We start from the raw sequence: 44280 nt of genomic DNA, 5'->3' as shown, positions 1-44280 counted from the left end.
TTCGACCCCGCCGTCGGCGCCGCGCTCGCCGCGGCCGGCACCAACCCGATCGTTCCCACCTACCTCGACTCGTCGCTGTCGGTTCGCATCAGCCACGACTCGGCCACCGCCCGCCGCCAGGACGCGCTGGGTGCCCTGCTGTGGCGCAGCCTGTACCCGGACGCCGCCCCCCGCACCCAGATCCTGGTGCCACCGGCGACGTGGAACCTGCAGGGTGACGATGCCCAGGCCATCCTCACCGCCCTGGCCACCACCATTCACGCCGGACTGGCCGTGCCGCGTCCGCTGCCGGCGCTGATCGCCGACGCGGCGGCGCACACCGAGCCACCGCAACCCCCGGGCACCGAGGCGAACCCCGCCACCGCCCGCGGCCGGATCAGCGACGACATCACCGCGCAGATCGCCGGCCAGGTCGGCCGATTGTGGAAGCTCACCGCGGCGCTGACCACCGATGACCGCACCGGGCTGACCGGCGTGCAATACACCGCGCCGCTCCGCGAGGACATGCTGCGCGCGCTCAGCCAGTCGGTACCGCCGGACACCCGCAACGGCCTGGCCCAGCAGCGGCTGGCGGTGGTCGGCAACACCATCAACGACTTCTTCGGTGCGGTCACCATCGTCAACCCGGGCGGCTCTTACACCCTGGCCACCGAACACAGTCCGCTTCCCCTGGCGCTGCACAACGGTCTGGCGGTACCCATCCGGGTCAAGCTGCAGGTCGACGCTCCGCCCGGCATGACGGTCACCGACGTCGGCCAAATCGAGCTGCCGCCCGGATATCTGCCGCTGCGGGTGCCTATCGAAGTCAACTTCACCCAGCGGGTCGCCATCGACGTGGCGCTCAAGACACCCGACGGCATGGCGCTGGGCGAACCGGTGCGGTTGTCGGTGCACTCCAACGCCTACGGCAAGGTGCTGTTCGCCATCACCCTCACCGCCGCGGCAGTCCTGGTGACACTGGCCGGACGGCGGCTTTGGCACCGATTCCGCGGCCAGCCCGACCGCGCCGACCTGGATCGCCCCGACCCGCCCCCGGCCCGGCACACCCAACAGCACGGTGCGCCCGACCGTCGGGTCGAAGAAGAGCACCGGGTATGAAACCGGCTCCGCGGCGAGTGCACCCAGCGCCGCAGCGACCGGATCAGCAGCCGGCCCCGCGCCGGTCTGAACTGTCCGACGCCGCCCTGGTGTCGCGATCGTGGGGAATGGCGTTCGCGACACTGATCAGCCGGCTCACCGGCTTCGCCCGGATCGTGCTGCTGGCCGCGATCCTGGGGGCCGCGCTTTCCAGCTCGTTCTCGGTGGCCAACCAGCTGCCGAACCTGGTCGCCGCGCTGGTCCTGGAAGCCACCTTCACCGCGATCTTCGTGCCGGTGCTGGCCCGTGCCGAGCAGGACGACCTCGACGGCGGCGCCGCGTTCGTGCGCCGACTGGTGACGTTGGCCACCACGCTGCTGATCGTGGCCACCCTCTTGTCGGTGGCCGCGGCACCGCTGCTGGTGCGGCTGATGCTGGGCCGCAATCCGCAGGTCAACGAGCCGCTGACCACCGCCTTTGCCTACCTGCTGCTCCCCCAGGTCCTGGTCTACGGCCTGTCGTCGGTTTTCATGGCGATCCTGAACACCCGCAACGTGTTCGGGCCGCCGGCGTGGGCGCCCGTCGTCAACAACCTCGTCGCCATCGCGACCCTGGGGGTGTACCTGGCGGTCCCCGGGGAGCTGTCGATCGATCCGGTCAAGATGGGCAACCCCAAGCTGTTGGTGCTGGGCATCGGCACCACGTTGGGGGTGTTCGCCCAAACCGCCGTGCTGCTGGTGGCGATTGGGCGCGAGCACATCAGCCTGCGGCCGCTGTGGGGAATCGACCAGCGGCTCAAGCGATTTGGCGCGATGGCCGCCGCGATGGTGCTGTATGTGCTGATCAGTCAGCTCGGCCTGGTCGTCGGCAACCAGATCGCCAGCACGGCAGCGGCGTCGGGCCCGGCGATCTACAACTACACGTGGCTGGTGCTGATGCTGCCGTTCGGCATGATCGGTGTCACCGTGCTGACCGTGGTGATGCCGCGACTGAGCCGCAACGCCGCCGCCGACGACATCCCGGCGGTGCTGGCCGACCTGTCACTGGCCACCCGGCTGACGATGATCACGCTGATCCCCACGGTGGCCTTCATGACGGTCGGCGGGCCGGCGATGGGCACCGCGTTGTTCGCCTACGGGCATTTCGGCCAAGTCGATGCCGGATACCTCGGCGCCGCGATCGCGTTGTCGGCGTTCACCTTGATTCCCTACGGGCTGGTGCTGCTGCAACTGAGGGTGTTTTACGCCCGGGAGCAACCCTGGACGCCCATCGTCATCATCGTGGTCATCACCGGCGTCAAGATCGTCGCCTCGCTGCTGGCGCCGCACGTCACCGACGACCCCGAGCTGGTTGCCGGCTATCTGGGACTGGCCAACGGGCTCGGATTCCTGGCCGGCGCAACGATCGGCTACTACCTGCTGCGACGGGCGCTGCGCCCCGGCGGTGGCCAGCTGATCAGCGCCCACGAGGGGCACACCGTCCTGGTGACGACTGCCGCCTCGTTGCTGGCCGGCCTGATTGCCCACGTCGCGGATCGGCTGCTCGGCCTGGCTCAGTTGACCGCCCACGGCGGTGGGGCCGGCTCACTGCTGCGGCTGCTCGTGCTGGGCCTGATCATGGCGCCGATTCTGGCCGCGGTCATGCTCGGCGCGCAGGTCCCGGAGGCACAGGCGGCGCTGCGGGTGATCCAGCATCGCCTCGGCGTTCTGCCCGGCAAACCCCGTCGGCGCGAGACCACTGCGGCGGAGGGATCGTCTGGCCGTTACCGCGTCACGTACCCTGAGCAAAGAAAGTCGTCCCCGCCGGGGGAAACCACGGTCCATCAGCCGATCCGGCGCAGACCCCCGGCAATCAGACCCGGGATAGCGAAAGGACCGGAGGTGACCGACCGCCCATCGGATAGCGCCGCCTCGTCCGACGCCGTCTCCGGCACTGACCTCCCTCGGCCGGTTGCCGACGACTTTCAGCCCGATATTCCCGCCGACCTCGATCGGGGTGCCGGGTCGCGGCCCCGCCGGCCCGACCGGCTCAACGGCGACGCCGATACCCGCGGGCCGATTCCGTTCGATGCGCCACGCGAGCGTGGCCCGGAACCGTCGGTGCCACGAGACGACGTCAACCTGGTTCCGGGCGCCCGCATAGCCAACGGCCGCTACCGGCTGCTGATCTTCCACGGCGGCACATCGCATCTGCGGTTCTGGCAGGCGCTGGACACCGCGCTGGATCGCCAGGTGGCGTTGACCTTCGTCGACCCGGAGGGCATGCTGCCGGAGGAGATGCGCCAGGGAATCCTGGCCCGCACCCTGCGGCTGAGCCGCATCGACAAACCCGGTATCGCGCGGGTGCTCGACGTCCTGCACACCGGCTCCGGGGGTGTGGTGGTCGCCGAATGGATCCGTGGCGGTTCGTTGCGCGAGGTCGCCGAGACCGCGCCGTCGCCCGTGGGGGCAATCCGGGCGATGCAGTCGCTGGCCGCGGCCGCCGACGCCGCGCACCGCGCCGGAGTGGCCCTCTCGATCGACCACCCCAGCCGGGTGCGCGTCAGCATCGAAGGCGACGTGGTACTGGCCTATCCGGCGACCATGCCGGAAGCCAACCCGCAGGACGACATCCGTGGCATTGGCGCCGCGCTGTATGCCCTGCTGGTCAACCAGTGGCCGCTGCCGGAGTCCGGGACCCGCAGCGGGTTCCCCCCGGCCGAACGGGATGCGTCCGGTGAGCCCGTCGAACCGACCGTCGTCGACCGCGACATTCCCTTCCAGATTTCTGCCGTTGCCGTCCGGTCGGTCCAGGAGAACGGCGGAATACGCAGTGCCTCAACGCTTTTGAACCTGCTTCAGCAGGCGACTGCGGTGGCCGACCGGACCGAGGTGCTCGGTCCCGTCGAGCCGGCGCCGCAGGTGTCGGTGCGCCGCTCGGCAGCGGAGGACAGCGAAGCCTATGCGCGGCGTCGCCGCAACCTGCTGATCGGCATCAGCACCGGAGCCGCCGTTCTGCTGGTCGCGCTTCTGGTTCTGGTCTCGGTGATCAACAAGGTCTTCGGGAACGTCGGCGCCGGCCTCAACCGTGACCAGCTCGGCCTGAACACCCAAACGTCGTCGGCGTCGGAGGCCAGTTCCGCCCCCGCCGGCAGCACCGTCAAACCCACCAAAGCCACCGTCTTCTCCCCCGACGGGGAGGCCGACAACCCAGGCCAGGCCGAGCTGGCTATCGACGGCAATCCCAGCACTTCCTGGCAAACCGACACCTACACCGACGCCGTGCCGTTCCCGGCTTTCAAGAACGGCGTCGGATTGATGTTGCAGCTGCCGAAGCCGACCGTGGTCGGAGCCGTCACCATCGACATTTCCAGCACCGGCACCAAGGTCGAGATCCGCTCGTCACCGACGCCGAACCCGTCGAAGCTCGACGACACCTCCGTGCTGACCTCGGCCACCGCACTCAAGCCGGGCCACAACACCATCGCGGTCAAATCATCGGCACCGACGTCCAACCTGCTGGTGTGGATTTCAACGTTGGGAACCACCGACGGCAAGAGCCGCGCCGACATCTCGGAGATCACCGTCCAGGCCGCATCTTGATTGCCGCACGGCGCCGCAAACGAGTGAAGTGCCCTGCGGCTACCGATTGGTTACTGTCCGGCGGTGGGTTTTGGGGGCAGAAGGGAACGCAGTGACGCCGAGCTGTTGGCGGCTTTCGTCGGCGGCGAGCACCGCGCCTTCGAGCAGTTGTTCCGCCGCCATCAGCGCCACCTGTACCGGTTGGCCCGGCTCACCAGCCGTACCCCGGAAGACGCCGAGGACGCACTGCAAGACGCGATGATCTCGGCACACCGGTGCGCGGCGTCGTTTCGCTATGACGCGGCCGTCAGCAGCTGGCTGCACCGCATCGTGGTCAATGCCTGCCTGGACCGGCTGCGCCAGGCCAGGGCCCGGCCGACCGCCCCACTCGATGACGTGTATCCGGTTCCGGATGCAACGGCCCGCGTGGAGACGGAGATTTTGGTGCAGCGAGCGCTGCTCCAGCTTCCGGTCGAACAACGGGCCGCAGTGGTCGCGGTCGACATGCAGGGGTATTCGATCGCCGACACGGCACGCATGCTGGGTGTGGCCGAGGGCACCGTCAAAAGCCGCTGCGCCCGCGGGCGGGCGCGGCTTGCGCGGCTGCTCGGTTACCTCGACACCGGCGCCAACGTTTTCGATGGGAGTTAGCACAGACCGGCGCGGCGCACTCCCGCGCGGGGCGCGGGTCGTCATCAAGCGGTGAATGACGGACACTGGGGCGGATGAAAGGAACCGGACACGAAGCCGACGCGAACCCGCCGCTGACCGTCGAGCTCCTCGCCGATCTGCAGGCCGGTCTGCTCGACGACGAAGCCGCCGCCGGCGTCCGCCGACGAGTGCGCACCGACCCGCAGGCAGCGGCAATGTGGCGTGCCCTGCAGCAGGTGCGCCGCGACCTCGCGGCCGCCGGAGCTGATCCGGCGTCGACGACGGATCCTCCCGCCGATGTCGCCGCCAGGATTTTCGCGACGTTGCGGTCCGCGGCTTCCGGCGAGTCGCCCGCCGCGCACGCAGCCCGGCCGCGCATCCGCCCCGGGAAAATCCTTGCCGGGATAGCCGGGTTCTGCGCGGCCGTCGCGGCGATCGGCGTCGGTACCGCCGCACTGGTCACTGCGCCCTCGCCGGCGCCGACCACGCCCGCCACCGCAATGCACATCACCGTCTCGACGCCGCCGCCGGTGATTCCGCTGTCGCCCGAACAGATCCTGGAACTGCTGCAACGCACGCCCGACTACGGCCCTGTCGATGCCGCCCTCGCCGACCCGTCACGGCGCGCGTCCTGCCTGAGCGGCCTGGGCTACCCGGCATCCACGCAGATCCTGGGAGCCCAACCGATCGGCATCAACGCCCGCCCCGGGGTGCTGCTGGTGGTACCGGGCGACGGTCCCGACACCGTGGCGGTCTACGCGGTGGCGCTCAACTGCAGCGCCGCCGATACCGGCCTGTTGGCCAGCACCACAGTTGCCCGAGCCACCGGCTCGTAGCGGCATCCCGGCATGGTCCAACGCGCGGAAGGGAACACCAGTGCCTACGCTGGCGTTCATAAAAGTCCGAGATCAGCTTTCCGCACCCGAAAGGCCCGCATGACCGCCGCTTCCACCACTCCAGACACCATCCACGACGTGATCATCATCGGCAGCGGTCCTGCCGGGTACACCGCCGCTCTCTACACCGCCCGGGCGCAGTTGGCGCCGCTGGTGTTCGAAGGCACCTCGTTCGGCGGGGCACTGATGACCACCACCGAGGTGGAGAACTATCCGGGTTTCCGCGACGGTATCACCGGTCCCGAGTTGATGGACCAGATGCGGGAACAGGCGCTGCGGTTCGGTGCCGACCTGCGCATGGAGGACGTGGAGTCGGTATCGCTGGACGGACCGATCAAGTCGGTGGTCACCGCAGAAGGGGAAATCCACCGCGCTCGGGCCGTGATCCTGGCGATGGGTGCGGCGGCGCGCTACCTGCATGTGCCCGGCGAGCAGGAGCTGCTCGGGCGCGGCGTGAGTTCGTGTGCCACCTGTGACGGGTTCTTCTTCCGCGACCAGGACATCGCCGTCATCGGCGGCGGTGACTCGGCCATGGAGGAGGCCACCTTCCTGACGCGCTTTGCCCGCAGTGTCACGCTGGTGCACCGCCGAGACGAGTTCCGGGCCTCCAAGATCATGCTCAATCGTGCCCAGGCAAACGACAAAATCAACATCTTGACCAACCAGGTGGTGCTCGCCGTGGACGGGGACACGACCGTCACCGGATTGCGGTTGCGCGACACCGTCACCGGTGAAGAAACCACGCTGCCGGTAACCGGCGTCTTTGTCGCGATCGGACACGAGCCGCGTTCCGGCCTGGTGCGCGACGCCCTCGATCTGGATCCCGACGGCTACGTGCTGGTCAACGGCGGCACCACCAGCACATCGCTGGACGGGGTATTCGCCGCCGGAGACCTGGTCGACCGCACCTACCGGCAGGCGGTCACCGCAGCCGGCAGCGGTTGTGCCGCTGCCATCGACGCCGAACGCTGGCTGGCCGAACGCGAAGCAACAGGGCACGCTGACAGTACCGACACGCTGATTGGAGCACAGCAATGACCGATTCCGACAAGTCCGGCGCCACAATCGAAGTTTCCGACGCATCCTTTTCCACCACTGTGCTGTCTAGTAATAAGCCTGTGCTGGTTGACTTTTGGGCTACCTGGTGCGGCCCATGCAAGATGGTGGCGCCGGTGCTCGAAGAGATCGCCGCCGAGCGTTCGGGCAGCCTCACCGTGGCCAAACTCGACGTCGACGCCAATCCGCAAACCGCGCGCGACTTTCAGGTCATCTCGATTCCCACGATGATCCTGTTCAAAGACGGCCAGCCGGTGAAACGGATTGTCGGGGCCAAGGGGAAAGCGGCTTTGCTACGCGAGATTTCCGACGTGGTACCGAACCTCAGCTAGTAGCTCGTCACTGGGCCGGTGCCCGATTCACGACCCGTCGGGGTGTAGCGACGATGCCGCTTGCACTCCGTCTGCAGCGGCGGTGATTTCTCGATGCGGTCGGATCGGTGCTCACGCCGTTGCGGTCCGGCGCCGCCGGACGGATGCTCCCTGCTGTCCGCAGTGACTGAAATGGTAGTGAAATCTGGTCAGGCAGAACGTGTTCCGGCCCGCCGGGAGAGTCGGCTTGCGCAGCACCGCTCCCGGCGGCCATAAAAGCTTGCGGCCGGCGGGCCGGCTTGGCTCCCGCTCGAAAGTGGAAATCGCTGCTGTGCAACCACTTTCGCGTACGAGCGGCCTCGCGGCATAACCCGTAGCAGCGCCGCCAACGGCGACACCGACATCTGCGTGGCCAACGCCCAGCGCATCAGCGTCCCTTTCCTTTTCTTCTGTCGGTCAGCACGGCTCCGTTCATCGGTCACTCTCGCTTTCTCGCACTCGAACCCTGTTATCTATCAGTGGGATCGCCTGGGCAGGCGCGCCTTGCAGCCCTTGCGAGGTTCGCCGTCTTCGCTGTGTCGCATTGATCATTTGTACTTATGATCCGAGTGGGTGAATGTATCGGCACGTCGTTGCCCCGGGTCGGCGGGCATGGTGCAATCGGTCAGTCATTGAATACCGCGAATTCGGCAATCGGAAATCCGCGGAGTCATAAACCATTAGGACGAGGAGTGTCGATTTGACGTTGTGGGTGGTTCCTGAGGGCTTGACCGGCGCAGCTGCGGCGGTGGAGGCGTTGAGTGCTCGGTTGGCGGCTGCGCATGCGGCCACGGCGCCGTTGATCACCGCAGTGGTGGCTCCAGCGGCCGACCCGGTGTCGTTGCGTACCGCGGCCGGGCTCAGCGCCTGCGGTGTGCAGCACCTGGGGATCGCGACCGAGGGTGTCGAAGAGCTGGCCCGCTCTGGTGTGGGCATCGGTGAGGCCGGGGTCAGTTATGCCGCTGGCGATGCCGCCGCGGCGTTGACATATGCGCCTGCGGCCGGCCTGGCATGAGCGCACCAGTCTGGATGGCATGCCCGCCGGAGGTGCATTCGGCGATGCTAAGTGCTGGCCCGGGGCCGGCTCCGTTGGTCGCGGCCGGCGCGCAGTGGTTGTCGCTAAGTGCTCAGTATGCCGACACGGCCGAGGAACTGAGTCTGGTCCTAGCCGCGGTGGCGGCCGGGGCTTGGCAAGGTCCCAGCGCGGAGCTGTGTGCGGCGGCCTATGCCCCATATCTGGCCTGGCTAATGCAAGCCAGCAGCGATAGTGCGGGCACGGCTGCCGCGCACGAGGCCGCGGCCACTGCCTATGCGACTGCGCTGGCGACAATGCCCACGTTGGGGGAGTTGGCCGCCAACCACACCATCCATGCGGTGCTGCTGGCCACGAACTTCTTTGGTATCAACACGATCCCGATCGCACTCAACGAAGCCGACTACGTGCGGATGTGGATCCAGGCCGCCGCCATCATGAGCGCCTACGACGCGGTTTCTGCCGCGGCACTGGCCGCTACACCACGCGCCACCACGGCACCAGTCATCCTCAAACCCGGCCGCGCCCCCGGTGCCCTAGCCGCCCAGACCACGCTCACCCCCTTCCCCTTCTGGGAAATTCTGAATCTCATCGTAGAAACGATCCTCAACGAAGCACTGATGTTCGTGTTCTTTTGGGCTTTCGCCTTTGTGCTTCTGATCTCTCCTTTACTCGTGGTTGCTGCTGGTGTGGCAGCTCTGTTGGGCGATTACACCGTTGCATTGTATTTGCTGGCTTTGCCTTTAGCCGCGCCACTTATCATGGTCGTTATGGGCACATTCTTTTTCCTGTCGCCGGCAATTGCTTTTTTTCAAGGCATCGGGTTGATTATCGATTGGATTATCGGAAATTTCGCTCTGGCTGGTCCGGCTTTGTCGACTTACGTTACTTCGGGATTGGCCATTCCCGCGACTGCCGCAAGCGCCAGCGCCGCGGTGCAGGTCACAGCGGTGGCCCCGGCGTCTGCCGTGGCGGTCGATGCGGTGCTGCCGGTTGTAACTGCACCGGCAGCGGTGTCGCCAGCGCAATTGGTGTCGGCGGCTTCGGCAGAGAGCACGGCGTCAGTGTCTGCGGCTGTTGGTAATCACGGTTCTGACGGCTTCGGTTTTGCTGGAACGCTGACCAACGGGGCCGAAATGCGCGCTGCCGGGCTGGCCGCCATCGGTTCTGAGGGCGATGGTGCGCAAATTCCGATGCTGCCGGCCAGCTGGGAGCACGGGCTAGTCGGAGCGCTCGGCGATGGGGGGTTGATCGGCGTAGCGGTGTGACGGTCAGGTAACCAGGAAAGCCACGGGAAAATCGAGTTCGAAGGAGAGTTGTTGTGAGTTTGTTGGATGCCCACATTCCGCAGTTGGTGGCGTCGCAGTCGGCGTTTGCCGCCAAGGCGGGATTGATGCGGCACACAATCGGATCGGCTGAGCAGTCAGCGATGTCGGCGCAGGCATTTCATCAGGGTGAGTCAGCGGCGGCATTTCAGGCCTCGCACGCCCGGTTTGTCGAGGCCGCCGGCAAGGTGAATGCGTTGCTGGACATCGCGCAGGCAAATCTGGGTGATGCCGCAGGCACCTATGTGGCGGCCGATGCGGCTGCAGCTTCGGCCTACACCGGCTTCTGAGGCCCAAGTAAACCATCGTCATTTCTGAAAGGGTTTGTGATGTCGCAGATTATGTACAACTACCCCGCCATGATGGCTCATGCCGGGGACATGTCCGGGTATGCCGGAACGCTGCACGGCCTGGGTGCCGACATAGCCACCGAGCAGGCCGCATTATCCAATGCGTGGCAGGGCGACACGGGGCTGACCTATCAGGGTTGGCAAGCACAGTGGAATCAGTCCATGCAGGAACTGGTCAGCGCATATCAATCGATGGCCACCACGCATGAATCCAACACGTTGGCGATGAACGCCCGTGACATGGCCGAAGCCGCCAAATGGGGCGCCTAGCCTAAAGCATCCGGTGCGCAGGCCTTCAAGACCGATTCTTCATTTCGTACGCGGCTCGAAAGCAGCAAGCACATCGCCGTCGTCCGTCAACGTCGACAAAACTCACCGACATGGCCGCGATCCGCCCCGGCCATCGCAAGCCGCAACGCGCTCACCGCAGCAAACAGCATCGAGAAATTGCCCAAAGCCGCCCGGGTTTCGGTGGCAAGAACTCTTTTCGCACCCCGCAATGCCACTTCGCCATACCGTCACGTCGCAGCAGTTGTGGTGCCGCGACCAACCGCTGCCTGCACGACGCGTCGGGCCCCGGATCAGCCTGGGGTTTTCCCGAAATCGGGAAGCGTCTGCGACAATAGCGGCTAGCTGTGTTGCATTTGTCAGCGAGTTCAGTGAGTCCTGGAGGGCCTTTGGTATGCCGAGTCCGCGCCGCGAAGACGGCGACGCGCTGCGCTGTGGAGACCGTAGCGCCGCTGTCACCGAGATCCGCGCTGCGCTGGCCGCGCTGGGGATGCTGGATAATCCCGACGAAGATCTGACTACAGGCCGCCATGTCGCACTCGAGGTGTTCGACGCCGAACTCGACCAAGCGGTACGTGCCTTCCAGCAGCATCGCGGACTGCTCGTTGACGGCATCGTCGGCGAGGCCACCTATCGGGCGTTGAAGGAGGCTTCCTACCGGCTCGGTGCCCGCACGCTCTATCACCAATTCGGTGCGCCCCTCTACGGCGACGATGTGGCGACACTACAGGCTCGACTTCAAGATCTCGGGTTCTACACGGGGCTGGTCGACGGATATTTCGGATTGCAGACCCACAATGCGCTGATGTCGTACCAGCGTGAGTACGGGCTCGCCGCCGACGGTATCTGCGGCCCGGAAACGTTGCGGTCCTTGTACTTTCTCAGTTCACGGGTCAGCGGCGGCTCACCGCACGCGATTCGGGAAGAGGAGCTGGTCCGCCGTTCGGGCCCCAAGTTGTCCGGCAAGCGCATCATCATCGATCCGGGCCGCGGGGGTGCCGATCACGGCCTGATCACCCAAGGCCCGGCCGGGCCGATCAGCGAGGCGGACGTCTTGTGGGACTTGGCGAGTCGCCTCGAAGGACGCATGTCGGCCATCGGCATGGAGACCTTCTTATCCCGCCCGGCCAACCACAGCCCGTCAGACGCCGAACGCGCCGCCACCGCTAACGCGGTTGGCGCAGATCTGATGATCAGCCTGCGCTGCGAGACCCAAGCCAGTCCTTCAGCTAACGGCGTCGCCTCGTTCCACTTCGGAAACTCGCACGGGTCGGTGTCCACCATTGGTCGCAATCTGGCTGACTTTATTCAGCGAGAAGTGGTGGCGCGCACTGGTTTACGGGACTGCCGTACCCATGGCAGAACATGGGATCTGTTGCGGCTGACCCGGATGCCGACCGTTCAAGTCGACATCGGCTATATCACCAATCCCCACGACCGGGAGATGCTGGTTTCGACACAGACCCGCGACGCCATTGCCGAAGGTATTCTTGCCGCAGTCAAGCGCCTCTACTTGTTGGGCAAAAACGACCGGCCCACGGGGACTTTCACTTTCGCCGAGTTATTGGCCCACGAGCTGTCGGTGGAGCGGGCCAGCAGGCTCGGCGGTTCCTGAATTTCGAAGTTCCGAGGGCACCTGGTTTTCCGAGCCGTCAGATGCTGTTGCCGGCCCTCGAGGTAGAACTAGCCGTGGAACTCGCGGTGGAAGCCGCCCCCACGGGTTGTTGCAGCTGCGCATTTTCCAGCAATCGCTCCAAAGCCGCCTCTACCTCGGCCTTCCACCCAAAGCCTTTGTCCAGTTCGAGCCGCAACCGCGGGAAGTACCTGTGCGAGGCCACGACCACAAAACCCATGTCGGTCAAGAAGTCTGCGTCGATGACGCAGTGGTCGACGGAGCAGTCACCGACAGCCTCGAGCACTGGACGCACTTCCGGGTCGACCAGTCCAGGATCCGCTAAATCGGCCACCTCCGCCGTGCGGCCGAAAGCCTCCAGCGCGCGGACCCCGCGTCGGACCAGTTCGTCGACCACCCCAGCGATCAGGCTGCGTGGCAAATCATCGGGGGCCAGTCCGCGTTCGATACCCATCGACGTCAACAACACCGCATCGGCAGACACCGGCGCCGTCGGAAATCGGCGGGCCCGCGGTACCGCTCGCGGCGGAGCGTAGAACACATATCCCAAACAGGGCGGTTCGGCGGCACTGCGTTCATCCGGAATGGCCGTCGCCACCTGACCGCACGAACCCCATTCCAACATCACCATGGACAGCCAGGCCTCTTTTTCGAATTCGGGGTCAGCGAGATGGTGATCGTTGCCCAGGGTCGCAGGATCCACTTCCCAGAACACGCACCGGCGCGCGTGCTTAGGAAGCTGCTCGAAGGCTTCGAGCCGCAGCGCTGTGATACGAGCAGTCACTAGTCTCCTGGCCTCCGTGCGGTACTGCAACTGTCAGCCCCGCTTTTCTGCGAGCCATTCGGCCCGCGTTGTCGCACGGCCACGCCCACAGCCCCGATCTCCCCCGGCTGATGTGCACCAGCAACCTCTCCAGGATAGGAGAGTTGGTCGCGGTTGGGCCAGTATCGGTTAGCCACCCGGGTTGCCGCCGGCCGCTGCCGGGTCACGACCGGCTCCGCTGATCACAACCGACCCGCCGCTTCACGAAAACCCTTGACGCGCATAGGGTCTGCGTCCAAGTGCACCGCAACAAGCACTGCCTCCCAATTCCGGAACCGCGTCAGTGTCACAGTGACGTAATTACCCGGTATTACGGCTCACGCCTTCGCATCAGTCATCAACCCGATGATCCGCTGCAAATCTTCCACCGAACCGAACTCCACCACGATCTTGCCCTTGCGTTTGCCAAGGCTGACCGTGACTCGGGTGTCGAAAGCGGTCGACAGTCGCTCGGCAACGTCTTGGAGTCCGGGCATGTGGATCGGTTTGCGCCGCGGCGGGTTCGGTGTGCTGGCACCGGCTCGGTTCGCCAGCGTGACGGCCTCCTCGGTGGCTCGCACCGACAGACCCTCGGCGACAATCCGGCTCGCCAGTTCCTCCTGTGCATCCGGCCCAGCCTCTAGCGACAGCAGCGCACGCGCATGACCAGCCGACAACACCCCTGCGGCGACCCGCCTCTGAACCGGGATCGGCAGCTTGAGCAGCCGGATCATGTTGGTGATCAACGGGCGCGACCGGCCGATGCGTGCGGCCAGTTCATCGTGGGTGACGCCGAATTCATCGAGGAGCTGTTGGTAGGCGGCGGCCTCCTCCAGCGGGTTCAACTGGACGCGATGAATGTTTTCCAACAGGGCGTCGCGCAGCAGACTGTCGTCACCGGTTTCGCGCACGATGGCGGGAATCGTGGTCAGGCCGGCCTCTTGGGCAGCGCGCCAACGTCGCTCCCCCATCACGATTTGGTAGTGCGCACCGCTTGGCGTCGGCCCGATCGCTCGCACGACGATTGGCTGCAAGAGCCCGAACTCGCGGATCGAGTGCACCAATTCCTGTAGTGCCTCTTGGTCGAAAACCTGGCGCGGCTGCCGGGGATTGGCCTCGATGTCCGACGGGGCGATCTCGCGGTACACCGCACCCATCGGGCTGGCGTCGAGCGCGGGCCCGCCGATCACGACGTCGGCGGTCGCCGACCCCATGCGTGGGCCGAACGACGGTCCGGACTCACCATCGGCGGGACCGGTGGGAATCAGCGAAGCCAGTCCGCGTCCAAGGCCGCCCTTCCGGCGTGACGGCTGCGTCATGGTCGTCCCCTCCCGGCTGATGGTCGATCACGATCGGCCAGTTCACGACTGGCATCGAGGTAGCTCATTGCTCCCCGCGAACCGGGATCGTAATCGATGATCGTCATGCTGTAGCCCGGCGCCTCCGATACCTTGACGCTGCGGGGAATCACCGTCCGCAATACCTTGCTCCCGAAATACCGGCGGACCTCTTCAGCCACCTGATCGGCCAGCTTCGTGCGTCCGTCGTACATCGTCAGGATCACCGTGGTGACTTCGAGTTCGGGGTTGAGGTGCGCCTTCACCATCTCGATGTTGCGCATCAGCTGTGAGACGCCCTCCAGCGCGTAATACTCACACTGAATCGGGATCAGCACTTCGGGGGCGGCGACCAGTGCGTTGATGGTGAGCAGTCCCAACGATGGGGGGCAGTCGACAAAGACGTAATCGAAGTCCAGGTTGTCCAGCTCGGCGAGCGCGGTACGCAACCGGTTTTCCCGCGCCACCATACTCACCAGTTCGATTTCGGCGCCGGCGAGATCGATCGTCGCCGGGACGCAGAACAGTCGCTCGCTATGCGGGCTGCGCCGGATCGCCTGCCGCAGCGACACTTCGCCGATGAGCACTTCATAGGACGACGGCGTCCCGGATTGCCGTTCGGTGATGCCCAACGCCGTGCTCGCGTTGCCCTGCGGGTCGAGATCGATGACGAGCGTCTTGAGCCCCTGAACGGCAAGGGCGGCGGCAAGATTGACCGCGGTGGTCGTCTTGCCCACACCGCCCTTCTGGTTGGCGACCGTGAACAGGCGCCGCTGGTGTGGTCGCGGTAACGGTTCGTGAGTGGTGTGCAGGACACGCATGGCGCGTTCGGCTGCGGCGCCGATTGGGGTGTCGATTTCGGTTGATGTTTCACGTGAAACATTCACCGTGGGATTGTGCGTTGTTTCCGCCGCCGACGCCAACTCGGTGGCCAGCAGCGCCGTCGAGGCACCGCGACCGACTGGGTTGGCACCCCCAAAGGTCCTCGCCGAGCGAGCGGTAACCGTAGACTGCGCCCCGGATACCGGCGGTGTGGCGGCTACGGCCGGCGCTTCCGCACCGGGTGCGTCTACCGAAAAGGGCGACTCCGGCCGATACCGCCGGCCGGGAGAGATCCCCGCCTGCCCTGCAGGAGCAGCTGGTGTCGATACAGCGGCACACCGGGGCGGATTCATATTGTTACTCCGTCCGGTGATTGCCCACGATCCGGTCGGTTCTGACCTTCTCGCCGTGCCACCACCACGGTTGCGGTTGGCCTTAAATAGTTCGCGCCACATTCCACTACCCTGACATCACCCACACCCGATAGGGCCATTACACGCCGATACTTCTCCACTTCATCGGCGGCTCGCTCTCCTTTGATCGCAAGCATTCGCCCGTCATGCTTCAGCAACGCCATACTCCACTTCGTCAGCTTGTCCAATGGGGCCACCGCCCTTGACACCGCGACATCGCAGGCGCCAAGTCGCTTTCGTATCGCCGGGTCCTCGGCCCGGCCCCGGACCACCTCCACCGGCAGCGCTAGGTCCGCGACGAGCTCGTGCAGAAAGTCGCTGCGCCGCAGCAGCGGTTCGAGAAGAATGATCCGAAGGTCGGGGCGTGCCAGAGCCAGCGGCACGCCGGGCAGTCCGGCACCACTGCCGATATCAACTACCCGCTCACCCGGATTGACGAGCTCGCCGACGACCGCGCAGTTCAATAGATGTCGCTCCCAGACACGTTCGGCTTCACGTGGGCCCAGTAACCCGCGCTCGACACCGCAGCCCGCCAACCAGTCGGCGTATCTCCGGGCGCGTCCAAGCCGGTCGCCAAAGATCGCCATCGGGATCCCGGACTGGTCGGGGTGCAAGGGTTCCAATGCGGGTCGCAACAGCCGGGCCGGCTCGGGAGAATGTTCATGTTTCACGTGAAACAATCTCCGATCTTCCGCGCTCTGCCGATGGCCCTGTCCGCCTGTCCACCGGAACTACATAGCTGTAACTCCCCGACTCGACGTCGCGGGGCGATCGCGGTCGGATAACGGGTTAGTCGCGCAGCACCACGACTCGCCGCGACGGCTCCGCGCCCTCGCTTTCGCTGTGTACACCGGGCACTGCGGCGACCGCATCGTGGACGATCTTGCGCTCGAACGGCGTCATCGGCGCGAGCTCCTGGCGTTCACCGCTCTCGGCAACGCGCCGTGCCACCCTTTCCCCCAAGGCCGCCAATTCTTCTCGACGACGCCGGCGCCAGCTTGCGATGTCCAGCATCAATCGACTCCGCACCCCGGTCTTCTGGTGCACTGCCAGTCGCGTCAGCTCCTGCAGAGCATCCAGCACCTCTCCCCCGCGACCCACCAGCTTATTCAGATCGTTGCTGCCGTCGATACTGACCACCGCGCGATTACCCTCGACGTCCAGGTCGATATCGCCGTCGAAGTCCAACAGGTCCAACAGCTCTTCCAAGTAGTCCCCGGCGATCTCGCCCTCGGCGACCAACCGCTCTTCCAGATCGGTCTCGTCACCATCGGCATCGGCCGGCATCACGTCTTCCGCGTCTGGCACATCCCCCACCGCCGGATTGCTCTCAATGTCAAGCTCGGTGGTTTCGGCATCAGTCATGGCTCTTCTCCCTCACTCACGGGTCAGTGTTGGCGATGTTTCGCGGCATTCTGCTGAGGTTTCTGGGCGGTCGTGCCGCTCGTCCCGCAAAGGCTGTGACGCGCTTTACCGCTTGCGCTTCTTGGGCCGCGCACCCGGGCGCGGTGTACGGCCGGCGGGAGCGTTGTTGCGGCCGGCCTGAGGCTGCTTGCCGGCCTGCGTTCGCGGCGCCCTCTCGGACTTCCCCTCCGAGCCCAGATCGGCAGAACCCGTCTCCTTCACGCCGCCGTCGACATCCGAGTCGGCCGCCGCCTCCGTGACAGACCCGTCAACGGAGGCAGACGCCGACTTGGGCAGTCGCTTCGGCTTGGCTCCCGGGGCAGGTGCGTTGGCCGCCCTGCGCTGCAACACTTCCTGTCTCTTGGCCTCGTCCTCTTTTTCGATCATCCCGAACACGTAGTGCTGCTGGCCAAACGTCCAGATGTTGTTCGAAAACCAGTAGAGGATGATCGCCAGCGGCAGGAACGGACCACCGACGACCACGCCCAGCGGGAACACATAGAGCGCCAACTTGTTCATCATCGCGGTCTGCGGGTTGGCCGCCGCCTCCGGGCTCTGCCGGGCAATGGATGCCCGGCTGTTGAAGTACGTCGCGATGCCGGCCAGGATCATGACCGGTACGCCGACCGCAATCACGGCAGGCCGACTGAAATCGATAAACGCATCCAGCCCACCGCGTTGAGTCATCGAGGCCCCGATCGGGGCGCCAAACAGGTTGGCGTCCAGGAAGTGGCCCACGTCGGTCGGGGTAAAGACGTAATTGCCGGTGAGCCGGTTCTCCAGCACCGACATCTGCGGCTGGCCGAAGCCGCCCGTCGTCCGGTTGAACGAGCGCAACACGTGGTACAGGCCCAAAAACACCGGGATCTGTGCCAGCATCGGCAAGCAACCCAGGATCGGATTGAACCCGTGTTCTCGTTGCAGCTTCTGCATCTCCATCGCCATGCGCTGGCGATCCTTGCCGTATTTCTTCTGCAGCGCCTTGATCTGCGGCTGGAGTTCTTGCATCTGGCGAGTGGTACGGATCTGCCGAACGAATGGTTTGTAGAGCAGCGCACGCAGCGTGAACACCAGGAACATCACCGACAGGGCCCACGCGAAGAAGTTCGACGGCCCGAAGATCAGCGCGAACAGCTTGTACCAGACCCACATGATCCACGACACCGGGTAGTAGACGAAGTCGAGGCTGAAGAAATCAAACAAAAGACTCACTCTTCCCTTGCTTCGCCGGCAGGTCCCCGCGGACATCGCAGTCCGAACATCCCCGGCGCTCTGGTATGGGATCCCATCCTCCCCGATGCCAGGGTCCGCACTTCGCGAGCCTGGCTACGGTCAGCCAACTGCCCCGGATCAGACCGTATTCGGTCAGCGCATCCACGGCGTACTGGCTGCAGGTCGGGACGAAACGACACGAGGCCGGCCGTAGCGGAGACACCATGTGCCGATAGAGATTGATCATGAAAATCAGTCCGCGGGCTGTCCATCGCCCGGTGGCCTTCGCCACCCGCGCGGGACTCCACGCCGACTGGGTCACCGGACAGTACCCCCCGATTCGAATGCGCGGCGTAAACCGCGGCGCAGCTGCTGTTCCAGCCACACCGACGAGACGTACCGACTGCTCGGCAGTGCCCGGATCACCACTTGGTCGCACGGATGCAAGTTGCCCAACAACGGCCGGGCAACGTGTCGCAACCGACGTGCCACCCGATGACGTTCGACCGCGGTACCCACCGATTTGGCGATGATCAATCCCACCCGCGGACCGCTGCAGTCCTTCGATTGGTCACCTCGACGGACGTGGACGACCACGTCGGGCTGTACGGTTCGAATCCCATACTTGACGGTTGCGTCGAACTCCGTTGACCGCCTCATGCGGTTGCGTGCGGACAGCACCGCTAAGAAACCTGACGCGACGATCAGGCAGTCAGTGCGCGGCGGCCCTTACGGCGCCGGCCGGAGACGATGGCTCGCCCGGCCCGGGTACGCATCCGCAGTCGAAAACCATGAACGCGGGCTCGGCGCCGGTTGTTCGGCTGGAAGGTCCGCTTGCCCTTGGCCACGGCGTTCTCCTCGATCTGTCTCGCATACCATCCGCCCGCTCAATCTCGCACAGTCGGCGGCCGGAGGTAGTCTGGCTGCTGGCCGGCGCGGTCCCCGGAGACATGATCCAGGTCGCAGCCGTATCGCCGACTTTCGGGCGACTGTTTGAGGGTACTGACGAGGCTTCGCCTGGTCAAACCTGGCCCGTCCCAACAGACTCAGGCCGAACCCGCCCGCCACCGAAAGATGGCTGCCCCTAACGCACTCCATATTGCACGCACATCCAAAGACGACCAACGGAAAACGAAAGAACTGTTGGCAGCCGCACCGAAAACTGTTAGCTTCGGGCAGTGCTGTTTCGGACTGAAACGGCGGCCGACGATGAAGCGAGGATGGCGGATCGACTAGCTGCCCCGACAGCCGGGTGGTTGGATGCAGCGCGGAGATCGCGGGCCGTGGCCGAAAGGTTACGGAACGTAGTCGACCGTCCTTTCCACAACTGTGGATAACCATGTGGACAGCTTGCTTGTCGCCGACAATTGCACCTCGATGTCGGACCAGGGGGATGCGTCGTTGACCGATGATCCCGGGTCCGGCTTTGCCTCGGTGTGGAATGCGGTCGTCTCCGAACTCAACGGGGAACTCAACGCTGACGGCATCGCGGGCACTGGCACCACCCTCACCACTCCCCTCACCCCCCAGCAACGAGCATGGTTGAACCTCGTCCAACCACTCACCATCGTCGAGGGGTTTGCGTTGTTGTCGGTCCCAAGCAGCTTCGTCCAAAACGAGATCGAGCGTCACCTGCGTACCCCGATCACCGACGCGTTGAGTCGACGACTCGGCCACCAAATCCAACTCGGTGTTCGCATCGCGCCACCTCCGCCCACCGCTCACGCCGACGAGGGCGGGCAGTCCGCCGATGATCCCAGCCTGGAAATGTCCCGGGACACATCACCCGAAACCGCCGGAGACAACGACGACCCCGACGAGACCGCCGGCAGCCCTCGACCCAGTTGGCCCACCTACTTCACCAAGCGCCCGTCGGGTACCGATACGGTCGCCGCCACCGGTGGCACCAGCCTCAACCGCCGCTACACTTTCGACACCTTCGTGATCGGCGCCTCCAATCGGTTCGCGCACGCCGCCACCCTGGCCATCGCCGAAGCACCGGCACGCGCCTACAACCCCCTCTTCATCTGGGGCGAGTCGGGACTTGGGAAAACTCACCTCTTGCACGCGGCCGGCAATTACACGCAGCGACTGTTCCCAGGGATGCGGGTCAAGTACGTCTCCACCGAGGAATTCACCAACGACTTCATCAACTCCTTGCGCGACGACCGCAAGGTCGCCTTCAAGCGCAGCTACCGCGACGTCGACGTGTTGCTCGTCGATGACATCCAGTTCATCGAAGGCAAAGAAGGCATTCAGGAAGAGTTCTTCCACACCTTCAACACGCTGCACAACGCGAACAAGCAGATCGTCATCTCCTCCGACCGGCCACCCAAACAACTCGCCACGCTCGAAGACCGGCTGCGGACCCGGTTCGAATGGGGCCTGATCACCGATGTGCAGCCCCCGGAGTTGGAGACCCGCATCGCCATCTTGCGCAAGAAGGCGCAGATGGAACGGCTCGCGGTGCCCGACGATGTGCTAGAACTCATCGCCAGCAGCATCGAACGCAACATCCGCGAACTCGAGGGTGCACTGATCCGGGTCACCGCATTCGCTTCGCTGAACAAGACCCCGATCGACAAAGCCCTGGCTGAGATAGTGCTGCGCGACCTCATCGCCGACGCCACCGCCATGCAGATCAGTGCGGCGACCATCATGGCCGCCACCGCCGAGTATTTCGACACCACGGTCGAAGAGCTGCGCGGACCGGGCAAGACCCGATCGCTGGCCCAGTCCCGACAGATCGCGATGTATCTCTGCCGTGAACTCACCGATCTGTCTCTGCCCAAGATCGGTCAGGCATTCGGCCGCGACCACACCACGGTCATGTACGCCCAACGCAAGATCTTGTCCGAAATGGCCGAACGCCGCGAAGTCTTCGATCATGTCAAAGAGCTCACGACAAGGATCCGTCAGCGCTCCAAGCGATGAACTCGGTCCATTTCCGGCCACCTTCTGCAAAAAAACTTCTCTCCCGCCAGTCACAGCAGCCACACCATCGGGTGTGGGTAGTTGTGTGCACAGCCACTCGAAACTGGATTGCACACTTCGGCCTGCCGTTGCACACCTGGCGATTCATCCCCAGCAGCTCACACGGCCCACACAGCCCGCAACGTCGTCATCCACATCCCAGTTCGCCGCCTAGCAGCACCGACGCCTGGCCATCCCCAGAACTCACACCCCTTATTACTGTTATTGAGATCTATTCCAAGGTTGTCCTTAGAAGAACGGGTCTGGGGACACCGCCCACACAGGGTCCCTCGCGAGGGTGCGCAGCCCGACATGTCAGCGTTGACGATTAGCTTTCAACTTGGGGCCAGACGTTCTACGGTTGTTGTTCGACTGCCGTTGCGGCGTTACGTCACCGGCGGTCGCGATGCCGGCGGCGGGAGCTGGCTCACGGATCCAGGGATCGAACTCACTGTTAGGTGAAGGGACGCAATGGACGCGGCTACGACCCAGACTGGTCTCACCGACTTGAAGTTTCGCTTGGTGAAGGAGTCGTTCGCCGAGGCGGTGTCGTGGGTGGCGAAGAATCTGCCGACCAGGCCGGCCGTGCCGGTGCTTTCAGGTGTGTTGTTGACGGGCTCAGACGACGGGCTGACAATTTCCGGATTCGATTACGAGGTTTCCGCCGAAGTACAGGTTGCTGCCGAAATAGCTTCTCCGGGAAGCGTTTTGGTTTCAGGCCGGCTGTTGTCCGACATTACGCGCGCCTTGCCCAACAAGCCGGTCGATTTCTACGTCGACGGCAACCGGGTCGCCTTGACCTGCGGAAATGCCAGGTTCTCGCTGCCGACCATGGCGGTGGAGGACTACCCGACGCTGCCGACGTTGCCCGATGACACCGGCACGTTGCCGTCAGATCTGTTCGCCGAGGCCATCAGCCAGGTCGCCATCGCGGCCGGCCGTGACGACACACTGCCGATGTTGACCGGCATCCGCGTCGAGATCTCGGGTGAGACGGTTGTTTTGGCGGCAACCGACAGGTTCCGCCTGGCGGTACGCGAATTGACCTGGACCGCGTTGTCGCCTGAGGTCGAAGCGTCGGTGCTGGTACCGGCCAAGACCTTGGCCGAGGCCGCCAAAGCCAACAGTGACGGATCTGATGTCCGGTTGTCATTGGGTGCCGGCACGGGCGTCGGCAAGGACGGGCTGCTGGGGATCAGCGGTAATGGCAAGCGCAGCACAACGCGGCTGCTGGACGCGGAGTTTCCGAAATTTCGCCAACTGCTGCCGGCCGAGCACACCGCGGTGGCCACCGCGGATGTGGCGGAATTGACCGAAGCGATCAAACTGGTCGCGCTGGTTGCCGATCGTGGCGCGCAGGTCCGTATGGAATTCGCCGAAGGGACGCTGCGGCTTTCCGCCGGCGCCGACGATGTCGGACGAGCCGAGGAAGACCTTGCTGTCGACTTCGCCGGTGAACCGTTGACGATCGCGTTCAACCCGACATATCTGACCGACGGTCTGGGGTCGTTGCATTCCGAGCGGGTGTCGTTTGGTTTCACCACCCCGGGAAAACCCGCTCTGCTGCGTCCCGCATCAGCCGAGGATGGCACGCCGACGGGTAATGGTCCCTTCCCGGCGGTGCCGACGGACTACGTCTACCTGCTGATGCCGGTTCGGTTGCCGGGCTGATCGTTGTGGTGCCGAAGTAGGTGTACGTCCGGCATTTGGGATTGCGTGATTTCCGTTCGTGGGCGCACGCGGACCTCGAATTGCATCCGGGGCGGACCGTGTTCGTTGGTCCGAACGGCTTTGGAAAGACGAATCTCATTGAGGCACTGTGGTATTCGAGCACTTTAAGTTCACATCGGGTCGGCACCGACGCGCCGCTGATTCGGGCCGGCGCCGACCGTGCGGTGATCTCGACGATCGTGGTCAGCGACGGTCGGGAATGCGCGGTGGACCTCGAGATCGCCGCCGGACGGGCGAACAAGGCCCGGCTGAACCGGTCACCGGTGCGCAGCACTCGTGAAGTGGTCGGGGTGTTGCGAGCGGTGCTGTTCGCTCCCGAGGATTTGGCATTGGTCCGCGGGGATCCGGCAGAACGACGCCGCTACCTCGACGATTTGGCCACAGTGCGCCGCCCGGCCGTGGCCGCGGTGCGGGCCGACTACGACAAGGTGCTGCGGCAGCGTACCGCGCTATTGAAATCGGTAGCGGGCGCGCGGTATCGAGGCGACCGCGGGGTGCTGGACACCCTGGATGTCTGGGATGGCCGGCTGGCCGAGCACGGCGCCGAATTGATGGCCGCCCGTATGGATTTGGTGAGTCAATTGACCCCGGAGGTGGCGAAGGCCTATCAACTGCTCGCGCCGGAGTCACGCACGGCGTCCATCGAGTACCGCGCCAGCATGACGTCGGTCCTCCCCGGATCTGACGAACCTGACGGGACTGCCGATCGCGGGTGCCTCGAGGCCCGGTTGTTGGCGGCACTGGCCGCGCGTCGTGATGCCGAGGTGGAACGTGGGGTATGTCTGGTCGGCCCGCACCGCGACGACCTGGAATTGCGGTTGGGCGACCAGCCCGCCAAAGGTTTTGCCAGCCATGGGGAGTCGTGGTCGATGGCGGTCGCGCTGCGGCTGGCCTCCTATGAATTGTTGCGGGTCGAGGGTAGTGACCCGGTGTTGTTGTTGGACGACGTTTTTGCCGAGCTGGATACCAGGCGCCGTAGGGCCCTGGCGAGCGTGGCGGAGTCGGCCGAACAGGTTGTGGTGACCGCGGCGGTGCCGGAAGACATTCCGGCGGGTTGGGACGCGAAACGGGTGCAGATCGACTTGCGTGAGGGTGACGATGGACGAATATCGGTGGTGTCCGCATGAACGGTGAGCAATCGAGCCCGGAGCACACCCAACAACCCGACAACGGTATCGACCTGGTTCGACGTACCCTCGCAGAGGCTCGGGCCGCCGCTCGTGCCCGGGGACGGGATCTCGGGCGCGGGCCGGTGGCGCAGCCTGTTTCATCGCGACGCGTCGCCGGACAGCGCCGAAGCTGGTCGGGTCCGGGACCCGATGTTCGCGATCCGCAACCGTTGGGCAGGCTGGCCCGCGAACTGGCGAAGAAGCGCGGTTGGTCCGGACGTGTCGCCGAAGGCACCGTGCTGGGCCAGTGGGCCGCGGTGGTCGGCCAGCAGATCGCCGACCATGCGACTCCGACCTCGCTGGACGACGGTGTGCTCAGCGTGACCGCCGAATCGACCGCATGGGCCACGCAGTTGCGGATCATGCAGTCCCAACTACTGGCCAAAATCGCTGCTGCGGTGGGTAACGGAGTGGTGACCACGCTGAAAATCACCGGTCCGGCCGCACCGTCGTGGCGCAAAGGGCCGCGACACATCGCCGGTAGGGGGCCTCGCGACACCTATGGCTAGCCCATGACCCGGGTCGATCAAGCGGCGGCCCGAGCTCCCTGTCGTCCACGTCTGAAATCCACCAGGACGAAGCGGACCCGTATCCCCGACGTCCGGACGCGTCCTCCAACAAGATATTGAGCGCACGGCGCAGTTAGATAGGTGGAAACGCACCTAGAGAATCGGTGCGGACAGGTGCTCACGGTAGAGTAGATATACGACCCGCTGCGGTGACTGGACCGCTCGCATGTGCAACCCCGAGGAGAACATTCGGACCGTGGCTGCCCAGAAGAAGAAGGCCCAAGACGAATACGGCGCTGCATCCATCACGATTCTCGAGGGACTAGAGGCCGTCCGCAAACGCCCCGGCATGTACATCGGCTCGACCGGTGAGCGCGGCCTGCACCATCTCATTTGGGAGGTGGTCGACAACGCGGTCGATGAGGCAATGGCCGGTTACGCGGCCACCGTCACCGTGGTGCTGCTCGAGGATGGCGGTGTCGAGGTGACCGACGACGGCCGCGGAATCCCGGTTGCGATGCACGCCTCCGGAATACCGACCGTGGACGTGGTGATGACCCAGCTGCACGCCGGCGGGAAGTTCGATTCCGACGCCTACGCGATTTCGGGCGGACTGCACGGTGTCGGTGTCTCGGTGGTCAACGCACTGTCCACCCGGCTGGAGGTGGAGATCAAACGCGACGGCTATGAGTGGTCGCAAGTCTACGAGAAATCCGAGCCGATGGGACTCAAGCAAGGCGCGCCGACGAAGAAGACCGGCACGACGGTACGATTCTGGGCCGACCCCAATGTTTTTGAGACCACCGAGTACGACTTCGAAACCGTCGCACGACGGTTGCAGGAGATGGCGTTTCTCAACAAGGGGCTCACCATCAACCTGACCGATCAGCGGGTCAGCCAAGACGAGGTCGTCGACGAGGTGGTCAGCGACGTCGCCGAGGCCCCGAAGTCGGCCAGGGAGAAGGCGGCCGAATCCGCCGCCCCGCACAAGGTCAAGAAGCGCACCTTCCACTATCCCGGAGGGCTGGTTGATTTCGTCAAGCACATCAACCGCACCAAGAATGCCATCCATAGCAGCATCGTCGACTTCTCCGGTAAGGGCCCCGGCCACGAGGTGGAGATCGCGATGCAGTGGAATGCCGGGTACTCGGAGTCAGTGCACACCTTCGCCAACACCATCAACACCCATGAGGGTGGGACTCACGAAGAGGGGTTCCGCAGCGCGCTGACCTCCGTGGTGAACAAGTACGCCAAGGACCGCAAACTACTCAAGGACAAGGACCCCAACCTCACCGGCGACGACATCCGGGAAGGGTTGGCCGCGGTGATTTCGGTGAAAGTCAGCGAGCCGCAGTTCGAAGGTCAGACAAAGACGAAACTGGGCAACACCGAGGTGAAGTCGTTCGTGCAGAAGGTGTGCAACGAACAGCTCACCCATTGGTTCGAGGCCAACCCCGCCGATGCCAAAACCGTTGTCAACAAGGCAGTTTCATCAGCGCAGGCCAGGATTGCCGCTCGCAAGGCGCGGGAGTTGGTGCGCCGCAAGAGCGCAACCGATCTGGGCGGACTGCCGGGGAAATTGGCCGACTGCCGCTCGACCGACCCGCGCAAGTCCGAATTGTATGTGGTGGAGGGTGATTCGGCCGGCGGCTCGGCGAAGAGCGGCCGCGACTCGATGTTCCAGGCCATCCTGCCGTTGCGCGGCAAGATCATCAACGTCGAGAAGGCCCGCATCGACCGGGTGTTGAAGAACACCGAAGTCCAGGCGATCATCACCGCGCTGGGTACCGGAATCCACGACGAATTCGACATCGCGAGACTGCGTTACCACAAGATTGTGCTGATGGCCGACGCAGACGTCGACGGCCAGCACATCTCGACGTTGTTGTTGACGTTGTTGTTCCGCTTCATGCGTCCGCTGATCGAGAACGGGCACGTGTTCTTGGCCCAGCCGCCGTTGTACAAACTGAAATGGCAACGTTCCGACCCCGAATTCGCCTACTCCGATCGCGAGCGTGACGGGTTGCTGGAGGCAGGGCTCAAGGCCGGCAAGAAGATCAACAAGGAAGACGGCATCCAGCGCTATAAGGGCCTGGGCGAAATGGATGCCAAGGAATTGTGGGAAACCACCATGGACCCGTCGGTGCGGGTACTGCGTCAAGTCACGTTGGACGACGCCGCGGCCGCCGACGAGCTGTTCTCCATCCTGATGGGTGAGGACGTGGATGCACGCCGAAGCTTTATCACCCGCAACGCCAAGGACGTTCGCTTCCTAGATGTCTAAAGCGTGCCCGCGCACCGTTGCAAACGAGGAATAGATGACAGACACGACGCTGCCGCCCGACGATTCTGCCGAGCGGATCGAGCCGGTCGACATTCAGCAGGAGATGCAGCGCAGCTACATCGATTACGCGATGAGCGTCATCGTCGGCCGCGCCCTGCCGGAAGTGCGCGACGGACTCAAGCCGGTGCACCGGCGAGTGCTGTACGCGATGTACGACTCGGGGTTCCGTCCGGATCGCAGCCACGCCAAGTCGGCACGGTCGGTCGCCGAGACGATGGGCAACTACCATCCGCACGGCGACGCGTCGATCTACGACACCCTGGTGCGGATGGCGCAGCCCTGGTCGCTGCGTTATCCGCTGGTCGACGGTCAGGGCAACTTCGGTTCGCCGGGCAACGATCCACCGGCGGCGATGCGCTACACCGAGGCCCGGCTGACCCCGCTGGCCATGGAGATGCTGCGTGAAATCGACGAGGAGACAGTCGATTTCATCCCCAACTACGACGGCCGGGTGCAGGAGCCGACAGTGCTGCCCAGCCGGTTCCCCAACCTGCTGGCCAACGGTTCCGGCGGCATCGCGGTGGGCATGGCCACCAACATCCCGCCGCACAACCTGCGCGAACTCGCCGACGCGGTGTTCTGGGCGCTGGACAATTACGACGCCGACGAAGAGACGACGCTGGCCGCGGTCATGGAGCGGGTCAAGGGTCCCGACTTCCCCACCGCCGGACTGATCGTCGGATCCCAGGGCATCGCCGACGCGTACAAGACCGGTCGCGGTTCCATCCGGATGCGCGGAGTCGTTGAGGTGGAAGAAGATTCGCGCGGCCGGACGTCGCTGGTGATCACCGAGCTGCCGTATCAGGTCAACCACGACAACTTCATCACCTCGATCGCCGAGCAGGTCCGCGACGGCAAGCTTGCCGGCATCGCCAACATCGAAGACCAGGGCAGCGAGCGGGTCGGTGTGCGCATCGTCGTCGAGCTCAAACGCGACGCCGTGGCCAAGGTGGTGCTCAACAACCTCTACAAGCACACGCAGTTGCAGACAAGCTTCGGCGCCAACATGCTGTCCATCGTCGACGGGGTGCCGCGCACGCTGCGGCTCGACCAGATGATCCGCTACTACGTCGAGCACCAACTCGACGTCATCATCCGGCGCACCCGCTACCGGCTGCGAAAAGCCAACGAGCGGGCCCACATTCTGCGCGGGCTGGTCAAAGCGCTCGACGCGCTGGACGAAGTGATCGCGCTGATCCGGGCGTCGGAGACCGTCGACATCGCCCGGGCCGGGTTGATCGAGCTGCTCGACATCGACGAGATCCAGGCCCAGGCGATCCTCGACATGCAGCTGCGGCGTTTGGCGGCACTGGAACGTCAGCGCATCGTCGACGACCTCGCCAAGATCGAGGCCGAGATCGCCGACTTGGAAGACATCCTGGCCAAGCCCGAGCGACAGCGCGGCATCGTGCGCGACGAACTCGGTGAGATCGTCGACAAGCACGGCGACGACCGTCGCACCCGGATTGTCGCCGCCGACGGCGACGTCAGCGACGAAGACCTGATCGCCCGCGAGGACGTCGTCGTCACCATCACCGAAACCGGCTATGCCAAACGCACCAAGACCGATCTGTACCGCAGCCAAAAGCGCGGCGGCAAGGGCGTACAGGGCGCCGGTCTCAAGCAGGACGACATCGTCGCGCACTTCTTCGTCTGCTCGACCCACGACTGGATTTTGTTCTTCACCACCCAGGGCCGGGTGTACCGGGCCAAGGCCTACGAGTTGCCGGAGGCCTCGCGCACCGCGCGGGGCCAGCACGTCGCCAACCTGTTGGCCTTCCAGCCCGAGGAGCGCATCGCCCAGGTCATCCAGATCCGGGGTTACGAGGATGCGCCGTATCTGGTGCTGGCCACCAAGAACGGGCTGGTCAAAAAGTCCAAGCTGACCGACTTCGACTCCAACCGCTCCGGCGGCATCGTGGCGATTAACCTGCGCGATGGCGACGAGCTGGTCGGGGCGGTGCTGTGCTCGGCCGAGGACGACCTGTTGCTGGTTTCGGCCAACGGGCAGTCGATCCGGTTCTCGGCCACCGACGAGGCGCTACGCCCGATGGGCCGGGCCACCTCCGGGGTACAGGGCATGCGATTCAACGCCGACGACCGGCTGCTGTCGCTGAACGTGGTCCGCGAAGGCACCTATCTGCTGGTCGCCACGTCCGGCGGGTACGCCAAACGCACCGCGATCGAGGAGTACCCGGTGCAGGGCCGCGGCGGCAAAGGGGTACTGACCGTGATGTATGACCGTCGGCGCGGCAGGCTGGTCGGAGCGTTGATCGCCGACGACGACAGCGAGCTGTACGCAATCACCTCCGGAGGTGGCGTCATCCGGACGGCGGCACGACAGGTTCGCAAGGCGGGACGTCAGACCAAGGGTGTCCGCTTGATGAACCTGGGCGAGGGCGACACCCTGTTGGCCATCGCACGCAACGCCGAGGAAAGCGAGGAGGCGGTCGCAGAAACCGACGACGGCAACGGCTCGGCCAAGTAGCACATAGCCGCGGCGAAGCCCAGCGACGTTCCGGCTATGTCGCGGTCCGTCCGGCCCGTCCGGCAGCGCGTCGTGCGGCCTCCTCGTGTTCGGCGGCGCTGACGACGACCGCATCGGACCCGGGGTACACCGTCGCCTCGTGCCCGGTCACCAGCCAACGCACCACGTATGGCGGCGAGCCGTCTTGGGAACGCACCTCGGTGATCTCGGCATGTTGGTCATGTCTTTCGGTGGTGGTGCCCTTGACCACGAGATAGTCGCCGACTTTTGCCTTCATCGCGCGCTTCCTTCCCGTCTTGTGACGACCCGTCTTGTGAGAACCGCCGATCTCTCCATGGTGCGCGCGGCGGTCGCCAAACGGAAGTGCGCGCGAAATCCACCGTTAGCGTCTATACGCTCCGTTGCGAGAGACCGCCGCGGCGCAAGTGATCCGGTGTCAGATCTCGATACGTGAACCGATGATCACTGTTCGGTCGAGTGGCAGGCTGAAATACGCGGCGGCGTCGGCGGTGATGTGCGACGTGGCGATGAACAGGCGCTTGCGCCAAGACGACATGGTGGCTTCCGCCCCGGCCGTCAATTCGATCTTCGACAAGAAGTAGGAAGCCGTGTCGACGTCGAGAAAGCCCTCCGTCTCCTTGGCGTCGAGCAGGCTCAGAGCGTGCGGGACGTTGGGCCTTTCCATGTATCCGAAGCGGGCGCTGACGTGAATGATTCCGTCCTGCGAGTAGCCGAGGCTGTCGATAGTCGTGCGTTCTGCATCCGGCACTCGCGGCACCGGCATCGTGTCGATCGACATGATGACGACGTTTTCGTGCAGGACGCGGTTGTGCTCGACGTTGGCTCGCATCGCCAGTGGCGCCGTCTTGGTGCCGCGGTTGAGGAATACCGCCGTTCCCGGAGTGCGCACCAGCGGCGGATCATATTGCCGTAGCTCCTCGACGAACTCCCGCAACGGCCCTTCGTCCCGCTCTCGCACCCGGGTGACGATCACCCGGCCCTGCTGCCAGGTGGTCATCACGGTGAACACGGCCAGGCCGATGAGTAGCGGTAGCCAGGCGCCGTGCACGAGTTTGGTCAGGTTGGCGGCCAGGAACATCAAATCGACCAGCAGCAACGCGCCGCCGCCGATCAGCACCAGCCATAGCGGAATGCCCCACCGGGTTCGGGCGATGTAGAGGAACAGCAGTGTAACGATCGTGATCGTTCCGGTGACGGCCATCCCGAACGCATAAGCCAGCGCCGCCGAGCTGCGGAACGCGAATACCAGGGTCAGCACGGCGACCATGAGCACGCCGTTGATCCACGGCACATAGATCTGACCGATCGTCGATGCCGAGGTGTGTTCGATGCGCAGCCGCGGCAGGTAGCCCAGCTGAGCGGCCTGGGATGCCACCGAATACGCACCGGTGATCACCGCCTGCGAGGCGATCACGGTTGCGGCCGTGGCGAGCAAAACCATTGGGATCCGCGCCCATTCCGGGCTGAGCAGAAAGAAGGGAGCTCGCACCGCGGTCTGGTCGCGAAGCACCAGCGCGCCCTGACCGAAATAACTCAGCGTGCATGCTGGCAGCACGAGAAGCATCCATCCGAGCGAGATGGACCGGCGACCAAAGTGACCCATGTCGGCATAGAGCGCCTCGGCTCCGGTGACCGACAGGACAACCGCCGCCAGAGAAAAGAAGGCGATGTGGAAGTGACCGGCCATGAACGCCAACGCATAGGTCGGCGACAGCGCCTTCAAAATCTCCGGGTTGTCGGCGACGCCGGATAACCCGCACGCGCCGATCACCACGAACCAGGCGATCATGACCGGTCCGAATAGCCGCCCGACCGCTTCGGTGCCGTGACGTTGCACGGCGAACAACGCCACGATGATTACCGCGGTAATGGGCACGATCCAATCTTTAAGACCTGGCTCGATCACCTTGAGACCCTCTACCGACGACAGCACGGATATCGCCGGGGTAATCATGCTATCGCCGAAAAACAGTGCCGCGCCGAAGATTCCCAACGCGGCCAACGTCTTCGCGGTGCGACGACCGCGCGCGCCGCCGCCGCGCCGGATCAAGGTGATCAGCGCCATGATGCCGCCTTCACCGTTGTTGTCGGCACGCATCACCAGTGTGATGTAGGTCAGCGTGACGATGATCATCACCGACCAGAAGATCAACGACACGATGCCAAAGACGTTGGCCTGGGTGATCGGCACGGGGTGTGGGTCGCTGGGGCTGAAGAGCGTCTGAATCGTGTAGATGGGGCTGGTGCCAATGTCGCCGAAGACAACGCCGAGCCCGCCGACGACCATGGCGACACTGGCCTGGGGCCCGCCGGTGGCCGACTGTAAAGGGGACGCGGTGTGCGAGTCCGCTTTCACGGCGAGTCCTCGTACTTTCGATTGTGACGGTTGCGGTGCGGCGGATCGATCGTAATCCGCGGATGCCCGGTCGGGCGCCGTCCGGCTAGACGGGCCGGACACCAGGTCGGCGGTGACACCGGGCTTGGCGGCTGCATCGGTGGCGTGGCGGCGATGTCGTCACCTCCCGGTGACGATCCGGATGGCGGATCCGCCGCCGAACACCACGGCAACTAGACTCAGCGACCTGGGTACACATGTTAGGAGTCGGGGTGACCTCACCGAACGAGCCGGGCGCCCCCAATACGGGCGACTTACCGAATGGGGATGCGGTGTCCGAGCGTGCCGGTGCACACCGGGCGACGACGGGCCGCGCGGCAGAGCCCGCAGACGCTGCGTCGCGGCACCGAGGCGGCGCCTGGCCGTCTCAGCCGGGGCAGTGGCAACCGAACGATCCGCCGACCGACGTGCGGCCACCCAGCCCGAGCTCGGCCGTCGACGCCCGGTTGAACCGCTTCATCACCGGCACCTCGGCGCCGTCGGGCGCCCCGTCCGGGGCGGTGAAAACCAGCCCACCGGAGCCCGACGACCTTCCGGCCCGCAATGACGGTCCACCGGTTGAGGCCTACGCCAGCGAGTTGCCCGATCTGTCGGGACCTATCCCTCGGGCACAGCGCAGGTCCGCGCCGGACCGTCCGGTCGACGCGCCGGCACCTGCTACCGCCGCGAGCCGTCCGGTGACCACCGAACCCCGGGAATCCCGGGTGCACGTTTCACCCCGGCGCGGCCGCGGACCGGTGCGGGCCAGCATGCAGATCCGGCGGATCGATCCATGGAGCACGCTGAAGGTGTCGCTGCTGCTGTCGGTGGCCCTGTTCTTCGTCTGGATGATCTCGGTGGCGTTCCTGTACCTGGTGCTCGGCGGCATGGGCGTGTGGGCCAAGCTCAACAGCAACGTCGGCGACCTGCTCAACAACACCAGCGGCAGCAGCGCGGAATTGGTCTCGAGCGGCACGATCTTCGGCGGCGCCGTACTGATCGGTTTGGTGAACATCGTTTTGATGACCGCGATGGCCACCATTGGGGCGTTCGTCTACAACCTCACCACGGATCTGATCGGCGGCATCGAGGTGACGCTGGCCGACCGGGATTAGCATTTTGGGGGTGGGGCGGCGATTGCGGTAATCTCGTCGCTCGGCCGTATCCGGAATCCGGGCCTATAGCTCAGGCGGTTAGAGCGCTTCGCTGATAACGAAGAGGTCGGAGGTTCGAGTCCTCCTAGGCCCACGACCATGTGCCCGTCAAGGTGTTGCGTGAGGCTCGCGTTATCACTGGCAGCAATCGCTGCGGTGGTGGCGGCGGTGCGGGCACGGCGCGGCGCCGAAGTGTGGCACGTGGCGCCGGATCCGGAGTCTGGTTACCCGTCTCGGGACGCGGTTCGCAATGACGAGGGGCCTTAGCTCAGTTGGTAGAGCACCGCCTTTGCAAGGCGGGTGTCAGGGGTTCGATTCCCCTAGGCTCCACAGGACAGCTCCACAGATCAAAAGCGCAGCGGCACCGTTTGACGCGCATCTACAGTGCCGGGATCTTGCCCTTGAACAGCCGCTGCGCGTTGCCGGCGGCGACTTTTCGTCGCAGCTCGTCGTCGAACGGGAAGTCGGCGAGGAACTTCGCGCCGGCCATGTTGTCGTCCATCGGATAATCGACCGAGAACATCACCCGATCGGCAGACATGACTTCCAGCGTGCAAGCAAACGCCGGCGCCGAGAAGTTGCCGCTGGTGGTCACATAGAAGTTCGAGCGCAGGTACTCCGACGGCAACCGGCGCAGTTTTCGGCCGGCGTCCGGATCACCGGCAAGGCCGTAGTAGCGGTCGATCCGGTGCGCGGCGAACGGCAGCATCTCGCCCAGGTGACCCAAGATCATCTGCAGCCGCGGAAAGCGGTCGAACAGGCCCGAGTAGATCAGCCGCAGCGCATGCGTGCCGGTCTCCACGCCGAAACCCCACGACGCCAGGTGCAGGCCGGCCCCGAGGTAGGGCTTGAACCAGGCGTCCATCACCGCGGGATGCGGCGTGGTCGGATGCAGATAGATCGGTGCCTGCAGCGCTTCGGCGGCTTCGAACAACCCGTAGTAGGCCGGGTCGTCGAGATAACGGCCCTGAGTGTGCCCGTTGATCAGCCCGCCGACGAAACCCAATTCGCTGACGGCGCGGTTCAACTCGGCCGCCGCGGCCCGCGGGTCCTGGGGCGCCAGGGTCGCGAACGCACCGAATCGGTCCGGCATCGCGGTGATCGTCTGGGCCAAGTCGTCATTGGCGCGACGCGCACTGTCGACGGCACGGTGGACGTCATCGTCGGCCTGCACGCCGGGGTCGAACAGCGAGAGGATCTGGAAGTCAATTTCCGCGGCGTCCATCTGCTCCAGCCGCAATGGTCCCCGGTCGTACAGCCGCTCGTAGGCGATGCGATTGTGCAGCCGAAGCCAGCTGCCGACGACATTGTCGGCGCTGACCGGATCCCACGCGTAATGCTCTTCCAACGCGATCAACGACATCGCATGCCTGGCCCGGTGATGCAGTGCCCTACGGGCGCGGCTGGACTTCTACACTCGGCGGGCGCGGCGAGGGCTCCGGGCGCGACGAGCGCCGCACGATGGTAAATGCCACCGCACCGCCCGCTACGACGACGACGGTTGCCGCTCCGGCGATCACCCACACCCGCTTCTTGTTGCCGCGGCGCTGGGACCGCCGTGCTTCTTGAAGTACCTGAGGCAGGTTTGCCACCACTTCCTGGGCAGCGGCCAGTTCCTGGGCGAGCGTTTCTTGAGCGGCGGCGATCTCGCGGGCCAGCCGGCCTTCTCGATACCGGCGACGAAGTTCCGAGGCGGTCGACTGCGCGGACTGAACTCCGAGTCCGACGACGCCACGGGTCACGTCCACGGGGCCAACCATCGAATAGGTCAGGCCCCGGGTCAGTCGCTCTCTCGGCGTCAATCGGGTTTCCACCATCTCGCTCATCTGCCGCCTTTCTGGTTTCTGGCTGGTCGATGCCCTAGCCCAGAGCCACTCCGATACCCCCACACACTGCCACCACAAGGACGTCCGCGGGCCCATTGCCTCAATACCGCGCCGTTCGCGTCGGGTGACACCGGCTGCGGCCGCGCCACCGGGTAATGGCACACTGTGATCCCGTGACTAACAGCCCGTTTCAGACTGCCACCGCCACGCTGCACACCAACCGCGGAGACATCAAGGTCGCCCTCTTCGGAAACCACGCACCCAAGACCGTCGCCAACTTCGTCGGCCTGGCGCAGGGCACCAAAGATTACTCGACCCAAAATGCATCGGGAGGCACTTCCGGGCCGTTCTACGACGGCGCGGTCTTTCACCGGGTGATCAACGGCTTCATGATCCAGGGCGGTGACCCGACCGGCACCGGCCGCGGTGGGCCAGGCTACAAGTTCGCTGACGAGTTCCACCCCGAACTGCAATTCGACAAGCCCTACCTGCTGGCGATGGCCAACGCCGGGCCCGGCACCAACGGCTCACAGTTCTTCATCACCGTCGGCAAGACTCCGCACCTGAACCGGCGTCACACCATCTTCGGTGAGGTGACCGATCCGGAGTCGCAGCGCGTCGTCGACGCCATCGCGACCACACCCACCGACGGTAACGATCGGCCCACTGACCCAGTGGTGATCGAGTCGATCACCATCTCGTGAAACCGCCGCGCTACCCGCGCCCCGGGCCGGCATAGCCGGCCGCGGTAAGGGCGTCGAGCACGTTCAGCGGATCGGTCCCAAGATCCCAACGGGACAAGATGAACAGTCGGTCGTTGACCGTCTCGATCTCGAGAAGTCGAACGTTGCGCGCGTAACGCCGGAACTGAGAGATCCGGATGATCTTGATCTCGGGCCGTCGCAATAGCTGCGTCCGCAACCACCCGCGGATCGCCAGCCCCTCGCCGGTGATTGCCAGCTTCGGCCGTGCCCGCCAGGAAACGCCGGCAAACAAGATCAAACCCAGTGCGGCAACCATGGCCAGCACGCGTCCCGGCGGTTCTGTGACCAAGGTCACAGAACCGATAGCCATCAATACCCCGGCAACGCCGCAGCCAGCGATTCCCGCCGCCGGAGGCGACCATTGTGTTTGCTGCATGCGCTATCCAGACCCTCCGACCACCGCAGACCCGGTTATCCACAGACGCTATCAACAGTGGGGATAAACTACATCCATGTGATTGACGAACCACAACGTTGCTGGATCAGTAACCAACCCGACCTGAAATAAATTCATTTCGGGCGCGGTGCTGCTCAGTGCCACCGCATGGTGAGCAACAAACCGGTGATCATGAAAGCGAACGCGATGGCGTAGTTCCACGGGCCCAGATCCGCCATCCACTGCAGCGCCTTGGGGGCCTGACTGCCGAGTGCGGCCAACTGAAAGACCATCAACCACACGAGGCCGATCAGCATCAACCCAATGAACAACGAGACGAACCACACACTGGACGGTCCGACCTTTACTTTCACGGGCGTGCGGCTCACCGGCTTGACGGTGAAGTCGTTCTTCTTGCGGACCTTTGACTTGGGCATGTAATACCTCGGGATACCTCAACAACACGGTGAGCGGACAAAGTGCAACGATTGCGACTGCAGCTGCAGCCAAAGCTTGGCTACGAGACTAGCCCAACTGGCCTCGCGACCAGGAAACGGAGACGTGATGACCGATGAGCGCCGCTCGCCGTGGCGTTTCGGTGTTCCGCTGGTCTGCCTGCTCGCCGGGTTGTTGCTGGCCGCGACGCATGGGGTTTCCGGCGGCGCGGAGATTCGCCGTAGCGACGCGCCGCGGCTGGTCGACCTGGTCCGCCACGCCCAGTCGTCGGTGAACCGGCTGGATGCCCAGCGCGACGCGCTGACCAAACAGATCGAGACCACGCACACTCCGTCGTCGGATACTGCCTTGGCGGCGATGCTCAGGCGGGCCGCTGAACTGGCCGGTGTGGCCGGCATGGACCCGGTCCACGGCCCTGGCGTGGTAGTGACGCTCAACGACGCGCAGCGCGACGCCCATGGCCGCTTCCCGCGCGACGCCTCCCCCGACGACCTGGTGGTGCACCAGCAGGACATCGATGCCGTCTTCAACGCGGTGTGGAGCGCGGGCGCCGAGGCGATCCAGATGCAAGACCAGCGCATTATCGCGAGTTCGGTGGTGCGTTGCGTCGGCAACACCCTGCTGCTGAACGGACGCACCTACAGCCCGCCTTACACGATCACCGCGATCGGTAATCCCGCTGCGATCCAAGCAGCCTTGGCCGCGGCTCCGCTAGTGACCCTCTACAAGCAATACGTGGTCCGGTTCGGATTGGGCTACCACGAAGAGGTCAAGTCCGACGTACAGGTCGTCGGACATTCCGAACCGGTGCGGATGCACTTTGCGCAGCCGCTGGGGCCCGTGGGTTACTGAGGCCGGACGGTAACCTGTCACGATGCGGATTCTGGTCGTCGACAACTACGACAGCTTCGTGTTCAACCTGGTCCAATACTTGGGCCAGTTGGGCGTCGAGGCGCAAGTGTGGCGCAACGACGACGCCCGCCTCGCCGACGAGAGCGCCATCGCCGAGCAATTCGACGGTGTGCTGCTCAGTCCAGGCCCCGGCACGCCGGAACGCGCGGGGGCGTCGGTGAGCATGGTCGCGGCGTGCGCGGCGGCACGAACCCCGCTGCTGGGCGTGTGCCTGGGACACCAGGCCATCGGCGTGGCGTTCGGGGCCACCGTCGACCGCGCGCCGGAGTTGTTGCATGGCAAGACCAGCAGCGTCTACCACACGAATGTCGGTGTACTGCAAGGACTTCCGGACCCATTCACGGCAACCCGGTATCACTCGCTGACCATCCTTCCGGAATCGCTGCCGGCCGAGCTCGAGGTCACCGCCCATACCCGCAGCGGGGTGATCATGGGAGTGGGTCACCGCGAGTTGCCGATTCACGGTGTGCAGTTCCATCCGGAGTCGATCCTGACCGAGGGCGGACACCGGATGCTGGCCAACTGGCTGACCTATTGCGGCTGGGCGCGCGACGACACGTTGGTGCGCCGGCTGGAAAACGAAGTGCTCACCGCCGTCCGGCCGCACCTGCCGACCGCAGCGGCCGGCACAGCCGGGACTACTGACCGAACTTCAGCGTGATGATGCCGTCCCGGTTGACGCCGGAACCGGCGGGCGGGCTCTGGTAGACCACCCGGTTGTGCTGGGATCCGCCGGCGTCGACGTCGGGCCCCTTGTCCAGCACCCCGGTCCAGCCCAGTGCGCGTAGCCGGGGTTCGGCGTCGGTCCAGAACATTCCGGACAGGTCGGGCATGACGAATTGGTTGCCCTTGGACACTTGTAGTTCGATCACCGAATCGACCGGAACGGTGGTGCCGGCGGGTGGGTTGGTGCCGACCACGTCGCCCGCCGGCTTCGGGCTGTCCACCTGCGCTTGGCTGAACTTGGTGAAGCCGTAGACGTTGAGGTTCTTCTGCGCCAGGTCGACGGTCTGACCGGCGACGTCGGGAATCTGTTTGGCCTCGGGGCCGGAGCCGACGATGATCGTGATCACATTGGTGATCGCCGAGGTTTGGTTGGCCGGCGGGTTGGTACCGATGACCTTGCCCGCCATCTCCGGTGAGGAGGGCGAGGCGGCCTGCTTGAATTTGCTGAAGCCGGCGGCGGTCAGCTTCTTGACCGCTTCGGCGTAGGTCAGCGACGAGACATCGGGCAGCTCACGCTGCTCGGGTCCGGTGGAGACATTGATGGTGATGTCGGCCCCCGCACCCACCGAGGTGTTGGCAGCCGGGTCGGTCCCGATGACGTGGTCCGGCGGGATCGTCGAGTCCGGTTTCTGCAGCGTGCGGGTTTTGAAGCCGCGGTTTTGCAACGCGGCTATGGCGTCGGCGGATGCCTGGCCACGCACGTCGGGCACCTGCACCTTGCGGGTGTTGCCGCCGAAGGTGTTGATGGCGATCGTGACGGCGATCGTCAGCACCGCCAGCACCGCGACCACGGCGACCCAGCGGCCCACCGAAGGGGTGGTGCGGTCCCGATCGGTGTGGTCGAGGACCTGGCGAGGCAGCGGATCGGTGCGCGGACCCGCGGGATGTCCGGGTGTGGCCGCCAGCAACGAGCGTCGCTCGGCGCCGCTGAGCACCTTGGGTGCCTCCGGTGGCTCACCGTTGTGCACCCGCACCAGGTCGGCGCGCATTTCCGCCGCGGTCTGGTAGCGGTTTTCCGGGTTCTTGGCCAGCGCCTTGAGGACGACGGCGTCCAGGTCGGCGGAGATTCCCTCATGGCGTTCCGAGGGCGGGATGGGGTCTTCGCGGACGTGCTGGTAGGCCACCGCCACCGGCGAGTCACCGGTGAACGGCGGTTCGCCGGTCAGGATTTCATACAGCACGCACCCCAACGAATAGACATCGGATCGCGCATCGACCGCATCACCGCGAGCCTGTTCGGGGGACAGATATTGCGCCGTCCCAATCACCGCGGCCGTCTGGGTGACGCTGTTGCCGCTGTCGGCGATCGCCCGGGCAATGCCGAAGTCCATCACCTTCACCGCATTTGTCGAGCTGATCATGATGTTGGCCGGCTTGACGTCGCGATGGATGATGCCGTTTTGGTGGCTGAAGTTCAGCGCCTGGCAGGCGTCGGCGATCACCTCGATGGCCCGCTTCGGCGGCATCGGGCCTTCGGTGTGCACGATGTCACGCAGCGTGACGCCGTCGACGTACTCCATGACGATGTAGGGCAGCGGACCGGCGGACGTTTCGGCTTCGCCGGTGTCGTACACCGCCACGATCGCCGGGTGGTTCAGTGCCGCCGCGTTTTGTGCCTCCCGCCGGAAGCGCAGGTAAAAGCTGGGGTCGCGGGCCAGATCGGCGCGCAGCACCTTCACCGCCACGTCCCGGTGCAGACGCAGATCGCGGGCCAGGTGAACCTCGGACATTCCCCCGAAGCCGAGGATGTCGCCCAGTTCATAGCGATCGGAAAGGTGCCGGGGGGTGGTCATCGCGATGTCTCGTATCGGTCCAGCGACGCGTGGTGAGTCGGTCGCGGCGCGACTGTACGGCCAAGTTGGTCTGCCCGGCTCGCCCCCGGCGGCCGGAAGCGCCCCCATTGCGAACCGTCACGGCCGTCATTGTCGAGGCGGCCGAAACCCGTCGCACCGGGTCGCAACCCCTGGCCGGTCGGCGTCTGGCTGGCCGGGGGGGTTCCGGTGTCGGTCACGGTCGGGGGCGGTGACTGCGGCTGGTTGTCGCCACGCGAATTGATGACGATGAGCACCGCGATGATGATCGCCAGCGCCCCGAGGACGCCGGCAGCCCACAACAACGCCCGCTGGCCCGACGAGAACGTACGCCGCGCGGGTGGCCGGTTTCCTCCGGTCGCCGGCCGGGACCGGCGCGGGGCCGTGGCCCGGCTGGTGGGGTTGCCCGCAATCCGGGCCGGCGCGCTCGACGGAATCGCTGCCGGCGCGGCCCGCCCGGGCGGCGGTGACTGACTGGGCCGTGGCGGCCGCCGGCCGGCCCGTACCGCGGCGACGGCGTCGGCGAACGGTCCCCCACTGCGATAGCGCATCTGCGGGTTTTTCACCAGCGTGATCTCGATGAGTTCTCGCACATTGGGCGGCAGCTCGGCGGGCAGTGGCGGCGGCGGTTCTTTGATGTGCTTCATCGCCACCGTTAGGGCGCCGTCACCGGTGAACGGCCGCTTACCCGAAACCGCTTCGTAGCCAACAACTCCCAACGAATATACGTCACTGGCCGGGGTCGCGTCGTGACCCAGAGCCTGTTCGGGCGCGATGTATTGGGCGGTGCCCATCACCATTCCGGTCTGCGTCACCGGCGCCGCGTCGACGGCCTTGGCGATCCCGAAGTCGGTGATCTTCACCTGGCCGGTGGGCGTGATCAAGATGTTGCCCGGCTTGACGTCGCGGTGCACCAGTCCGGCCGCGTGCGCAACCTGTAGAGCGCGGCCGGTCTGCTCGAGCATGTCGAGCGCATGCCGCAGCGACAGCCGGCCGGTGCGCTTGAGCACCGAGTTCAGCGGCTCGCCGTTGACCAGCTCCATCACCAGGTACGCGGTGCGGCCCTCGCCGTCCATCTGGCTCTCGCCGTAGTCGTGCACGGCCGCGATCCCCGGGTGGTTGAGCATGGCCGTGGTGCGGGCCTCGGCCCGGAACCGTTCGATGAACTCCGGGTCGGAGGAGAACTCGTTCTTGAGCACCTTGACGGCCACCCGCCGGCCCAGCCGGCTGTCGACCGCTTCCCAGACCTGCCCCATGCCGCCGGTGGCGATGAGCCGCTGCAGGCGGTAGCGGCCGGACAGCGTCATACCAACTCGGGGACTCATGGGCCCCCCTGCAGCGCAGCCTCGATCACGGCCCGTCCGATCGGCGCGGCCAGCGCACCACCGGTCGCGGACAGGCGATCGCCCCCGTTCTCCACAAACACCGCGATGGCAACCTTGGGCGCCTGTGCCGGCGCGAAGGCGATGTACCACGCATGCGGCGGAGTATGACGGGGGTCTGTGCCGTGCTCTGCGGTACCCGTCTTGGATGCGATCTGCACGCCGGGGATGGCCCCTTTCTGCTGTGTGACTTTCTCGGCGCCGACCATCAGCTCTGTTAGCTTAGCGGCGACCTGCGGCGACACCGCGCGCCGCTGCTGATATGGCGCAGTGGTACTGATGTTGGCCAGGTCGGGCCCGCGGAGGTTGTCCACCAGGTACGGCCGCATGGTGATCCCGCCGTTGGCGATGGTCGCCGCGACCTCAGCGTTCTGCAGCGGGGTCAGCGCGACGTCCTTCTGCCCGATGCTGGTCATACCCAATGCGGCGGTGTCTTCGATCGGGCCGATGGTCGACTCGGCCACCTGCAACGGTATCGGGTCCGGCGAGGTGTCCAAGCCGAACGCCTGCGCCGTGCTGCGCAGCGCGGCTGCGCCCGTCAGGATGCCCAACTGAACGAAAGCGGTGTTGCACGACTTGGCGAATGCCACGCTCAGCGACACGGTCGGCTCGGCGCCGCACGTCGTGCCGCCGTAGTTCTCCAATGTCGCCGTGCTTCCGGGCAGCGGAATCTCGGCGGCGGCGGTCAGCTGCTCGGTGTCGGTGGCTCCGGCCTGCAGCGCCGCCGCGGTGGTGATCACCTTGAAGGTGGAACCCGGCGGGTACGTTTCGGCGATGGCACGGTTGGTCAACGGCGAGTCGGGGTTGTCGCGAAGCCGCTGCCAGGCTTGCGCCTGGACCTCGGGATCGTGCGACGCGAGCAGGTTGGGGTCATAGGACGGCGACGACACCAGCGCCAAGATCTTGCCGGTCGACGGCTCCAGCGCCACCACCGCGCCTTTGCAGGGGCCGCCGCAGCCCTGCTGCATCGCGTCCCAGCCGGCCTGCTGGACGCGGGGGTTGATGGTGGTGTCGACGTTGCCGCCGCGCGGGTCGCGCCCGGTGAAGAAGTCGGCCAGTCGCCGGCCGAACAACCGCTCGTCCGACCCGTTCAGCAGCGGGTCCTCGGCGCGTTCCAGCCCGGTACTGGAATAACGCAGTGAGTAGAACCCGGTGACCGGCGCGTACACCTCGGGGTTGGGATAGACCCGCAGGAAACGAAAGCGACTGTCGGTGGCCACCGAGTAGGCCAGCAGTTGCCCGCCCGCGGTGATCTGGCCGCGCTGGCGCGAATACTCGTCGAGCAGGACCCGCTGATTGCGCGGATCGGCGCGCAACCCGTCGGCTGTGAAGACCTGCGTCATCGTGGCGTTGAGCAGCAGCAGCACGATCAACGCCATCACGGTCACCGAGATCCGGCGCAGAGAGGCGTTCATACCCGCTCGATCACCTCGGTACCGGCCGCCGCGATCGGCGTCGTATTTCGGGCGCGGGTGCGCAGCGGACGTCGGGCTCCGTGGGAGATGCGCGCCAATATGGCCAGCAGCACGTAGTTGGCCAGCAGCGACGACCCACCGTAGGACATCCACGGTGTAGTCAGCCCGGTCAGCGGAATGAGCTTGGTGACGCCGCCGACCACGATGAACAGCTGGATGGCCAGCGTCGATGCCAGACCCGCGGCCAGTAGTTTGCCGAAGCTGTCGCGGGTGGCGATCGCGGTGCGCAGGCCGCGGATGATGACGATCGTGTAGAGCATCAAGATGGCGGCCAGACCGACCAAGCCGAGTTCCTCGCCGAAGGCGGCGATGATGAAGTCCGTCGATGCCGCGGGCACGGTATCGGGTTGGCCGTTACCCAGCCCGGTGCCGAAGATGCCGCCGGTGGCGAAGCTGAACAGCGATTGCACCATCTGGAAGCCGCTGCCCTCGGGGTCGGCGAACGGATCCCACCAGGTCTGCACCCGGATCCGGACGTGGCTGAAGACGAAGTACGCCACGACACTGCCCGCCGCGAACAAGGCCAGACCGATGACGACCCAGCTGAACTTCTGGGTGGCCAGGTAGACGACCACCAGAAACGACGCATACAGCAGCAGCGACGTGCCGAGGTCCTTCTCGAAGACCATGACCCCCACCGAGATCACCCAAGCCGCAAGCAGCGGCGCAAGGTCCCGCGGGCGGGGAAGGGTCATGCCCATCAGATGTTTGCCGGCACTGGTGAACAGGCGGCGCTTGGCGACCAGCACCGCGGAAAAGAAGATCAGCAGCAAAATCTTGGAGAATTCGGCCGGCTGAATCGAGAAGCCGGGCAACCGAATCCAGATCTTGGCGCCGTTCTGCTCAGACCACCTCGCGGGCAACAGTGCGGGTATGGCGAGCATGACCAGACCGGCGAACCCGCAGGTGTAGCCGTAGCGGGCGAGCTGGCGGTGATCCTTGAGAAAGGTCACCACCAGCGCAAAAGAAGTTACGCCGACAAGGGTCCACAGCATCTGCTGGTTCGCGCTGGGATGACTGTGGTGGCCGACCTCGTCGTCGACGAGGTCGAGGCGGTGGATCATCACCAGCCCAAGCCCGTTGAGCAGCGCCACCACCGGCAGCAGCAGGGGGTCGGTGAACGGGGCGGAGCGTCTGATAGCCAGGTGCGCGAAGCCGAACAGCGTCAGGAAGGCCAGCCCGTAGCTGACCAAATCCCAATGGAGGCTGCGATCTTGGTTGGCTTCCACGATCAGCAGCGCGGCGACGGTGACCACCGCGGCGAAGCACAACAGCAGCAGTTCGGCGTTGCGCCGGGTCGGCAACGGGGGCGTCACCGTCACCGGCGCCTGCAGCGGTGCCGTCATGCCGCCGCCCGGCAGTCAATGCCCGGCTGCGGAGGAGGTGGCGGAAGCGCGGTCACGGTCGGCGATGTGGTTGACGGTGACGCGGGCGCTGTCGGCGAAGTGCTCGCGTGGTTGGGGCCGGCACTTCCGGTAGTGGTGGACGGGGCCCCAGCGGGCGAAGTGGTCGGGGTGGTCGGGGACGTTGACGAGGATGTGATGCTCGGTTCGGGGGTGCCGCTGGCGGTGGTCGGGGTG

39 protein-coding genes, 2 tRNA genes and 1 pseudogene are annotated in these 44280 nt (G+C 65.3%); 23 read left to right on the top strand and 19 right to left on the bottom strand.

Annotated elements, in window-relative coordinates; genetic code table 11:
• The 11 genes and pseudogenes from BST40_RS14315 to cwlM all read left to right on the top strand — a co-directional run.
• Positions 1-1098 (top strand): annotated as a pseudogene (locus BST40_RS14315) (DUF6049 family protein); the annotation flags it as partial.
• Positions 1095-4658 (top strand): lipid II flippase MurJ, encoded by a 3564-nt coding sequence (locus tag BST40_RS14310; RefSeq protein WP_083154547.1) that lies wholly within the window; start codon positions 1095-1097, stop codon positions 4656-4658. The pseudogene BST40_RS14315 and the gene BST40_RS14310, both read left to right, overlap by 4 nt.
• 63 nt (positions 4659-4721) lie before the next feature.
• The gene (gene sigM / locus BST40_RS14305; protein ID WP_075547677.1) at positions 4722-5288 is read left to right on the top strand and encodes an RNA polymerase sigma factor SigM; all 567 of its coding nucleotides are present in this window, start codon (positions 4722-4724) and stop codon (positions 5286-5288) included.
• Between the two features lie 74 nt (positions 5289-5362).
• Positions 5363-6124 carry a hypothetical protein gene (locus tag BST40_RS14300; protein ID WP_083154545.1) on the top strand — a complete coding sequence of 254 codons (762 nt, stop codon included), beginning with the start codon at positions 5363-5365 and terminating at the stop codon, positions 6122-6124.
• A gap of 99 nt (positions 6125-6223) precedes the next feature.
• Positions 6224-7222: a thioredoxin-disulfide reductase gene (trxB, locus tag BST40_RS14295; protein WP_075547679.1), complete on the top strand. Its 999-nt coding sequence runs from the start codon at positions 6224-6226 to the stop codon at positions 7220-7222.
• Positions 7219-7572: a thioredoxin gene (trxA, locus tag BST40_RS14290; RefSeq protein ID WP_075547680.1), complete on the top strand. Its 354-nt coding sequence runs from the start codon at positions 7219-7221 to the stop codon at positions 7570-7572. Before trxB ends, trxA begins: the two co-directional genes overlap by 4 nt.
• Positions 7573-8290: 718 nt before the next feature.
• Positions 8291-8605: a PE family protein gene (locus BST40_RS14285; RefSeq protein WP_075547681.1), complete on the top strand. Its 315-nt coding sequence runs from the start codon at positions 8291-8293 to the stop codon at positions 8603-8605.
• Positions 8602-9891, top strand: coding sequence for a PPE family protein (locus BST40_RS14280; protein WP_083154544.1), 1290 nt, complete (start codon positions 8602-8604; stop codon positions 9889-9891). Before BST40_RS14285 ends, BST40_RS14280 begins: the two co-directional genes overlap by 4 nt.
• Before the next feature lie 53 nt (positions 9892-9944).
• Positions 9945-10238 carry a type VII secretion system protein EsxG gene (esxG, locus tag BST40_RS14275; protein ID WP_075547683.1) on the top strand — a complete coding sequence of 98 codons (294 nt, stop codon included), beginning with the start codon at positions 9945-9947 and terminating at the stop codon, positions 10236-10238.
• A 39-nt stretch (positions 10239-10277) separates the two neighbouring features.
• Positions 10278-10568 (top strand): WXG100 family type VII secretion target, encoded by a 291-nt coding sequence (locus BST40_RS14270; RefSeq protein WP_075547684.1) that lies wholly within the window; start codon positions 10278-10280, stop codon positions 10566-10568.
• Positions 10569-10980: 412 nt separating this feature from the next.
• Positions 10981-12201: an N-acetylmuramoyl-L-alanine amidase CwlM gene (gene cwlM, locus BST40_RS14265; RefSeq protein WP_075547685.1), complete on the top strand. Its 1221-nt coding sequence runs from the start codon at positions 10981-10983 to the stop codon at positions 12199-12201.
• Between the two features lie 37 nt (positions 12202-12238).
• Here the strand turns inward: cwlM and BST40_RS14260 are convergent, their stop codons facing one another.
• From BST40_RS14260 to rpmH, 9 genes are all read right to left on the bottom strand, one after another.
• A complete protein-coding gene (locus BST40_RS14260) occupies positions 12239-13003 on the bottom strand; it encodes an acetyltransferase (protein WP_083154542.1) in 765 nt (254 codons plus the stop codon).
• Between the two features lie 356 nt (positions 13004-13359).
• Positions 13360-14340 (bottom strand): ParB/RepB/Spo0J family partition protein, encoded by a 981-nt coding sequence (locus BST40_RS14255; protein ID WP_075547687.1) that lies wholly within the window; start codon positions 14338-14340, stop codon positions 13360-13362.
• The gene (locus BST40_RS14250) at positions 14337-15296 is read right to left on the bottom strand and encodes a ParA family protein (RefSeq protein WP_240316724.1); all 960 of its coding nucleotides are present in this window, start codon (positions 15294-15296) and stop codon (positions 14337-14339) included. Before BST40_RS14250 ends, BST40_RS14255 begins: the two co-directional genes overlap by 4 nt.
• A gap of 233 nt (positions 15297-15529) precedes the next feature.
• Positions 15530-16273, bottom strand: coding sequence for a 16S rRNA (guanine(527)-N(7))-methyltransferase RsmG (gene rsmG, locus BST40_RS14245; RefSeq protein ID WP_425270697.1), 744 nt, complete (start codon positions 16271-16273; stop codon positions 15530-15532).
• 109 nt (positions 16274-16382) lie between these two features.
• Entirely contained in the window at positions 16383-16958 is a 576-nt protein-coding gene (locus tag BST40_RS14240) for a Jag family protein (protein WP_075547688.1), read from the bottom strand.
• Between the two features lie 105 nt (positions 16959-17063).
• Positions 17064-18209, bottom strand: coding sequence for a membrane protein insertase YidC (yidC, locus tag BST40_RS14235; protein ID WP_075547689.1), 1146 nt, complete (start codon positions 18207-18209; stop codon positions 17064-17066).
• On the bottom strand, positions 18193-18531 hold the full coding sequence (yidD, locus tag BST40_RS14230) for a membrane protein insertion efficiency factor YidD (RefSeq protein ID WP_089025144.1): 339 nt from the start codon (positions 18529-18531) through the stop codon (positions 18193-18195). Before yidD ends, yidC begins: the two co-directional genes overlap by 17 nt.
• The gene (gene rnpA / locus BST40_RS14225) at positions 18528-18890 is read right to left on the bottom strand and encodes a ribonuclease P protein component (protein ID WP_075547690.1); all 363 of its coding nucleotides are present in this window, start codon (positions 18888-18890) and stop codon (positions 18528-18530) included. The genes yidD and rnpA overlap by 4 nt, the downstream gene beginning before the upstream one ends.
• A 23-nt stretch (positions 18891-18913) precedes the next feature.
• Positions 18914-19057 (bottom strand): 50S ribosomal protein L34, encoded by a 144-nt coding sequence (gene rpmH, locus BST40_RS14220; RefSeq protein ID WP_068111553.1) that lies wholly within the window; start codon positions 19055-19057, stop codon positions 18914-18916.
• Positions 19058-19610: 553 nt separating this feature from the next.
• On the opposite strand from rpmH, the gene dnaA reads away from it, so the two are divergent.
• The 6 genes from dnaA to gyrA all read left to right on the top strand — a co-directional run bounded on the left by dnaA (position 19611) and on the right by gyrA (position 29423).
• Complete coding sequence (gene dnaA / locus BST40_RS14215) at positions 19611-21143, top strand: chromosomal replication initiator protein DnaA (protein WP_075547712.1); 1533 nt, start codon at positions 19611-19613, stop codon at positions 21141-21143.
• Positions 21144-21653: 510 nt separating this feature from the next.
• Positions 21654-22853 (top strand): DNA polymerase III subunit beta, encoded by a 1200-nt coding sequence (gene dnaN, locus BST40_RS14210; protein ID WP_075547691.1) that lies wholly within the window; start codon positions 21654-21656, stop codon positions 22851-22853.
• A 20-nt stretch (positions 22854-22873) separates the two neighbouring features.
• Positions 22874-24040 carry a DNA replication/repair protein RecF gene (recF, locus tag BST40_RS14205; protein WP_083154541.1) on the top strand — a complete coding sequence of 389 codons (1167 nt, stop codon included), beginning with the start codon at positions 22874-22876 and terminating at the stop codon, positions 24038-24040.
• Positions 24037-24591: a DUF721 family protein gene (locus BST40_RS14200; RefSeq protein ID WP_075547693.1), complete on the top strand. Its 555-nt coding sequence runs from the start codon at positions 24037-24039 to the stop codon at positions 24589-24591. Before recF ends, BST40_RS14200 begins: the two co-directional genes overlap by 4 nt.
• A gap of 256 nt (positions 24592-24847) precedes the next feature.
• Positions 24848-26875 carry a DNA topoisomerase (ATP-hydrolyzing) subunit B gene (gyrB, locus tag BST40_RS14195; protein ID WP_075547713.1) on the top strand — a complete coding sequence of 676 codons (2028 nt, stop codon included), beginning with the start codon at positions 24848-24850 and terminating at the stop codon, positions 26873-26875.
• Positions 26876-26909: 34 nt separating this feature from the next.
• Positions 26910-29423 (top strand): DNA gyrase subunit A, encoded by a 2514-nt coding sequence (gyrA, locus tag BST40_RS14190; RefSeq protein WP_075547694.1) that lies wholly within the window; start codon positions 26910-26912, stop codon positions 29421-29423.
• Between the two features lie 34 nt (positions 29424-29457).
• On the opposite strand, the gene BST40_RS14185 is transcribed toward gyrA, so the two are convergent.
• Positions 29458-29700 (bottom strand): DUF1918 domain-containing protein, encoded by a 243-nt coding sequence (locus BST40_RS14185; RefSeq protein WP_075547695.1) that lies wholly within the window; start codon positions 29698-29700, stop codon positions 29458-29460.
• A gap of 159 nt (positions 29701-29859) precedes the next feature.
• Positions 29860-31731: a potassium transporter Kup gene (locus BST40_RS14180; RefSeq protein ID WP_083154548.1), complete on the bottom strand. Its 1872-nt coding sequence runs from the start codon at positions 31729-31731 to the stop codon at positions 29860-29862.
• 320 nt (positions 31732-32051) lie between these two features.
• Here BST40_RS14180 and BST40_RS14175 point away from each other — a divergent pair, with 320 nt between their 5' ends.
• The 3 genes from BST40_RS14175 (at position 32052) to BST40_RS14165 (ending at position 33302) form a co-directional block, all read left to right on the top strand.
• The gene (locus tag BST40_RS14175; RefSeq protein ID WP_075547697.1) at positions 32052-32933 is read left to right on the top strand and encodes a DUF3566 domain-containing protein; all 882 of its coding nucleotides are present in this window, start codon (positions 32052-32054) and stop codon (positions 32931-32933) included.
• A gap of 59 nt (positions 32934-32992) precedes the next feature.
• Positions 32993-33066: transfer RNA gene (locus BST40_RS14170), tRNA-Ile, on the top strand.
• 163 nt (positions 33067-33229) lie between these two features.
• A tRNA-Ala gene (locus BST40_RS14165) sits at positions 33230-33302 on the top strand.
• A 49-nt stretch (positions 33303-33351) separates the two neighbouring features.
• Here BST40_RS14165 and BST40_RS14160 read toward each other — a convergent pair.
• The gene (locus tag BST40_RS14160) at positions 33352-34335 is read right to left on the bottom strand and encodes an amidohydrolase family protein (RefSeq protein ID WP_075547698.1); all 984 of its coding nucleotides are present in this window, start codon (positions 34333-34335) and stop codon (positions 33352-33354) included.
• 28 nt (positions 34336-34363) lie between these two features.
• Positions 34364-34798 (bottom strand): cell wall synthesis protein CwsA, encoded by a 435-nt coding sequence (cwsA, locus tag BST40_RS14155; RefSeq protein ID WP_083154539.1) that lies wholly within the window; start codon positions 34796-34798, stop codon positions 34364-34366.
• A gap of 155 nt (positions 34799-34953) precedes the next feature.
• On the opposite strand from cwsA, the gene BST40_RS14150 reads away from it, so the two are divergent.
• A complete protein-coding gene (locus BST40_RS14150) occupies positions 34954-35502 on the top strand; it encodes a peptidylprolyl isomerase (RefSeq protein WP_023369051.1) in 549 nt (182 codons plus the stop codon).
• A 10-nt stretch (positions 35503-35512) separates the two neighbouring features.
• Here BST40_RS14150 and BST40_RS14145 read toward each other — a convergent pair whose 3' ends face one another.
• Together BST40_RS14145 and crgA are read right to left on the bottom strand one after the other, a co-directional pair.
• Positions 35513-35938, bottom strand: coding sequence for a PH domain-containing protein (locus tag BST40_RS14145; RefSeq protein WP_075547701.1), 426 nt, complete (start codon positions 35936-35938; stop codon positions 35513-35515).
• Positions 35939-36093: 155 nt separating this feature from the next.
• Positions 36094-36375 (bottom strand): cell division protein CrgA, encoded by a 282-nt coding sequence (gene crgA, locus BST40_RS14140; protein WP_023369055.1) that lies wholly within the window; start codon positions 36373-36375, stop codon positions 36094-36096.
• A gap of 127 nt (positions 36376-36502) precedes the next feature.
• On the opposite strand from crgA, the gene BST40_RS14135 reads away from it, so the two are divergent.
• Both BST40_RS14135 and BST40_RS14130 read left to right on the top strand, forming a co-directional pair.
• Positions 36503-37246: a DUF881 domain-containing protein gene (locus BST40_RS14135; protein WP_075547702.1), complete on the top strand. Its 744-nt coding sequence runs from the start codon at positions 36503-36505 to the stop codon at positions 37244-37246.
• 22 nt (positions 37247-37268) lie between these two features.
• Positions 37269-37967: an aminodeoxychorismate/anthranilate synthase component II gene (locus BST40_RS14130; protein ID WP_075547703.1), complete on the top strand. Its 699-nt coding sequence runs from the start codon at positions 37269-37271 to the stop codon at positions 37965-37967.
• On the opposite strand, the gene pknB is transcribed toward BST40_RS14130, so the two are convergent.
• Genes pknB through BST40_RS14110 form a run of 4 tightly spaced genes read right to left on the bottom strand, consistent with a single transcriptional unit; the run spans position 37945 to position 44046 of the window.
• Positions 37945-39825, bottom strand: a complete 1881-nt coding sequence (gene pknB, locus BST40_RS14125; RefSeq protein ID WP_075547704.1) for a Stk1 family PASTA domain-containing Ser/Thr kinase — start codon at positions 39823-39825, stop codon at positions 37945-37947. The genes BST40_RS14130 and pknB overlap by 23 nt on opposite strands.
• Positions 39822-41168 carry a serine/threonine-protein kinase gene (locus BST40_RS14120; protein ID WP_371686651.1) on the bottom strand — a complete coding sequence of 449 codons (1347 nt, stop codon included), beginning with the start codon at positions 41166-41168 and terminating at the stop codon, positions 39822-39824. Before BST40_RS14120 ends, pknB begins: the two co-directional genes overlap by 4 nt.
• Positions 41165-42640, bottom strand: coding sequence for a D,D-transpeptidase PbpA (gene pbpA, locus BST40_RS14115; protein WP_075547705.1), 1476 nt, complete (start codon positions 42638-42640; stop codon positions 41165-41167). The genes BST40_RS14120 and pbpA overlap by 4 nt, the downstream gene beginning before the upstream one ends.
• Entirely contained in the window at positions 42637-44046 is a 1410-nt protein-coding gene (locus tag BST40_RS14110) for an FtsW/RodA/SpoVE family cell cycle protein (RefSeq protein ID WP_075547706.1), read from the bottom strand. Before BST40_RS14110 ends, pbpA begins: the two co-directional genes overlap by 4 nt.
• Positions 44047-44280: the final 234 nt, after the last annotated feature.

The sequence above is a fragment of the Mycobacterium persicum genome (assembly GCF_002086675.1).
GTDB lineage: Bacteria > Actinomycetota > Actinomycetes > Mycobacteriales > Mycobacteriaceae > Mycobacterium > Mycobacterium persicum.
This window is presented reverse-complemented; position numbering and strand designations above follow the sequence as displayed.

What these genes read in the sequence shown, in the direction of transcription:
- pbpA (WP_075547705.1), bottom strand. Translation starts at nt 42,640, where the DNA reads ATGAACGCCTCTCTGCGCCGGATCTCGGTGACCGTGATGGCGTTGATC.
- BST40_RS14310 (WP_083154547.1), top strand. Translation starts at nt 1,095, where the DNA reads ATGAAACCGGCTCCGCGGCGAGTGCACCCAGCGCCGCAGCGACCGGAT.
- cwsA (WP_083154539.1), bottom strand. Translation starts at nt 34,798, where the DNA reads ATGAGCGAGATGGTGGAAACCCGATTGACGCCGAGAGAGCGACTGACC.
- BST40_RS14120 (WP_371686651.1), bottom strand. Translation starts at nt 41,168, where the DNA reads ATGAGTCCCCGAGTTGGTATGACGCTGTCCGGCCGCTACCGCCTGCAG.
- BST40_RS14270 (WP_075547684.1), top strand. Translation starts at nt 10,278, where the DNA reads ATGTCGCAGATTATGTACAACTACCCCGCCATGATGGCTCATGCCGGG.
- BST40_RS14280 (WP_083154544.1), top strand. Translation starts at nt 8,602, where the DNA reads ATGAGCGCACCAGTCTGGATGGCATGCCCGCCGGAGGTGCATTCGGCG.
- BST40_RS14130 (WP_075547703.1), top strand. Translation starts at nt 37,269, where the DNA reads ATGCGGATTCTGGTCGTCGACAACTACGACAGCTTCGTGTTCAACCTG.
- BST40_RS14135 (WP_075547702.1), top strand. Translation starts at nt 36,503, where the DNA reads ATGACCGATGAGCGCCGCTCGCCGTGGCGTTTCGGTGTTCCGCTGGTC.
- trxA (WP_075547680.1), top strand. Translation starts at nt 7,219, where the DNA reads ATGACCGATTCCGACAAGTCCGGCGCCACAATCGAAGTTTCCGACGCA.
- dnaN (WP_075547691.1), top strand. Translation starts at nt 21,654, where the DNA reads ATGGACGCGGCTACGACCCAGACTGGTCTCACCGACTTGAAGTTTCGC.
- BST40_RS14240 (WP_075547688.1), bottom strand. Translation starts at nt 16,958, where the DNA reads ATGACTGATGCCGAAACCACCGAGCTTGACATTGAGAGCAATCCGGCG.
- pknB (WP_075547704.1), bottom strand. Translation starts at nt 39,825, where the DNA reads ATGACCACCCCCCGGCACCTTTCCGATCGCTATGAACTGGGCGACATC.
- BST40_RS14110 (WP_075547706.1), bottom strand. Translation starts at nt 44,046, where the DNA reads ATGACGGCACCGCTGCAGGCGCCGGTGACGGTGACGCCCCCGTTGCCG.
- crgA (WP_023369055.1), bottom strand. Translation starts at nt 36,375, where the DNA reads ATGCCCAAGTCAAAGGTCCGCAAGAAGAACGACTTCACCGTCAAGCCG.
- trxB (WP_075547679.1), top strand. Translation starts at nt 6,224, where the DNA reads ATGACCGCCGCTTCCACCACTCCAGACACCATCCACGACGTGATCATC.
- BST40_RS14200 (WP_075547693.1), top strand. Translation starts at nt 24,037, where the DNA reads ATGAACGGTGAGCAATCGAGCCCGGAGCACACCCAACAACCCGACAAC.
- cwlM (WP_075547685.1), top strand. Translation starts at nt 10,981, where the DNA reads ATGCCGAGTCCGCGCCGCGAAGACGGCGACGCGCTGCGCTGTGGAGAC.
- BST40_RS14145 (WP_075547701.1), bottom strand. Translation starts at nt 35,938, where the DNA reads ATGCAGCAAACACAATGGTCGCCTCCGGCGGCGGGAATCGCTGGCTGC.
- gyrA (WP_075547694.1), top strand. Translation starts at nt 26,910, where the DNA reads ATGACAGACACGACGCTGCCGCCCGACGATTCTGCCGAGCGGATCGAG.
- BST40_RS14160 (WP_075547698.1), bottom strand. Translation starts at nt 34,335, where the DNA reads ATGTCGTTGATCGCGTTGGAAGAGCATTACGCGTGGGATCCGGTCAGC.
- BST40_RS14185 (WP_075547695.1), bottom strand. Translation starts at nt 29,700, where the DNA reads ATGAAGGCAAAAGTCGGCGACTATCTCGTGGTCAAGGGCACCACCACC.
- BST40_RS14300 (WP_083154545.1), top strand. Translation starts at nt 5,363, where the DNA reads ATGAAAGGAACCGGACACGAAGCCGACGCGAACCCGCCGCTGACCGTC.
- BST40_RS14150 (WP_023369051.1), top strand. Translation starts at nt 34,954, where the DNA reads ATGGCACACTGTGATCCCGTGACTAACAGCCCGTTTCAGACTGCCACC.
- BST40_RS14255 (WP_075547687.1), bottom strand. Translation starts at nt 14,340, where the DNA reads ATGACGCAGCCGTCACGCCGGAAGGGCGGCCTTGGACGCGGACTGGCT.
- BST40_RS14180 (WP_083154548.1), bottom strand. Translation starts at nt 31,731, where the DNA reads ATGGTCGTCGGCGGGCTCGGCGTTGTCTTCGGCGACATTGGCACCAGC.